We start from the raw sequence: 53,476 nt of genomic DNA, 5'->3' as shown, positions 1-53,476 counted from the left end.
GGCCGGGCCGCCGCCCATGCCGGTGCCGAAGGCTCCCGCAAGGCGCTCGCGGAAGGTTTCCAGTTCGGCGACGGTGTCGTTCAGCTCCCGGATGTCGTCGCGCAGGGCCTCGATTTCCTCGTCGGCCGCGGCGTCTTCGACCCGCGATTGAACCTCCGCGAGGCGGTCGTCGAGAGCCTCGCGCGTCTCCACGATGTCCCCGTCGAGTTCGGCGATGTCCTCGCGGATGTCGCCGACTTCGGCGTGGAGGGTCGAGGCCTGCTCGGTCGCTTCGGCGGCGTTGTTTTCGGTCCCTTCGAGTCGGTCGACCGTCTCGTCTAACCGACCGGCGATGTCGTCGAGGCGCTCGCGGACCGTCACGAGTTCCTCCTCGCGCTTGGCGAGCGTCTCCTCGACGCTGTCGAGGCGGGCGGAGCCGGCGTCGATGTTCCGGGAGGCGGTTTCGAGCCGCTCGTCGTGGTCCTCGAACCGACCGTCGTGGTCGTCCAGTCGGCCCTCGACGGCCTCGAACTGCTCGTTGTGGGATTCGAGCCAGCCGTGGTAGTCGTCGAGCGTGTCGTCCGCGGTTTCGAGGTCGGACGCGAGGCCTTCGAGTCGGCCGTCGTGGTCGTCGAGGCGGCTCTCGGCGTCCGCGACTCGCGTGGCGACGCGGTCGGACCGCTCGTCGACCGCGGCGATGGTCTCTTCGGCCGCATCAAGCCGGGAGGTCGCGTCGTCGACCGACTCGACCGCGCCGTCGACCATCGAGTCGAGGGCGTCGAGGTCCTCGCGGAACGCGGTCATCTCGGCGCGGAACTCGGAGACGAGTTCGCTTCCGGTCCCCTCCTCGTCGATGAACTCGGCGAGCGCGTCGGAGTACGCCGCGAGGTCCTCCATCTGCGACTGGAGGCGGCGGATGCGAACGTCGGTGCTCCGGCGCGTCTCGGCGTCGACCGCCTCGCGCAGGACTTCGATGTCCTCCTCGTCGGCCGCGCCGGACCGAATCTCGGCGGCGAGCGCCCCGACGAGGCTATCCGCGTCGGGCGCGGGCGCGCTTCCGACCGCGGCGGTGTCGGCGTCGGCGTCCTCAGCCGACGCGCCGGCCGGCGGTTCGGCGTCCGCTTCGACATCGGCGTCGGCGTCTTCGGTGACTTCAGCCTCGACCTCGGCATCGACATCTGGCTGTTCGAGGTGCGCGGTCACGGCCGGCGCGGTGTCGGTGGCGACCGCGCGCGGGCCGGTCGGTTCGGCGATGTCGTCGGCTTCCGCATCGTCGTCGCTTTCGACATCGTCGCCGAGCACGTCGGTGTCGGCTTGGCTGACCTCGTCGGCCTCGTCGGCCTCGTCGGTCTGCTCGTCCGGGCCGTCTCCGCCCTCGAAGGCGGCCGCGAGGTCGTCGTCGGTCGGCTCGTCGTCGAGGACTTCCGCGCCGTCGGACGCCGCGGGGGCCGCCTCGGCTTCGACGGCCGCTTCGGCCTCCACGGCGTCTTCGGCGTCGGCTTCGGGTTCTTCGAGGACGACTTCCCCTTCGTCCTCGCTATCCGCGTCGGCCTCCTCCTCCTCGTCGTGGAGCGGTTCGCGGTTCCCCGCGAGCACATCTCGAACGAGCTGACTGCGGTCCTCGCCGAGGATGTCGTCGATGTCGTCGGGGTCGATGCCGCCGTCGACCGGGATGCGTTCGAGCGTCGGCTCTTCGAGGAAATCCGTCTGGTCGTGGCCGTCGGTGATGCGGATTCCGTAGACCGTTACGAGTTCCTCGCCGGGATCGAGCGTCCGTTCGTACTCGACGCGGTGGTCCTTGTAGGCGGTCCAGTTGTCGCTCTCGAACTCGGGGTGGAACCCGACGCTCTCCATCGGGAACGACTCCGGAATGCGGTCGATGACCCGGATTCGGGTCGCCTCGTCTCGCGTCGAACTGATGACGAACTTGATAGCGGGAACGGGAAACTCGTCGGCGGCGAAGGTCTTTTCGACCGTGACCTCGCCGTCGGAAACCGATGTAACCCCTTCGGACTCGCGGCTCATGGCCGCCACTTTCCCGACATCCATTATAAAACAACCGGGGGCCGTGGGGCTCTCCCGCCGCGGTCTCTCGATTCGACTGTTTCGACGCGGTGACTGTCCGTCCGTGGCGAGCGTCGCTAACAGGACCGTCGCGGGAAACGCGGTTCTGGACGCGACCTCAGAGGTCGACGCGGTCGCCGATTTCGACGAGGTCGAGCGAGCGCGGGGCCTCGAAGCTCTTTGCGTGGTGGTGCAGCACCTTCGGGTCGGCAGTCATGCCCTTCCACATGTCCCAGTGGGTCGGGACGAGGCGGTCGAGGTCGAGGTCGCTCGCGGCCTCGATAATCTGGTTCTCGTCGTTGTACCACTTCGTTCGAATCGGCTCGCCCGTCTCCTTGTCAGGGATGTTGCCGATGGTCCCGAACGCGAGGATGCCGAGGTCGAGGTCGTAGCGCTCGCCGATGTCGGCGAACTCCTCGGCGGGCTTGGTGTCGCCGCCGTGGATGAACGTGCCGGACTCGTGTTCGAAGACGTAGGCGACCGGGTGGCTCGCGTCGGGGTCGTAGGCGGGTTCGACGTGGACCGTGAACTCGCCGATTTCGACGCTGTCGCCTTCGGTGACCTCCTCGAACTGGTCGTCGGAGAGGTCGTAGTCGTCGAACCACGCCTCGTCATCGTAGGCGACGGCGAGCGAGTCGTCGGGGGCGACGAACGTCGCGCCCGTGTTCTCGAGGATGGGAGCCTGACTCGGGCCGTGGACGTGGTCTGTGTGCTCGTGCGTGGCGAGGACCGCATCGGCCTCGGTCACGTCCTCGGGGTCGAACGGAACGGGAATCATGCGGACCGTCCGCGGCGGGTCGCCGATGCCGACGTACGGGTCGACGAACAGCGTCGTGCCCTCACTGCCCTTGATGACGAACCCGTTGCATCCCAGATACCAGATGGCCACCGTCTCGGGGTCGGCCGACTCGACCGCGCGCGGGAGCCAGTCGCTCCAGTCGCTGACTGTCATAGAGACGTGTCCTCGCGCGGGGGGACTAAGCGTTGCGCTCTCTCGCGTTCGACGCGTCGCGAGAGCCACCCCCGTTCCGTGACACCGCCACCAGCGCGTCCCGGAATTCAGAGGAATTTCCCGTAATATGTGTTGAAATACCATAGAACACAATAGAATCGGGAGGTGTATGCGGTGTATAAGGTAGTACCCCGACAAGATATTTAGTGTAGGCACTCATGGCACCAAATACCATGACAAGAACTCACAAACAAACGGCGAACTTCTCGTCGATGGCTCGGACGATGCGCGCGTGCAGTGCGTGGGAAGCGGTTTCCCCGCTGGACGACGACGCATGGCGAACAGACGAGTTCTGACGCGACCGAGCACTCCGCTGTCGGCCCGATTGGGCGGCGCGGCCCCGCACTTATCTTCTTCGACGCGGTCCGATACCTCATGAGCACAGCCAACAGTCACGACCTCGGTGAACGTCGAGCCGACACCGACGAACGCCGAACAGAGGCCCCGCCGTGCGCGTGAGCGTCATCGGCGGGAGTGTCGTCCCCGCGCCGGTCGAAACACTTGCCGAAGACGTGGGTCGCCTGCTCGCTCAGCGCGGTCACACGGTCGTCTGCGGCGGTCTCGGCGGCGTCATGGAGGCGGCCTGCCGCGGCGCGAAAGACGCCAGCGGCACGACCATCGGCGTCCTCCCGGGCGAGGACCGCGAGGAGGCGAACCCCTACGTCGATATCGCCGTCGCGACCGGTCTCGGCCACGCGAGAAACGCGCTCGTCGCCATGAACGGCGACGCCGTCATCGCCATCGACGGCGGCGGCGGAACCCTCTCGGAAATCGGCTACGCCAACGTCTTCGACCGCCCGACGGCCGGGCTCAGAACCCAGCAGGTCGGCTCGCTCGACGGGTTTGAACCGTGCGACTCACCGGAGGGTGCCGTGGCGTTCATCGAGGACGCGGTCTGAGGATCGGGCCGTGCCGCGCTACGCGCCCGCGACGCTCCCGTCGCGTTCGACGCAGTCGCGGAGCAGGTCGTCGACGACGGTCTCGCGGAACGACTCCCAGTCGGTCGTCGACATCCAGAGCCGACCCGCGTCCGTGGATTCGAGCGCGTCGCGGCCGCGTTCGCGCTCGCGCGTCGTGACGAATCCGTTCGCGGTGAGTCCCTCGACGGCCACGTCGAGCCGCGGGGAGAGCGCGTTCGAGAGCCGCTTTTCGAATCGGTCACCGGTCACGCTATCGCGAGCGACGCCCACGCAGAACGAATCGAAGGCCGACCACGTCTCCTCGTCGCGCGCGCCGGCGACGATGCCGTGGTGTTCGGCGCGCTCGCGGAGTTCGGCGGCGACCGCGCGACGCGTCCGCTGGCGGGAGCGCGGCGGGCCGCCGGCGAGGACGGACAGAATCGTGGCTTCGAGGTCGCCCAGCGGCGAGAGCGCGTGACCGTCGAGTTCGAGGGCCGACTCGCCCGTCGCGTGGCCCGCCTCGTCGAGCGCCGAGAGGCTCGTCGCGGCCTCGGCGGCCCGTTCGGAGAGGTCCGTCGTCCGCTCGGCGACCGGACCGGTGGCGGCCGAGAGCTGTGCCCGGGCGTCCAGATAGGCGTCGAGATGCGCCTCGAAGCGGTCGAGCGACTCGAACAGCTCGATGGTCGCCCGGTCTTCGAACTTCCCGAAGCGCGCCTCACAGCTCGTTCGGAAGCGGGCGACCAGTTCGCTGGGGTCCTCCTCGACCGACGCGAGCAGGCGGCTCTCGTCGTCGAGCCACGCGTCGAGCGCGTCGAGCACCGCATTCGGGTCGCGCGTGTCCTCGGGGGCAGGACGTGGCCCCTCGGACTCGACGAGGTCCGCGAGCTGCTCGCGGGCGCGCCCGACGTAGGAGCTCATCGCGCCGAGCGGCGAGTCACCGTTGGAGCGCGCCCCGCGAGCGCCCGCGGTTCGGCCGGCGCGGGAGTTCGGACGTGACCGTCGGGACTCGCCGCTGGCCTCGGCGAGCGCGTCTCGCAGGTCCGACAGGGCGATTCGGAGCGGTCGGGCGACGGCCGCGGCCGCGGAGCCGTCGGCGACGCGGCGGAACTCGGCGAACGCGTCGGACGCGGCCTCGACGTCTGAGACGAGCGTCCGGAGGTCGTCGATGGCGGCGAGGTCGGGTCGGTCGGTCGCGGGAATGGTCAGAATCGAGACGGTCCCGCGATCGAGTTCGCCGCCGTCGACGAGGGCGGTTCGCGCGGCGTAGAAGGCGGCGGCGACCTGCGGGGGCGCGCCGGCGAGGTTCACTCGCACGTCGCCGTCCGCGGCGGCCTCGCGGAGTAAGTCGGTCGTCGCGGCGTACAGTTCCTCGAAAGAGCCGGTGAAGGGGAGCCGTGCTTCGTCGACCGTCCCCCGGCCCGCGAGCCGTTCGCTGACGGTTTTCGCGGCGTGTGCACTCGCTCGCGGCGCGCCGGGCGCGCAGTCGTCCGGGTCGCGACCCTGCTCGGGGTCGGCCTCGTCGCGGACCAGACGAACCCGGTCGGCGTCGACGTCGGCGGTTTCGAGCGGGGTGACGACCCGCTGCACGTCGAGTCCGAGGACGGAGAGGTGGGTCGTCGGCATCTGTCTGACCCATTCGCTACCGGTACCCTGAATGTTGTGGTGGCACCTGAGAGTCGCCTGTCAGAAGCGCCGTCGCGGCGTCAGGTCCACGAGCGGATGAGGTTGCGCCCGATGACGCCGAGTCCGAGCGTGTCGACGACGAACAGGATGACGCCGCCGAGGATGGGGACGAGCGACAGGACCGCGGCGACGAGCGCGCCGACGACGAGCGAGACGCCCAGCGAGGGCGACCCGCCGGAGGCGACGCCGGTCACGAGCGACCCAAGGAGGACGGTCGAAATCGCGCCACCGACGATACTGAGGAGGATGAACGCGAGGAACCCCGGAATCGCCACGAGGAGGCCGATGATGGTGATTGCGAGGAGGACGAGGACGATGAGGCCGCCGATACCGACGCCGAGGCCCCAGAGGAACGACCCGCCGGGATCGTCTCGAATCTCGGCGATGGCGTCTCTGGTGTACGCCGGGGCCGCGGCGACGAGGATGCCGCCGACGACGAGGTCGATGAGGAAGCTCCCGCCGGCGCGGAACACCGGCGAAAGCTGTTGTGCGGATTCGAAGTTCTGCGCGGCGGCGGTTCCCGCGAGTGCGAGGACGCCGAGCAGGCTCAGGAGAGCGGTTCGTGTTCGTGGAGGGACCATACGTGTCGGTCGAATGGCGACTCGTATAGGTATTCTGGATTGACTGTCAGGAGATCGAACACGTACGAAGTGAGACGAGAGAGTCGAAACAGGACGCAACCCGCGGCGGCGTCGCGAGAGCGACGCGCTGGTGGCGGCCGGGGGCGCTCACCGGGAGTTTCGGGGTACCGGCTGTCGTGGTGCGTCTCGGGTTACCAGGTGCCGTGGAACGTGTCGAATTCGAGGGAGTCGAGGGGTTCGTCGCCGACGGCGATGCGGTACTCCTGCGGCGTGAGCATCGGCTTGTGGAACCGCGGGCCGTCGTCGGTCGTGATGCGCGGACAGCCGGTGTTGACGAACGCGTCCATGTCGAAGTTCCGGAGCCGGTCGGGCGTCACCTCGTCCATCGTGATGAGGTAGGCGTTCTCGTTGTCCTCCAGAATCTTCTCGGCGATTTCCATGCGACCCTGGCCGATTTTCGTACAGAAGATGACGCCCCACTTCTCGGCGTCCATCGCCTTGTGGACCGAGGCGTAGCGCTGTTTCATGAACTTCCGCGTGTCGGCGATGGTGACGACGTTGTTGACGGGGTCGGCGATGACGACGTTCTTGTCGGGGTGTTCCATCGCGAGGCCGAGCGGGTGGAACTTGCCGCCGCCGACGTAGAGCACGTCGTCCGCCGGGATGTCCGCGGAGGCGTAGTTGCAGCCGAGGACCTGTCCCTCGTAGGTGAGGCGGTCGTCGCCTTTGCGGGTCTGGACGGTGTAGCCGCGCTCTTCGAGCCAGTCGCACATGTCCTCGAAGCGGTTCATGTGCTGGGCGGTGGTGACGAGACCGACCTCGTCGCCCTCGATGTCGTCGAGCGCGTCCTCCATGATGGGGAAGGGGTCGACGTTGGAGAACAGCGGGACGTAGATGATTTTGTCCGACTCCTTCATCGGCGAGTGGCCGAAGTGGACGAATACGTCGGTCCGCCGCATGAGGTAAGTGTCGAGGTCGCACGCGCCGTAACACGGCTGGCCGGAGAGCATGAACGTCACGTCGTCGTCGCAGAGCGCTCGGAGGTCGTCGGCGACCGCCGGGCCGCGGCGCTTCAGTCCCTCGGGGAACTGGAGGCCGACGCGCTTGGCGTCGCGCTCCTCGATGGCTTCGACGATCTGTTCGAGTTCGTAGTCCCACTCCCGGTCGTGCTTGAGCGACATCCCGGTGTTTCGAAGGTCTCCCTCCGAGGTGGCGTCCTGACTCATTGCCCCATCGTTGCGGACGGAGCCGTTTAACCACCGCGCTTCCCCACGAATGAGCGTCACACACCCGCACGCGCACGGAACGACGGTGCGGGGTCGGCGACGGCGTCACCCGGTTACCCTCTCGTCACTCGGGGATTCAAGACTCGCCGCGGCCTACCGCCGTCCATGTCCGACATCCCCCTCGAACACGTCCACGTCGAACCGTCGGAACCGGGCGACGGCCCGGCTCCCGCCGTCGTCCTGCTCCACGGTCGCGGCTCGAACGAACAGGACCTCCTGTCTATCGCACAGGAGTTCCCCGACCACGTCCACGTCGTGAGCCTCCGCGCGCCCGACCGCCTGCAGGGCGGCTACACGTGGTACGAACTCGACCTCTCGGAGGGCGGCCTCCACCAGAGCCAGCCCCACGCCGAGCAGTTCGAGCGCTCGCGGGACCTCGTCCGCGAGGCCATCGCCGGCGCGGTCGAGGCGTACGACATCGACCCCGACCGAATCGGCCTCCTCGGCTTCAGTCAGGGCGCGATTACCAGCCTGTCGCTCCTCCTCGACGACCCCGACGACTACGCGTGGGTCGTCGCGCTCCACGGCTATCTCGCGGACTCGCACGCCGACCTCGACCCCGACGGCATCGCCGGCAAGCCGGTGTTCGTCGGCGGCGGGTCGATGGACCAAATCATCCCGGCCTCGCGGGTCGAACGCGCGGCCGAGCGCCTCCGTGACCTCGGCGCGGACGTGACCGCAAACCTCTACGGCGCGCCTCACGGCGTCAGCCCGGACGAACTGCAGGACGTGGTCGCGTTCGTCGAGTCCCACGTCTGAACCCTCCGCGGGACCGAGCGCTCGACGACTCTCCTTCCCCGTTCGGCAGGTTGAAACCGCTCGCACCCCAACGCGCGGCTATGAGCACGCAGACGACGCGGCTCGAAGAACTCGGGCGCGAACTCGGCGAAGCCATCGCCGACCATCCGAAGTACGAAGCCTACGAGGAGGCGAAGGCCGCCGTCGAAGCCGACGACGACGTGCAGGAACTCATCACGGAGTTCAACCAGCTCCGCGAGGAGTTCAACGTGGCTCGCCAGATGGGCGAAGCGACCCAAGAGGGGCTCCAGAAAGTCCAAGCGGCACAGGAGGAGCTTCACTCCGAACCCGTCATGGAGGAGTACCTCCTCGCGCAGGCCGAACTCGTCGGCGAGTTGGAGAAGATTAACGAGGCCATCTCGGAGCCGTTGGCGGTCGACTTCGGCGGCGAGGCCGGCGGTTGCTGTAACGACTGAACTCGGCTCGACGCGACTCGTTTTCGCCGCAGGTTCAAGTACCAAGCCGGGGCCAGCCTCGGCTATGTTGGCAATCGCGGGCGGCAAGGGCGGCAGCGGCAAGACCACCACGACCCTCGGACTGGCGAGCGCGCTCGACGGCCCGGTGCTCGCCGTCGACGCCGACAGAGACATGCCGAACCTCCACGCGATGGCCGGCGTCAAACGCTCGGCGGACGCCGTCTCGGATGGCACCATCTGCGAGCCCGCTGTCCAGTCGCATCCGACCGACCCGACCGTCTCCGTGCTTCCGGCACCCGCCGGCACCGACGACGACGCCTTCGAGCGGTGGCTTCGGACCGCCGCGGCCGACGGCCGGCGCGCGGTCGTCGACTGCCCCGCGGGTGCTGGGCCCGATGCCGCCGTCCCGCTCCGCGTCGCCGACGCCGTGGTCGTCGTGTCGCCGCTGTGCGCGCCGGCACTCCGCGACGCCGCCAAGACGGCCGCGATGGCGCGGGCGCTCGGGACCCCCGTCGTCGGATGTGTCGTCTCGCGATCACGAATGGCTCCCGAAGCGGTGTCCGACCTCGTGGGCGCGCCGGTGCTCGGGACCGTTCCGGAGGAGTCGTCGCCAGTCCTCACTCGTCCGACAGTTCGGGCCGCGTACCGTCGAATCGCCGACAAGATACCGGGGAAGAAGTAATATGAGCGACCGCCTAACAGTCTGGCATGTCTCGACTGGCGACGGGAATCGACGTGCTCGACCGCCAACTCCGCGGGGGCATTCCCGCGGGGAGCATCGTCCTGCTCGCCGCCGACCCGGCCAGCCAGTCCGAACTGTTCTTACACGAACTGACGACCACGCGGGGGACGCTGTGGCTGACGACGATTCGCTCGGCCGAGGCCGTCACCGACGCGCTCGAACGGAACCCCGGTCCGACCGGAAACCCCACCGTGCGCGACGTGGGCGGCGACGCGCCGCTCGACACGGCGAGCAGTCTGGTCCGTGACCTTCCGGAGGGTGCGAACCTCGTCATCGACGTGGTTGACGTGCTCGAACGGAGCGAGCCCCCGCGCTATCGGCGGTTCCTCAACGACCTCCAGACGCACATGGTCAACACCCGGGGGCTGACTGTGCTCCACGGGCTGAAAGGTGAGTCGGTCCCGGACAACCGCGACCTGACCGAGCACATGGCCGACGTGGTGTTCGACCTCGACACGAAGATAGACGGCTCGGAAATCATCAACCGGCTCGCAGTCCCCAAGTTCCGCGGGGGACGCGCGCTCAACGAGACCATCAAACTCCGGCTGGCGGAGCGCGTCACCGTCGACACCAGCCGCGACATCGCCTGAGCGAGCCCGAGCCACCGCTCAGAACGCGAAGAACCCGAACGTGCCGAGCGTGACGGCCGCGATGAGCGCCATCCACGTGCGGGCGGACAGCGCCGCGCCGCGGGAGAAGACGTAGGCGAAGTACGGTGCGAGTGGGGAGAGTCGATAGACGAACGGCACCTCGATACCGGCGCCGTACTTGAGCGAGAGCGTCAATGCGACGGTGCAGAGCCCGGCGACGAGCGCGACTTTCACGTCTGTGAGGTCGCGGAACTCGGCCGTCGCGGCGTCGTCTGACGAAGCCATAGCTACGAGGCGGTCGGAAGGCGAGTATCAAGAAGCCGCCGATTCGCCGGGACGGCGAGGGCGGCGGACTCGCTTACTCTTCGTCGGCGTCGAGTTCCGCGGCGAGTTCGTCGGCGTCGATGTCGACGTCCTCGATTGCCTCTTCGATGTCGGCGCCGCCCGCGCCGCCCATCATACCGCCGAGGCCGCCCATGCCGCCCATGCCGCCCTCGATGGTCTCCTGCACGATGACGCGGTCGATGTCCAGCCGCTGCATGATGTCCTGCGCAATCTGCTGCTTGGAGAACATCCACTGCTGGTTCATCGTCATCTGCGGCGTCGCCTCGATGTAGAGCGTGTCCTTCTCGACGGTGACGGTCTCCGTCTCGGGCTCGGCGTCCTCATCCTCGTCGTCGGACTCGACGACCTGCTCCTCTTCGACCTCGTCCGTCTGAATCCAGACTTCGGGGGCCTGCTGGAGGTACATGCCGAGGAGGCCGGAGGCCTGCTCCTCGCGGTCGTCGACGAGTTCGAGCACTTCGTACTCGTATTCGAGGTCCTCGCCGGCGAGGGGGTGGTTGAAGTTGACGCGGGCGCGACCGCCGATGATGGTCTCCAGACGGCCCTGCTCGCCGTCGATAGTGACCTGTGCGCCGGGGTAGCGGTCGTCCTCGTCGATCTTGTTGGCGCTGACCGTGCGCACGTCGTCCTCGTCGTACTCGCCGAAGGCGTCGGCCGCCGGAATCTCGACGGTACCCTCGTCGCCAGCCTCGGCACCGATGAGGGCCTCGTCGACCTCGGGGAAGACGTGGCCGGCACCGACGATGACGACGCGGGGCTCGAACTCGTAGCCCTCGACGTCGATCTCGGCCTCTTCGGCCACTTCTTTGTCCGTCGTGTCGACGACGTCGCCGTCCTCGATCGTTCGCACCGTGTACGCGAGGCGGACGAAGTCGCCGTCCTGAATACCGGACTCGACCTCTTCATCGACCTGCTCGGCCTCCGCCTGCTGTTCGTCGCTCATACACGCTACGTGACTCGTGCGACCCTTAAGAATCACGTTTCGCTGCCGCGACGCGTTCGAAGCGGCCGACGCCCGGGAACTCGACCCCGAGGGCCGCTGTGGGGTCGAATCGCTTATATCATTGTCAATAGTTATAGAAAACGAGGCGTGTTCACATGGCACAGACTGGCTTGTTCCTCGGGTTCGTCCTCGGCGTCGTACTGCTGGCGCTCACCGTGTTTCTGACCGGCCGCGGCTGGCGACACTACACCGTCACGAGCGTTCCGACTCCGACAGGCGGGGGTTCGGCGGGGGGCGGGGGTGGGGACACCGCACGTCGCTGGGGCGACGACCCGACGGTGCTGTCGCTCGTCTTCGTCCTCGCGGCGCTCGGCTTCGGCGCGATGGCGGTGCTGTTCGTCGGTGGAAGCGCCATCCCCGAGAGCGTGACGAACGCTGCCGGACCGGCGCTCGTCGCCGGGACGCTCGGGGTCGTCGTCGCGTACCTCTTCTACGGGACGTACCACGCCGCGCGGGGGCGCGGACTGGAACGCTCACAGGCGGCGCTCCTCGGGTCGTGGGTGCTCGGCCTGCTGTTCGTCGTCGGCGTCGCCCTCAGGTTGGTGGGCCTCCTCTGAGATGGCGACCTCGTACGCGGGGCGACTCGACCCCCGGCACGCGCCGCGACTGTGGTGGCTCGCGGCGCTCTGCTGGATCGAGGCGCTCGCCATCGGGGCGTACCTCTCCGCCGCGCCGGAGCGCGTCGAGAGCGTCCGGTACCTGTTCTACCCGTTCGTCTGGATAACCGTCGGCGCGGCGGCCGTCCTCTGGACTGACCCGCCGCGGGCGAGCGGCCGGGCGCGACTCGTCGCGGGCGCGGTCGCTGCCGCGTACTTCTTCGTCCTCGCATCGCTGGCCGGGTTGGTATCCGTTGACCTCGCCGCGCTCCTCGGCGGGAGCCACGGACACGCCGTCGCGCACCATCCGACCGGCTGGCAGTTCTCGCTCGCCGCGCCGGGGTGGGGGCCGCGGGTCGGGTACGCCGGCGAAGTCGTTTCGGCGACGTTCGTCCCGTACCGCGTCGCCGGCTACCTCGCGCTCGCATATCTGGTGTACGCCGCCGTCCTCAACGCCGCGAAAAGCGCGCTCTCCGGAGCGCTCGGACTCGTCTCGTGCGTCGGCTGTACCTTCCCGCTCGTCGGCGGCCTCGCTGCGGGCGCGGCCGGCGGCACCGGGGTAGTGAGCGCGCTTCGGGCGCTCTCTATCGACATCTCGACGGTCGTGTTCGTCGTCGCCGTGGCCCTGCTCGCGTTCGGACCGTCGCTGGCGGAGCGGGCGCAACAATGAGCCGGCACGCCGAGGGGAAAGTCCCAGCCGCCGTTCGCCGCGGCGCAGTCTGGTTCGCCGCCTTCGCGGTCGCCTCGGTCGCTTTTTCCACTCCGGCGCTCGCGCACGCCGGGTCGCTGGCCGGGTCGCTCCGCTCGGTTCCAGCCCCATTCTGGCTCGTCGTCGTCTCCGGCGGCGGCGTCGTCTGCGTCTCCTTTCTGCTGTCGGCGTTCGTCACCGACGACGAGACGCTCGACGCCTTCGGGCGTGCGGGCGTCCGAATCGGAGGGTTGGCTGGGGGCGTCGCGACCGCGGAAGCCGCGCTCAGACTACTCGGCGTCGCCGCGCTCGTCCTCGTCGTCGCCTTCGGGCTGTTCGGGCCGCCCGTCGGCATCGCCAACCTCGGCGTCCTGCTCGTCTGGGTCGGCTGGTGGGCCGGGTTCACGATGGCCACCTACCTCGTCGGGGACGCGTGGCCGCTCGTGAACCCGTGGCGGACGCTCGGCGCGGCGCTTCGAGGTCGATTCGCGGCGGCAGAGAGGCTGTCGCGGCCCTACCCCGACCGACTCGGGTCGTGGCCGAGCGTCGTCGGCCTGCTCGGACTCGTCTGGCTGGAAGTCGTCAGCCCGCTCGCGGCGGACCCGCGAGCGCTCGCGGCCGTGGTCGTCGCGTACAGCCTCGGCACCGTCGGCGGCGCGGTTATCTACGGCGACGCGTGGTTCCGCCGAGCCGACCCCGTCGCTCGGGTGTTTCGGCTGTACGGCCTCCTTGCCCCGGTCCAGCGGGACGACGACGGCGGCCTCTCGGTTTCGGTTCCCGGTGCGGGGCTAGCGCGCGCCCGCGAACGACTGGGAGCCGACGACGTGGCGTTCGTCGTCGCGCTCCTCTGGGTGACGACGTTCGACGGTCTCGTCGTCACCGTCGCGTGGGGCCGCGTCCTCGACGCCGCGGCTCCGGCCCCCGCGTGGCTCGTGAACCTCGCCGGAATCGTCGCGGGCTTTCTGGTCTTCCTCGGCGGCTACCGGCTGGCGGCGCGAGTCGCCCGCCGAACCGCCGACACGTACGTGACCGTCGGCTTCGTCGCCGGTTGGTTCGCGCCCGCGTTGGTCCCCATCGCCGCCGGCTACCACCTCGCGCACTTCCTCGGCTACGTCGTCGGACTCGCGCCCGCGCTGGTCGCGGTCGCGGCCTCGCCGCTGTCACCGCCCGCGAACCCCTCGGTACTGGCCGTCCCGGCGTGGTTCGGCGGCCTCCAGTTGGCGTTCGTCGTCCTCGGCCACCTGCTTTCGGTGTGGGTCGCCCACGCCCGCGCGTTCGACCTCTTCCCGGGCCGCCTGCAACCGCTCCGAAGCGAGTACCCCTTCGTCGCCGTCACGGTCTGCTACACGATGGCGAGCCTGTGGGTCGTCGCCCAACCGACGGTCGGAGGTGTCGCGGGATGAACCGCGACGAATCGGTCGTCGTCCCCGAAACCGCCGTCGCCGCCGGCGAGACCGCGGCCGCGACGTGTCCGTACTGCGACCGCCCGTTCCGACGGGAGCGACTTCGGGACCTCCACGTCGGCGACGCGCACGAAGGGCTAGACGACGCCGAAACCGCGGCGTACGAGGCGGCCGTCGAGGCCGAGGACGAAGACCTGTTCGTCTACCACCTGAAGGTCGCCGGCGCGCTCGGCGTAGTGTTCACGGCGCTGTTTCTGCTCGCGGTCGTCGGCTTCAGCCTGTGAATCGCCGTTCTCGTGGCGAATCGGTCAGGCGTGGTCGCCGCCGTGTTCCCCCTCTTCGGGGTCCGGCAGGCGCATCACGACGCCGGTGAGGACGCCGACGCCCGCCAGCGCGACGACGCCGCCGACTACCACGAGTAGTTCAGTCGCGCCGACGGCCTCCGAGAGGAGGAGGACCGCGAGTCCGACAACGACGGCGAAGAACGCGGCCGCGAGTGCGACGGTTGTTCTGTTCATGTGTATTGTTACCACACCGAGGTCAAAGAAGGTACGTGCGAGCGCGGGCGAGGGAAAATAGACCCTGGCGAAGTCGTCAGTTACTGATAGTTTTCTACGGGTGTGCTGAATAGAGTGCGCAAGTCGGTCACAATGTCGATATCGGATTCGCTTTATTGAGATTCAGTTAGTGGCTGAGTCAATGTTTTTGTGTCTATACTCTGTCTCGATAATATGGTGAACTCCAAAGCCCTCTCTATCGGTGTTATTGCTGGAGCATTTGTGTCTGGGGTGTACTATCTCGATGGTTCGTGGGACTCACAGTTACTGTTGTTTCTCGGAGTTACTTGGCTCATGGGTGGGTGGTTAGTGGCTCGAAATCAGTCCGTTTTGAAGAACGTGAACACTCTCCCACAGATTCTGTTCGCTCTATTAGTGGTGGCTGTCCCCCAGTTCGGTGTTCACTCCGACCTTCTACTCGGGAGCCTTCGAAATCCGCTCGAACTGCTTGTAATGGGCGTCGCAGTTGCAGGAATCGGACTCGGAGCAGAGATGAGTGAATCAGCCGCTGAAGAACAGAGTGCCACGGTAGCACCCGCTGACTGACCTGTTGACAGATACCCTCTGTCTGTGTCACACGGTTTCTGTCAGTTTCTAAGAAGTTCGATAGAGCCACAAGAAGGGAAGCAACGTCCAGTTAGGCCGCGTTCTCGCCGGTCGTCGCGGCCGCGACGACGAGGGCGAAGACGGCCACCGCGAGGACGATACCGGGGCCGACGACGAGCGGGTCGGTGAGTCGGCCGGGGGCGACGCGAGTCATCATGACGGTCACGCCGACGCCGACGGGGACCGAAAACAGCAGGGCGTAGCCGACCGCGACGAGGGTTTCGCGGGAGCGCCAGCGAGATGAGGAGTCGGCTCGCACGGTCACAGGAGCGAGTACGACGCCGCGAGCGTGAGCGCCAGTGCGGCCGCGAGGCCGATGCCAACCAGATACGTCAGCGAGCGCGGCTCGAACCGGAGGTGCTGGAAGTACGCCGCGACCAGCACCGCCTTCGCGGCGGACAGGACCATGATGACGCCGAAGGCCAGCCAGTAACTCAGTCCGGCGAACTCGACCAACACTTGGACGGTCGCCGAGACGAACAACACCACGTAAATCGCCGTATAGAGTTTCGTTGATACCATTTCTGTCACCTCACAGGATGTAGAACAGCGGGAACAGGAACAGCCAGACGATGTCGACGAAGTGCCAGTAGAGGCCGAAGTACTCCACCGAGCGGCTGTCTTCGAGATACGCGCCCCGCCAGGCGCGCGCGGTCAGGTACAGCGCGATGACGAGCCCCGCGATGACGTGGGCGGCGTGCAGGCCGGTCGTGAGGAAGAACGTCGAGGCGCGGACGTTCGTCGAGAGCCACAGCCCCTCGTGGAACAGGTGCTGCCACTCTAACCCCTTGTTGACGAGGAAGCCGATGCCGAGGACGAACGTCGCGCCGAGGCTCGTCACGAGGCCCCACTTGTGTTTCTTCTCGGCCGCGACGAGCGCGAGCACGACTGTGAAACTACTCGTGAGCAGGATGTACGTGTTCACGAGCCCCGGAATCGGGTCGGAGGGAATCGGCTCCCAGCCGGTCCAGCCGAAGGCGACCCGGGTGAACACGTAGGCTCCGAGGAAGCCGCCGAACAGCACCACGTCGGACGCGAGGAATATCCACATCCCGACCTTGCCGTTGTCGATGCCGGCGAAGGGCCACGCCTCGCCCTCCTCGAAGACCGGGCCGTGGAACGGTTCGAGCCCCATGGCGACGAGCGACCCGAGGGTGACGACGCCGCCCGCGACCGTCGTGGTCGCGTAGGCGGCCCCGACCATCCCCTCGGGGAACGCGGCGTCCTGAAGCGGCGAGAGGCCGAGGAGGACGAGGAACGCGCCGGCGGAGAGGACGAACGGCCAGATGCTCGCGTGACTCGGCCCCTCGACTTCGGCCGCTTCGGCGGTCGGCAGTTCCGCGTCCGCCGTGACCGCTGTCGTTGCCGACGCGGTGACGCCGCCGTCGGAGACGGCCGCGCCGGTCGGCCCGTCAGACCGGTCCTCGCCCGGCGCGACCTCGCCGGCGTCGAGGAATTCGAGGTGGCCGTTGCGGTAGGTCGGCGTCCCGTCGAAATTCTCAAGCGGCGGCGGCGACGAGACGGCCCACTCGGCCGTGGTCGCGTACTCCCACGGGTTGTCGGGGGCGGGGTCGCCGACGAAGGCGCTCTTGAACAGGTTGTAGAACATGATGAGGAACGACAGACCGAGGACGAATCCGCCGACGGTGGCGAGCTGGTGCCACGGCGCGAGCTCGGGCGCGTAGTCGAACACGCGACGGGGGGTCTCCCACGCGACGAAAAGCGGGAAGTACAGCAGGTTGAAGCCGACGAAGTAGACGGCGAAGTGGAGTTTACCGAGGAACTCGTCGTACATCCGGCCGGTCATCTTCGGGAACCAGTAGTAGAGGCCGCCGACGAGGGCCGTCACCCCGCCGACCATCACGTAGTGGAAGTGGGCGACGACCCAGTAGGTGCCGCGGAACTCGTAGTCGAGGACGACCGCGCCGAGGAAGACGCCGGTGATGCCGCCGATGATGAACAACAGGAGCGCCCCGAAGACGAACAGGAACGGCGTCGTGAAGCGTATCTTCCCCTTCAGCATCGTGTAGATGAGCGCGAACACCATCAGGTCGAACGGCAGGGAGATGCCGATGGTGGTTATCATGAACAACGTCTTCACCTGCAGGTTGATGCTCGTCAGGAACATGTGGTGCATCCAGACGGCGAAGCTCTGGATGGCGACGAGCACCATCGCGAGGATGAACCACTTGCGGCCGACGATGCGGCGGCCGGTGAACGTCTGGAACACCTCGGCCATGACTCCGAGCGCCGGGAAGAAGACGATGTACACCTCGGGGTGGCCGAAGAACCAAAACAGGTGCGTCCACAGGAGCGCCCCCGCCGGCGACTCCATGGCGAAGTAGGTCGTCCCGAGCAGGCGGTCCGACGAGAGCACCAGAAGCGCCGCCAGAAGCGCCGCGAAGGCGAACAGCATCATCCACGCCGTCAGGAGAATCGTCCAGCTAAACAGCGGGACGTTCCGGAGCGTCAGCCCCTCGGCGCGCATCCGGTGCATCGTCGTCAGGAAGTTGACCGACGAGACGGTGACCGAGGCGACGAACAACACGAGCGCCAAGACGGCCGTCGACGCCCCCACGTCCGGCGTGAACGTCGGGACGCTCAGCGGGGCGTACATCGTCCACCCGCCGGAGAACGTCCCCCCTTGGAAGAACGAGACGCCGAACAGGATGCCCGAAAAGAGATAGAGCCAGTACGACAGCGCGTTGAGCCGCGGGAACGCGAGGTCCTTCGCGCCGAGTTGGAGCGGAACGACGTAGTTGGCGAAGCCGAACGCGAACGGCGAGAGGAACCAGAACACCATCAACAGCCCGTGGGCCGAGACGGCCTGGTTGTACGCGACGGGCGCGAGAATCCCCTCGCCGAGCCCGCGCGGAGCGAGCAGTTGAATGCGCATCAGCCACGCGAGGACGCCGCCGAGCACGAGGAAAAACAGCGACGTGACGATGTAGAGGATGCCCACGTCCTTGTGGTTCGTCGTGACGAACCAGCGCTTGATGCTCCCCGTGCCGGGGAAGTCGTGGCCGTGGTCGTCGTGTGCGACCTCGTGGCCGCCGTCGGCCGCGGCGTCCCGCTCGGGAGACGCGTCGGTCATGGTGCCACCGCCGGTCGGAGGCTCGACTCGTTCGCGGTCGCGCTGTCCGCGTCCGCGTTATCCGCGGTCGTGTTCGCGTACCACGCTTCGTACTCGTCGGGCGGCATCACGATGACCTCGGCGGACATGTAGGAGTGGCCGGCCCCGCAGAGTTCGTAACACTGCGCGGTGTACGTCCCCGGTTCGTCGGCGGTGAACCACGTCTCCGTCTCCTGGCCGGGGATGGCGTCGGACTTGACGCGTAACTCCGTGATGCCGAAGTTGTGGAACACGTCCGCGGTGGTAATCGTCAGTTGGACGGGCTGGTCGGCGGGGACCCGGAGCACGCCGTCGGTGGTGTGGCCGTTCGGATAGGTAAAGCGCCAGCCGAACTGGTAGCCCTCGACCTCGACGTCGAGCGACTCGGCGTCGGAGGGGCCCTCTTCGACGTACAGGAGCGTCAGATACGTCCACGAAACCAGCGAGACGACGATGACCATGCTCATGAAAAACGAGGTGAACAGCTTCCGGCCCCCACCGCTTCCCGACGGGAGTTCGCCGAGGACGAGGCGGTCCCCGTCGTCGATGTGACCGTTTCCGGAGCCGGAACGATACTTGTACGCGTTGTAGAGCATGTACCCCACGACGACGATCCCGACGAGCGTCCCCAAGAGCAGGAACACCTCGAAGATGCTTTCGAAGACGAACGTGCGCGTCCCCCGCGGGACCAACCCCGACTGGAGCGGGAACGCGGCCGCCGGTACAAGTTCCGTGACCATTGATAACACCACCCAGATAGTATAATTAACGTTCGTGATGATTATTGTTTCGGAGAAATCGAGGGCGGGCGGCGTCAGACGCTCGGTTCCGGTGGCTCACGACGAACGGCGGGGAGAGCGAAACGGGCGGCGGTCGGGGTCGCGGACGACGACAGACGGCGACCCGACCGCCGGCGACGCCCGGTCAGACCTCGTGTTGCGGGATGTCCGCGAACAGGTCAAGCAGGTAGCCGAGCGAGAGGCCGTACACCCAGTGGGCCAGAAGCGAGAACACGAGGAACGAGAGGATGACGAACGCGTCGGCCGCCGGCCAGAACGCCGGGACGAACCCCACCCAGTAGAGCGTCGCGAACGACACGCCGCGGAGGTACTTCGGCGACTCCGGCGGGAGGAATGCCCCGACGACGACGAACGTCACCGGGAGGACGATGACCCCGCCGATGCCGAAGAGGAAGGCCCCGAGAGCGAGCGTCGGTTCGTAGCCGAAGAACGCCGCCATCCCCGCGAATCGCGTAATCGGCTCGGTCGTGAAGAGACCGAGCAGTTCGGGGATGCCGACGAGGACGGGCAGCATCAGCACCGTCCCGACGAACCCGCTCGCCATCGCGGTGAGGATGACGCGACCCGTGATTTCGTAGTCGGCGGCCTCGCCGACGCGCTGTTCTACCGCGGTGGCCGGGTTCGGCGTTTCTTGGCTCATACTCCCGTCATACTACGGGTTCTTGCATGATAAAAGGTAACAAATACCTCGATACTGAGGGGTCGCCGGCGCGAGTCACCGAGGTTTTTGCCTCCCGGACGCGCCCGTCGAAGCATGTACGAAGTCGAGGTCAAGGTCCGCGCGGACCACGACGCGGTTCGCGAGCGACTCGACGCGGTCGAAGCCGAACAGGTCAACCGCGTCGCCCAGACGGACACCTACTACGACGCCCCGCACAGGGACTTCGCCGAGACCGACGAGGCGCTCCGACTCCGGCGCGAGTCGCGCTACGAGGGTGGTGACCTCGCCGACGAGGAGACCGTCGTCACCTACAAGGGACCGCTCGTCGACGAGTCGTCGAAGACGCGCCGAGAGTACGAGACGGGCGTCGAGGACGGCGAGACGATGGACGCCATCTGCGAAGCGGTCGGCTTCGAACCCGCCGCGACCGTCGAGAAGGAGCGCGAGCGGTTCGCCCTCGACGGCTACACCGTCTCACTCGACTCGGTGTCGGGGCTCGGCGAGTTCGTGGAGGTCGAAGTCGAGGTCGAATCCGGCGTCGACGACGCCCGCGAGGGGGCGTTCGCCGTCCTCCGCGACCTCGGTCTCGACCCCGACGACCAGATTCGGACCTCCTACCTCGGGATGCTGCTGGGCGCGCCCGAGGAGTAGTCGAGTTGTCCGCTCTCGCAGGCGTCCGTTCTCTCGGCAGATACTGCCCGAGCATACTCTCAGGTAATACGAGTGTAGCCAAAGGTTTCCGCAAGTTATAGAACCGCCCGCCGGGTACGTCCCGCCAATGAGCGACCGAAATATCCGCCTCGAATCCGCCGACAAGCGCGCGGTCGAGGACCAGGAGGTCGAAATCGTCGAGCGAAAGGGAATCGGGCACCCTGACTCCATCTCCGACGGCATCGCCGAGAGCGTCTCCCGCGCCCTCTCGAACCTCTATCTCGACCGCGTCGGCAAGGTGCTTCACTACAACACCGACGAGACCCAGCTCGTCGCCGGCACGGCCGCGCCCGCCTTCGGCGGCGGCGAGGTCATCGAACCCATCTATCTCCTCATCGTCGGCCGCGCCACGAAGGAGTACGACGGCCAGAAGATTCCCGTCGATTCGACGGCGCTCCGGGCCGCCCGCGAGTACCTCAACGAGAACATCCCCGGACTCGACGTGGGCACGGACATCATCGTCGACGTGAAGCTCGGCGAGGGGTCCGGTGACCTCCAAGACGTGTTCGGCGAGGAGACCCAGCAGGTCCCGATGGCCAACGACACGAGTTTCGGCGTCGGCCACGCTCCCCTGACCGAGACGGAACGCATCGTCCTCGAAGCCGAGCGCGCCCTCAACGGCGCGGCCTACGGCGACGACCATCCCGAACTCGGACAGGACATCAAGCTCATGGGCAAGCGCGAGGGCGATGTCATCGACGTGACCGTCGCCGCCGCGATGGTCGACAAGCACATCGAGGACATCGACGACTACATCGCCGCCGTCGACGGCGTCCGCGAGTTCGTCACCGACCTCGCCACCGACTACACCGACCGCGAGGTCAACGTCGAGGTCAACACCGCCGACGACTACGAGGAGGGCTCCATCTACCTCACGACGACCGGCACGTCTGCCGAGCAGGGCGACGACGGCTCCGTCGGCCGCGGGAACCGCGCCAACGGTCTCATCACGCCGAACCGCCCGATGAGCATGGAAGCGACCTCCGGAAAGAACCCCGTCAACCACATCGGGAAGATTTACAACCTGCTTTCGACCCACATCGCCGAGACGGTCGTCGCCGAGGTCGACGGCATCCGCGACCTGCAGGTCCGCCTGCTCTCGCAGATCGGTCGCCCCATCGACGAACCGCACGTCGCCGACGCGAAGGTCATCACGGACGAGGGCGTCACCGTCGCCGACATCGAAGACGAAGTCGTCGCCATCATCGACCGCGAACTCGCCAACGTGACCGACATCACCCGTCGGACCATCGAAGGCGAACTCAGCACGTTCTGAGGCGGCGACTCGCAGGGGCGCGAAAACAGGACGCAGAACGCCGCGTCGCCCGCGAGGGCGATTACGCCGACTTCTCGACGTAGTACTTTTCGACCAGTCGCGCGGCCGCCTCGGCCGTCTTCCGGTAGTCGCGGTCGCCGTCCGGCGTCCGAACCGCGTACTCGTAGTGCCGGCTGCTCGGCACGTACCACTTCTCGGGGAAGTCGTCGAGGACGTGCTGCGGGTCGCCGTTCTTTGGCGCGCCTGCGCCCGCCTCGACGACGGGGTCGGTGGTGGCGGCGGCGGGGTCGGTTCCGTCCTCCTCCTCGGCTTCACCCGCATCCACAGCCCCGTCGTCCTCGGCACCGTCCGCAGTCGCCGCGCCGTCTCGGGGGGCCATCACGGACGGGTCGGACTCCACGAGGAGCGTCTCGGGCACGTCGGGGTGTGACGCCGAGATGCCGCGGTGGACGCCGGGCGTGTTCGACGCCGCGAGCGTCTGTTCCATCAGAATCTTCTGCATGCTAATCTCGTGGCCGTCGCCCGGGTCGCGCTGGTCGTAGGTGCCGTCGGCGTGCATCTCCCACGCCTTCCGGTTGTCCGCGAAGCCGAGTTCGAGGATGAACCGCAACTGCTCGCGGATGTCGGGGTCCTCGACGGGCGCGACGGCCTCCACGCGCTTGTCGAGGTTGCGGGTCATCCAGTCCGCGGAGCCGATGTAGTAATCGGGGTCGCCCGCGTTCTCGAAGTAGAAGATGCGGGAGTGTTCGAGGAAGCGGTCAACGACGCTCCGGACCGTGACGGTCTCCGAGACGCCCTCCAGTCCGGGGCGGAGCCGACAGATGTCGCGGACGAGCAGGTCGATGTCGACCCCGGCCATCGAGGCTTCGTACAGTTCCTCGACGATACCGGGGTCTTCGAGCGCGTTCATCTTGGCGACGATGCGGGCGTCGCGGCCAGCGCGAGCGTGTTCGGCCTCCCGGCGGATGCACTTCGTGAACTCGTTTCGCATCGTCACGGGCGCGATGAGGAGCTTCCGGAACTCCTCGTCCAACGAGGGACCGGTGAAGAAGTTGAACACCTTCACGAGGTCCTGTCCGATGTCGCGGTCGGCGGTGAGGACGCCGAGGTCGACGTAGCCCTTCGCGGTCCCGGAGTGGTAGTTGCCGGTTGCGACGTGGGAGTAGAGGCGGACGCCGTCTTCCTCCTCGCGGACGACGAGGGCGGTCTTCGTGTGCGTCTTCAGCCCGATAGTGCCGTAGGCGACGTGGATGCCTTCCTCTTCGAGGCGACGGACCCATTCGAGGTTGTTCTGCTCGTCGAACCGCGCTTTGAGTTCGACCATCGCCGCGACCTGCTTGCCGTTGTCGGCGGCGTCGATGAGCGCCTCGATGATTTTCGAGTCCGACGCCGTCCGGTAGATGGCGGCCTTGATGGCCAACACGTTGGGGTCGTTAGCGGCCTCGTCGAGGAACTCCTGGACAGTGTCGCCGAACGAGTGGTACGGGTGGTGCAACAGCACGTCCTTGCGGCGAATCTCGTCGAAGATGGTGTCGCCGTCCTCGGCGGCCGCCTCGGTGGCCGACGCGCCCGGACCGATTCCCGCGTCGGTCGCGTCGAGGTCCGAAAACCGTGGGTGTGGCTGGGGCGTCCACGACTCCAGCGAGAGGTCCGGCCGGTCGAGGTCCGTGAGGTCCATCAACTCGCGGTAGTCGAGCGGCCCGCGGAGTTCGAACACCTCGCGGTCGTCGAGGTCCAACTGCTCGACGAGGAGATCCCGCGCCGCCTCGGGCGCGTCGGCCTCGATTTCGAGGCGGACGACGGTGGCGAAGCGGCGCTGTTCGAGCACCTCCTCTATCATGTCGATGAGGTCCTCTGCGACCTCCTCGTTGCGGCGGACCTCGGCGTTCCGCGTCAACTTGAACACCGCGGTGTCGACGACCTCGACGTTCGGGAACAGGAGGTCGAGGTTGGCGCGGATGACCTCCTCCAAGAGGACGTATCGGACCTCGTCGCCGTCGGTCTCGACCTCCACGAGTCGCGGGCGGTTCTGCGGAATCTTCACGCGCGTGAACGTCTGGTCGCCGTCGTCGTCCCGCGTGATGACCGCGAGCGACAGCGAGAGATTCGAGATGAACGGGAACGGGTGCGCCGGGTCGAACGACAGCGGCGTGAGTGTCGGCAGCACCGAGAGTTCGAAGTAGTCGCGCATCTCCGCCCGCTGGTCGGGCGTCAGGTCGTCGTAGTCGCAGATGCGGATTCCCGCCTCGGCGAGCGCCGGGCGAATCTCCTCGCGGTAGCACGCGGCCTGTCGCTCGAACATGGGCCGGGCCTTATCGATGGACTCCTCCCACTGCTCGCGGGGCGTCCGGCCGTCGGTCGTCCGCTCCGTCACGCCGGCGTCAATCTGCTGTTTCAGCCCACCGACGCGCTTCATGAAGAACTCGTCTAAGTTCTTCGTGAAGATGGAGAGAAAGCGGACCCGTTCGAGAAGCGGGTTCCGGTCGTCGAGGGCTTCGTTGAGCACGCGAGACTGGAACTCCAGTTCGCTCAGCTCGCGGTTGAAATAGTACTGCGGGGCTGCGAGGTCGATGTCGGCTGGCGACTCGTCGGTCATTGGCATCGAATGGGCATCGAAGTGGCGGCAGTTGTTCGTCGAGAGCGGCCGCGGGGCGGTCGGCGGTTGTACGAGACAGAGACGGGGTGAAATCTATTAAGCGGTTTATATTGTTTCGCCGTCTGTCTACGGTTCAGTAAATTGTACTATTTACAAATATATAACACTAATAGCGGTAGATAGCGCCGTGCCGCGCCGGGTGCGAACGCCCCGCGAAACGAGACGCTGAAGGGTTCCCGCGGAGAACGTCGACCGTGAATCAGACGGCGCACGTCGTCCTCGTCGGCTACGGCGAGGTGGGCACGAAGAGTTCGAGCGTCCGGGCGAAGATGGAGGCCAGACTGCGGACGAACCTCCAAGCGGTTCTCGACGACCGCTCGCTCTCGGGCCGCGTCGAGCGGGAGTGGTCCCGCCTGCTCGTCCGCGACGTGGCCGACGCCGACGCCGTCGCGGCCGCCTGCGCCGAGGTGCCGGGCGTCGTCTGGGCGCGCCCCTGCGTCGCCTGCGACCCCGTCCTCGACGACATCGTCACGGTCTGTCGCGGTCTCGCGTCCGACCACCCCGACGGGGCGGCGTTCGCCATCGACGCGGACCGCGTCGGCGACGCCGACCAACACGAGTTCACGAGTTCCGACCTCGAACGCGAGGCGGGGAGCGCCGTCGTCGAGGCGACCGGCGCGCCCGTCGACCTCGACGACCCGGACCGAACCTACCGAATCGAGTGCCGGGAAGAGACGGCCTATCTCTCCGTGCGGCGGTTCAACGGTCCCGGCGGACTTCCGCTCGGGACGCAGGGACGGGCCGTCTCGCTCGTCTCCGGCGGCATCGACTCGCCGGTGGCGACGTGGGAACTGATGCGCCGCGGCTGTGAAATCGTCCCCGTCTACGTCGATTTGGGCGACTACGGCGGCGCGGACCACCGCGCGCGAGCCATCGGGACGGTGCGGACCATCGCCCGCCGCGCCCCGAACGCGGACATGCGAGTACACGTCGTCCCGGCCGGTGACGTGGTCGAACGACTGATGGAGACCGTCGAGGACACCCGGATGCTCTCACTTCGGCGCGCCATGCTCGCCATCGCCGCCGAAGTCGCCACGGACGAGCACGCCCACTCACTCGTGACCGGGGAGTCGCTGGGCCAGAAGTCGAGTCAGACCGGCGAGAACCTCGCCGTCACCGAGGCCGCGGTCGACTACCCCGTCCACCGCCCGCTTTTGACCCGTGACAAGACCGACATCGTCGCGGCCGCCCGCGACCTCGGCACCTACGACGACTCGACGCTCCCCGTCGGCTGCGAGCGCGTCGCGCCGAGTTTCCCCGAGACGAACGCCTCGCTGTCGGCCGTCGAGGCCGCGGAACCCGACGACCTGTTCGACCTCGCGGTCGAGGCCGCCCGGGAGCGCGTCGTCGTGTCGCCCGGCGACGAGTGAGCGCGGGAGCACGAGGCGGAAGCCGAGGGTGAGAGGCCCAGAGCGCGGCCCGTCGTCAGACTCACCGAGGTTCGGTACCGACACACATACGAACCGTGCAAACGACCACCATAGTCACGATTCTTCAAACGTTTAGATTCGTTTCGGATGAACAATTGCACAAAAATGGCTTTATCTACCGTGAGCGCTAGGGTTCTCTCATGTCGAAAACATCGCATCCCGGTCACGGCCACCCCGGCCCCGAGTGGCGCGTCAGCCACCGGGCGTCGCGGACCGACTGGAGCGACACCGTCGAACGGTGCGCGGCGTGCCGCGCCCGCGTCGACATGAGCGAAGCCCACTATCAGGTCCTCCTCGAGCGGGACATCGACAAGCCCGGTAAGATAACCCTCGAACGCGAGCGCGTCGTCTTCTGCGACGAGTCCTGCGCCGCCGAGTGGGAATCGACCGCCTGAGTACCGGAACCGCTTTACCGAGTCCGGACCCTCCCTCTCGACGTGACGCAGGTCTGTATCGTCGGCGCGGAGGACGTCCACCTCCAGTACGAACTGCTGTCGCGCGACACCGCGCGCGCGGCGCTTTCGACCTACGACATCGCAGAACCGTTCGACAACTCGCTTTCGGTCGACACGGTGAGCCTCGGTGCGGCCGTCTCGCTTCTCAACGATCTCAACTGGTATCTCGTCCGGTTCGCCGACTTCTCGTTGGTCCGCGAACCCTCCGTCTCGTCCGACGAGTGGCTCTCTCGCGACCTCGCCCGACAGATTCGAGACGGGAAGGTCCAGCCGGAAGACACCGGCGACCACCTCGCCATCTACGGCGTCGAAGAGGGCCGCCTCGTCGAGCCGATGTACGTGACGCGCGTCGACGGCTCGGTCCCCGACTACGACCTCAGAGACGTGGAGCGAACGCTCGTCGTCAGAGTCGCGGAAGACGAGTTCGGTCGGTGAAAACGGGCCGTCGAGCGACCGCTATTCTTGGTCGAACATCCCGGTGGACATGTAGCGCTCGCCGGAGTCCCAGAACACCGTCACCACGAGCGGCTGGTCTCCGTCGTCCGCGTCGGGATCGGCGAGTCGCTCGGCGACCCGCTTGGCCGCGAGGAGCGACGCGCCGGACGACTGGCCGACGAGGATACCCTCCTCGCGGGCGAGACGGCGACACTCGGCGTCGGCGTCGGCGAGTTCGACGATTTCCACGTCGTCGATGAGGTCGGTGTCGAGGTTGGGGCTGACGAAGCCCGGGCCCATCCCCTGGAAGTCGTTGTCGCCGACCTCGTGTCCGGAGAGGACGGCGCTCTCGGCGGGTTCGACGCCGACGACGCGCATCGAGGGGTACTCCTCGACGAGGCGACGGCCGTTGCCCGAAATCGTGCCGCCGGTGCCGATGCCGGCGACGAAGGCGTCGATGCGGCGGTTGCCCACCTGTTCGAGAATCTCCTCGGCGGTCGTCCGGTAGTGCGCCTCCGGATTCGCCGGGTTCTCGAACTGCCGGAGCTGGTACATGCCCTCGGCTTCGAGTTCGTCCGCGCGCTCTTTCGCGGTGGAGATGTCGCCCTCGACGAGTTCGATGGTCGCTCCGTAGGCGCGCATGATTTCGCGGCGCTCGGGCGACATCGAGTCCGGCATGACGATAGTCAGGTCGTAGCCCTTCGCCGCCGCGACGACGGCGAGTCCGATACCGGTGTTCCCGGACGTGGGTTCGACGAGGTGGTCGCCCGGCGAGATGTCGCCCGCTTCCTCGGCCGCCTCGACCATCGCCAACGCGGGGCGGTCCTTCGCCGACCCGCCCGGGTTCTTCGACTCTATCTTCGCCGCGACCGTCGACCCCTCGGGGGAGTCGACGCGGACCAGCGGCGACCCGATAGCGTCGAGGATACTGTCGTCCATCGACCCTCCGTTGACGGTGCGACACTAAACGACTGGCGGAGGCGGACGATACGGCCACCGTCTCGGGGAGAGACAGCGACGAGCGTGGGCGGCGAGCCCCGCCGCGAGCGCACCCGTTAAATCCGCGCGGCCGGTACGCCCTCCCATGGCTGAAGCCGAGACGCTCGAAACGATGCAACCGAACCCCGCGTGGGACGCGGCGTCCTACCCCGACGTGGTCGACGCCCTCGCGGCCGCGGACTACACGTTCAAGGTCTGGGGCGGCGACTGGTGCGGCGACTGCCGCGGACAGCTTCCCGACTTCGCGGCGGCCCTCGACGCCGCCGGCGTCCCCGCCGAGCGAATCGACCACTACCCTGTCGAGAAGGCCGACGACGGCTCGAAGGTCGGCCCGCTCGTCGAGGAGTACGACATCGAACTCATCCCGACGGTCGTCGTCGAACGCGACGGCGAGGAGGTCGCTCGCTTCGTGGAGGAAGAGGACGTTCCGATTGCGGTCTACCTCGCAGAGCGGCTCTCGAACTGAGCGCGGTTCGGATTTTCTGTTCTCTTGACCCGCCGAAACCGTGATACGACGCCCGCGGGTACGCCGATGCGATGCGACGAACGCAGGTGGCGCGGGAGTCGGAAGATGTCTGAGAAGCACAGCGGAGACAACGGCGGGAGTCCGGATTGCGGAGATGAACCGCGGCGCTACCACCTCGACAGCGACGACTATCGCCGCGACCTCGTCCCGATGTTCGCCGAGGTCGTTCCTACCGCGCACGCGGTTCGAGCCGAACTCGACGAGGGATGGCTCGACGAATCGTTCGGAACAGACGACATCGAGCGATGCGCCGATGCGCTCACAACCGTCGATGCGCTCGACCCCGAGCGCCCGGACGACAGGACCCGATGCTTCTCTCTCGGCACGGGCAGAGAGAGCGAGGACGCGCTGTTCGCGCTTCTCGACGCCGCGACGACGATGGTTGGGGAGCACTTCGTGTTTCGCCTCGCGCTCCTCGACGACAGCGGCAACGAACTGCTCGTGACGATTCCCCACGAATCGATGCTCTGGGGCGAGTCGCCGCCGCTCTCCGAGGGAGTCGTGGCGTCGATCCAAGAACTGCTCGCCGACCGGGTCGGTCTGTTCGTGGCGTCGACGGTCTACGAGCGTTGGGAGACCGGCGACCACGCCTACCGCTTCGACACCACGGCAATCGTGCAATCGACGCTGGACCGGAAGACGAGTCGGACGTACTGTTCCGCGCTCTCGGCGCGGCACCTCGACATCGTCGACGAAACAACGCTCGTCTTCGACACGCCGATGGGTGAGAAAGTCGTCCCGTGCGTGACCCGCGAGCGCGCCGAACGAGTCGCAAAAACGGTTCGAGCGTTGCGACGGCGGTACGACGGGACGCGGCTCTGAGCCGAAAACGCCGTTTCAGTCGTCTTCGGCCGTACCTGCGGATTCGCCCGCCGTGAACCACGCCAGCGCCTCGTCGAGGTCGTGGGTCGGCGCGGAGCAGGTGAAGTTCTCGCAGGCGTAGACGGTCGGCTCCCCGTCGGCCGCCTCGCGGCCGGCCCAGATTGGCGGGGCCTCGTCTAGTCCGAGTTCGTCCAGCCACGAGTCGAGTTCCTCGTCGGTGCCGGGGCGACGGGAGACGACGAGGCCGGGGAGATACCGCGAGGCGAGCGTCTCGCGCCACTCGTCGGGTACCTCGTCGGCCGCGATGGTGAGTTCGGGGACGCCGCTTGCGGCCTTCTCGGCGGCGAGCGCGAGCGAGACGTGTTCGAGCGGACTGCCGCGGACGCGGTTGGCGAACGAGCCGAGGACCGCGTCCGCGACCTCGCCGAAGCCGGCGTCCGGCGCGAACTGTTCGAGGTCCAAGAACAGCGACGTGGCGACGCCGAGGCTCGACGGCGTGGACTGGTCGGTCGGCTCCTGCGGGCGGGTGACGAGCGACTCGCCGCTCTCGGGGGTGAAGTAGAGCGTGCCCGCGTCGGCGTCGTAGAACTCGCGGCGGGTCGCCCGCGCGAGGTCGAGCGCGAACGAGAGCGGCGCGAGGTCGCCGGTCGCCTGATAGAGATCGAACGCACCGCGCGCGAGGAAGGCGTAGTCTTCGAGGTAGCCGTCGCCTTTCACCTCGTCGTTCATCACGCGCCGCGAGAGCGTCTCGGTCTCGTCGTCCCAGAGGCGCTCGCGCACGAAGTCGAGGGCGCGGCGCGCGTCGTCGGCGAGCGAGTCGTCTTCGAGGACGACCGACCCCTGCGCGAACGCCGAAATCATCAGGCCGTTCCAGCCGGCGAGAACCTTCTCGTCGCGGGCGGGGCGCTCGCGTCCCTCGCGGGCCGCGAACAACGCCTTCCGAGCCTTTTCGAGTCGGTCTTCGACCTCGGACTCGTCGAGGTCGTACTCGTCGGCGAGTTCGGCTGTCGTCGCCGAGACGTTCAGGACGGTCGTCTTGTTCTCGAAGTTGCCGCCGGGCGTGACACCGTAGCGGTCACAGAAGAGGTCGGCGTCGAGTTCGGGGAGGAGGTCGTGCACGTCGTCGGGGGTCCAGACGTAGAAGGTACCCTCCTCACCGCCGGACTGGGCGTCGAGGGTGGCGAAGAAGCCGCCGTCGTCGTGGGTGAGTTCGCGGCGGACGAACTCGAACGTCTCGGCGGCGACAGTCGCATAGGACTCGTTGCCGGTGAGTCGGGCGGCGTCGAGATAGCGAGCGGCGAGACCGGCCTGGTCGTACAGCATCTTCTCGAAGTGCGGGACGGTCCACTCGCGGTCGACGCAGTAGCGGTGGAAGCCGCCGCCGAGGTGGTCGCGGAGGCCGCCGTTGGCCATCGCGTCGAGGCTCTGTCGCGCCACGTCGAGCGCCTCGCGGCGGCCGGAGACGGCGTACCCGCGGAGCAGGGCGTCGATGCGGCCGGGTTGGGGGAACTTCGGCCCGTCGCCGCCGAAGCCGCCGTGGTCGCGGTCAGCCCCGCGGAGCGCGGCCTGCACCGTGGTGTCGAGGACCTCCGAGCCGGGGGCTTCGCCGGACACCTCGGGCGTCTCCTCCAGTCGGTCGGTGATGGCGCTCGTCCACTGGTCGGCGCGGTTTTCTATCTCGTCGCGGTCGGTCCGCCACGACTCGGCGAAGCTCTCGACGAGGTCGCGGAAGCCGGGTGCGCCGCGGCGAGGCTCCGGCGGGAAGTACGTGCCGACGAAGAAGGGCTTGCCCTCGGGAGTGAGCCAGACCGAAAGCGGCCACCCGCCGCCACCGGTGACGAGCTGGCAGATGGTCTGGTAGATGCGGTCGAGGTCGGGGCGCTCCTCGCGGTCGACCTTCACCGGGACGAAGTGCTCGTTGAGCACCTCGGCGATTTCGGGGTCCGAGAAGCTCTCGTCGGCCATGACGTGACACCAGTGGCACGCCGAGTAGCCGACCGAGAGGAAGATGGGCTTGTCCGCCTCGCGGGCGGCGTCGAGCGCCGTCTCGTCCCACGGTTGCCAGTTGACCGGGTTGTCGGCGTGCTGGCGGAGGTACGGGCTCTGCTCCTCGTCGAGTCGGTTGCGTCCCACCGGGTCGGGCATACGTCGGAGTCGGCGCTCCGGGAACTAAAGCGGCGTGGAGACGGCCGTCGTGGCCGGCGCGGGGCGTGGGCCGGACAGCGAGTCCTCCTCGTTGACGACCGAACATAACCACAATCGTGCCTATTTCTCCGCCGATAAAGAGCAATCTTTACACTCCCGTGCGCAGGGTATGCGACCATGAGCGAGACCGTCCTTCTCGTCGGCGGCGGCGGCCGCGAGCACGCGATTGCCCGCGCGCTGGCCCCCGACTGCGACCTGTACGCCTGCGCCAGCAACCGAAACCCCGGCATCGCCGCCCTCGCCGAGGACTTCGAGACGATATCGGAGACCGCCGCCGAGGACATCGTCGCCTACGCCGAGTCCGTCGGCGCGACGCTCGCGGTCGTCGGCCCGGAATCCGGCCTCGCGGCCGGCGTCTCAGACGCCCTCGACGACGCCGGCGTCTACACGTTCGGCCCGCAGGCGGCCGAGGCGCGCATCGAGACGGACAAGGCGTTCCAGCGGCAGTTCATGCGCGACGAGGCGATTCCGGGCAACCCCGACTTCGCCACCTTCGACGACATGGAGGCCGCCTGCGACTACATCGACGACTACGACGGCGACCTCGCGGTCAAGCCCGCGGGCCTCACCGGCGGCAAGGGCGTGAAGGTCATCGGCGACCAGGTGACGCCCGAGGAGGCGAAGGCGTACCTCCGCGATTCGGACTACGAACGCGTCGTCCTCGAAGAGCGCCTCGTCGGCGAGGAGTTCACGATTCAGGCGTTCGTCGCCAACGGCGAGTTCCGCGTCAGCCCCGCCGTGCAGGACCACAAGCGCGCCTACGAGGGTGACGAGGGGCCGAACACCGGCGGCATGGGGAGCTACACCGACGTGTCGCCCTCCCTGCCGTTCATGGCTGACGGCGACTACGAGGCCGCCGTCGAGGTCATCGAGGCTGTCGTGGAGGCGCTGCCGGACTACAAAGGCATCCTCTACGGTCAGTTCATGCTCACGACCGAGGGGCCGAAGGTCATCGAGTTCAACGCCCGCTTCGGCGACCCCGAGGCGATGAACACGCTGCCGGTCCTCGAAACGCCCTTCATCGACGTGCTCACGGCCGCCCGCGAGGGCGAGTCCCTGCCCGAGCTCGACTTCGCCGAGGCCGCCACGGTCTGTAAGTACGCCGTCCCCGAGGGCTACCCGACGGACCCCGAGGCCGGCGCGGAGATCGCGGTCGAAGTGGACGAGGACGCCGGCGCACTGCTGTTCTACGCGAGCGTCGACGACCGCGAGGACGGCCTGTACACGACGACCTCCCGGTCGTTCGCCGTGGTCGGCGTCGCCGACAGCATCGCCGAGGCGGAGGAACTCGCGGAGGACGCGCTCGCCGACGCCGGCGAGGGCTTCCACATCCGCCACGACATCGGCACGGCGGCGCTCGTCCAGCGCCGTATCGACCACATGGCCGAACTCCGCGGCGAGTAAGCAGTACCTGACCCCGCGGCCCCGCGTTGCTATTTCTCTCGTCGCCCCCGCGCCGAGGGCGCTTTTACCCCCGCGGCCCAATCGACGGGCGTGACCGACGACGCCGCACCGGCGGACGGCGACGCCCGCCGACACGACCGCATCCAGCACCACCCGACGCCCGGCCCGCGGAACTCGCTGCAGTACTGGACCGACGCAAAGCCCGTCTGGCGCGTGATGCTCAACTACGTGTTCGTCCTCGTGGCGCGCATCGCGCCGTCGCTCCGGGCCAGAAACTGGGCGCTCAGACGCATCGGCGTCACCGTCGGGGCGGGCGTCTCGTGGGGACTCGAAGCGACGCCCGACGTGTTCTGGCCGGAACTCATCACCATCGAGGACGACGCCATCATCGGCTACGACTCGGTCATTCTCTGTCACGAGTTCCTGCAAGACGAGTACCGGACCGGTGAGGTCGTCGTCGGCGAGCGCGCCATGATTGGCGCGAAGGCCACCATCCTCCCGGGCGTCCGCATCGGCGAGGGCGCGCAGGTCGCGGCGAACTCGCTCGTCACGCGCGACGTGCCCGCGGGTGAGACGGTCGCCGGGGTTCCCGCGAGACCGATGTCCGACGGAGAGACAGCGGAGCCGGCAGAGGAGTAATCAGTCGTCGACCGTGGACTGTTCCTGCAGCCGGACGCAGAAAACCGCGCCCTCGCCGTCCTCGCGGTCTTCGACCCAGATGGTGCCGTTGTACGACGAGATGACGTTGTCGGCGAAAAAGAGACTGATACCCGTGCCGTGGTGCAGTTGGTCGTACTCCTCGCGGCCGAAGATGAGGTCGCGGTGCTCCTCGGGGACGCCCGGCCCGTTGTCGGCGACGCGGACGATAACGAAACCGCCGTCGCGGTCGGCCGAGACCTCGACGCGGGGCGCCTCCTTGTCGTTGTGCATGACCGCGTTTTCGAGCAGACACTCGATGGCCTCGCCGAGGAGGTCGTCCCCGATGACCTCGACTTCGGGGAACGACCCGAACTGGAACTCGGCGTCCGGGAACTCTATCATGGCGTCGACGATTTTGTTGTTCAACACCACGTCGAGACGGACCGGGTGGTTCGAGACGTCGTGGGAGCGTTCGAGGTGCTCGCGGAGGTCGCGGGCGCGCTCGGACTTGTGGACGATTTCGAGGACCTTCTCCTGGACGAGGTCGAGTTCCTTCAGCGCCTGCTCGTCGTCGATTCGGCTGGCCACCTGCTGGGTGTAGCCGTAGACGACGTTGAGTTCGTTTCGGAGGTCGTGCCGGAGGAGGCGGTTGAGCACCTCCGAGGCGTTCTCGTAGCGGCGCTGTTTGGTCGTGTCGACGAAGAAGGCGAGAAACCCCTCCACGTCGCCGTCAACGACCATCGGGCTGGCGAACCCCTGCCCGTAGACGACCTGCTGGTCTTTCCGCCGCGCCATGAACTCCCCGGACCACGTCTCGCCGGCAATCATCTGCTCGACGATTTCGTAGTATATCTCCTCGTCGGCGGCGATGAGTCCGACCGACTCGCCGACGATGTCGTCGTAGTCGTAGCCGAGGAACTCCAACCCGGCGTCGTTAATGTCACGAAAAGCGAAATTCGTATCCGCAATCAACATGGGGATATCCGCACTTCGAAAAGCCTCGCGATACAGTTCCGGGTCGGTATCCTCCATGTTCGCTCTGCAGAGATAATTCTACCACCAATACTTATTTTCGGCGGTCGTTTCACCATCGAAAAAGTATCAAAAGGTTTTCACAATCGGGTTTCGTTTATATACGGTTTATGTCCCGTTTATTACTCGTCTCTGAGGTCGAACAGCCGTTGGTAATAGTGTGCGACGAGGTCGATTGCGGAAGAAACATCGCGCTCGGGGCTCTCTCGGGCCCACTCGTCGTGGCGAGTGACGCCGACGACGAAATACCGCGCGAGGTTATCGACGGTTTCGCTGTCAGCCGAGGGGGCCATCCGTGCGACTTTGATGCGGTGGGCCCGCCGAGCGACGGTCTCCCAGCCGTCAACCTCCTGTCCGTGGAGTCGCCAAAAGCGGGTGTGGAGCGTCGCGTATTCCGCATTTATGTCGAGTTCGTCACAGACGGTGCCGAGGAGTTCTCGAACGTCCCGCCACCGCGGGTCGTCGTTTATCGCGTCCGACTCGGAATCATCGGGAGCGGACGAGACGAACGCTCCGGGGGGGACATCGTGTTCGAAGCAGGCGTCGAAGTCGTCTCGGTTTTCGATTTCGTCCTGGAGAAAGAGCGCGCGCATGAACAGTTCGCCGGCGCGTTCAGCGCGTTCGGCGGGGACGTCGGGGAACTCGGCGACGAACGCCTCAGACATATGATGTACCGCGCGTTCCGCGGCGGTCATCGCGGCGTCGAAGTCGCAGTTGAGGAGGTGCGTCTCCCGCATATCCTGAAAGTAAAACCCTCGAAGTAGCGTCTCTGCAACCTCAAACGCTCGGGTGGAGGGGGCAGTAACGTCGAGGGTGGGGAGGTTCTCCGTCATCGTCTTCAGGGGGAGCCGATATGAGACAATCTTCGGACCACTTCTAAACTGTTATGGTAACGGTATGACAAAATTTCCGGAACCATCAGTCGTCGAGATTGTTTATCTACCGGACACGGCCGACGCCCTTGTCGAGGACACGTGCGTTCGGGATGACGAACTCAGTGTCCTCGGATTCGACGTGAGTGACGAACATATCGAGCTCCTGAACGACGCCGCTGACCTCGCCAACGACGATCTCGTCGCCGATACTGTACGGTTGGGTGAAAAGGAGGTACGTTCCCGCCGCACCCGAGCGAAGCAGGTCGCGGAACGCGACAGCGCTGAGGACGATGAGCCCCAGCATGTACGACGCGAGGAGGACGATGAGCGCGAGTGTGGCGACGCCGACCTGCGAGAGCGCGACCAGCGTGGCGAGGAAGAAGACGGTGTATTTGGCGAGCGACGGGAGGACGTTCACCTGCGGGAGTTTAACCGCGCGGAACCGCTCGGCGACGAGGAGTTCGACCTTGTCGCCGACGACGACGCCGATGATGAGGACCAAGATGGCGATGAACAGTTGCGGCAGGATGGCGATAACGAGCCCCCAGAAGCGGTCGGCGTAGTTGACCCCGACGAACGAGAGAGCGGCGAAGACGCTGATGCCGAGGACGAAATACCGCGTCAGCCACGACAGGATTTCGACCGTCGATGTCTCGAAATCGCGGGCGGTCCGCTCGAAGGCGGTTCCCTCGATGGCCTCGGGGACGCCGACACTGACGAGGAGTCGATGGACGAGCGTCCCCGCGACGTACGCGAGCACCAACCCGAGAAGGAGGATGGCGAGCACGCCGAGAAACCGGAGCCCGACTATCCGGACGATGTCGTTGACGGCACCGCCGACTGTCTGGAGCGGGACGGCGGACGCGGACACGGATGCGGACGCGGATGCGGCTGTGGACGCTGACGCGAGACCGACCGACGAGTGGATGAGGGACGCCGAAACGGGCCCCAGCATCTCAGTACGCCTCCGGGTCGATTTCGAGAATCATCTTGCCGCCTTTGAACGCCCGGACGAGTCCGTCGGACTCCGAGAGGACGATGGCGGTGGCGTTGGTGTCGCGGGTGATGGCGCCGCCGGCCATGTGGCGCGCACCCAGCCCCTTCGGGATGTCGACGCCCTCCGCGGAGGGTTCGAGGTACCGGTACGCCGAGACAATTTTCCCCGAATCGGAGATGACGAACGCGCCGTCGAGCCGCGAGAACTCCTTGAGCATCACGTTGACGATGGGGTCGCCGACGTAGACGTGGGACTTCTCGAAGGGGTTGTACGAAAGCGGCCGCGACTTGTTCATCACCTTCCCCGCGTCGCCGACGATGAACAGCGCGCCGACGGGTTCGCCCTTCTGGCCCTTCTTGCCCAGTTCGATGGCCACCTCGAACACGTCGCGGATGACGCCGGGGTCAGCCCGGGAGTTCGCAAAGAGGTCGTAGATGCCCGACCGCATGTTCTCCTCGACGCGGACGCGGACCAGCGAGTCGAGGTCGCCGCCGAAGACCCCGACGTTGCAGGCGATGGTGTCTCCCGCTTCGACGATACTCTGTTCCATCGCGCCCTCGACGCCGAAGCGGATGCGGTCCTTGACGTTCTGGAACTGGAGGGGTAGTTCCACAAACGTCTCGGCTTCGACCGTGTTCTCCGGCGCGATGACCACCGTCGGAACGTCCGTCTCGGCGAACTGCTCGTAGTGGGAGTGACTCGGCGTGAACAGAAACAGCCCATCGACGTCCGCCACGAGGTCGCCCAATAATTCGGATAACGCCGCCATTGGTGGAGAGAGACACCGGGTGAGAAAAAGGGTTGTGTCGCGTCTGACGCGTGGCGTGCGCGATTCGGCCGGTCGAAACCGGCGACTGATTCTCCCAGAAGGGGGCCGAACGGAACCTACTGCCCCAGAATCGGGGCTCTGAGCGCGGCGACTTCGTCGAGAATCGCATCGGCGTCTTCCGGGGCGACGCCGTTTTCGTCGAGCGCGGCCGCGAGGTGTTCGGCGATGGCGTCGAAGTCCTCGCCCGAGAGGTCGAGGTGGGCGTGGGCTTCCCGCATGTCGGCCCCGTCGTACTCGACGGGACCGCCCGCGACAGCGCTAATGAACTTGACCTGATGGGCGCGCTGTTCGACCATGTCGATGTCGTCGAAGTAGTGCGCGACCGAGTCGTCGGCGAGGACGCGGTCGTAGAAGTCCGAGACAACTGCTTCGACGGCCTCGCGGCCGCCGATACGAGCGTAGAGTGACTGCGCAGACATCCGTCAGCGAATTAGACACCACGACGGTAAGGTTTCCTCCGAACGTATGCGGGGTGTTTAAGAGTGGATTGGAAGTTGAAGTGGGAGTACGTGAAGTTCCGGTGGTTCTGTTTGAATTCTCCGGAGATGGGTCTGAGTCCGTAGAATCAAGATACTACGTCGACTTCCGGGATACGACCGGGGACAAATTTATAGCACAGTTGTCAGTATCTCGGGCGTGAACACTACGGCGAGGTTCGCTGTTATCGCGGCAGTCGCTCTCATCCTCTCGGCACTGATTTACACCCCACTGTTTACGCCGGGTCCCTTTCGCCTCTCTGACTATTTCCGACTCGAACTCGTCGTTTACATGGCAATCGGGTGGATATTCCTCGTTGTCACGTTCGCAGCCACGGAAGACGGATAACACTGTCCAGTACGCGAAACGCGCGGGACAGGGTTCGAACCGCGGTCGCAACGCTCCGCGTTGCTCCCTGATTCGAACCCTTCGGCTTGCATACACGTCTCTCACGGTGTTCGAGACGGTATGCGCGGGACAGGGTTCGAACCTGCGAAGGTCTACACCACAGCGTCCTAAGCGCTGCGCCTTTGGCCACTTGGCTACCCGCGCGCAATCGGGCGACGCTCGCCCTTCGGCCTGACATTTCCCGCAACGATATATAAACGTCACGAGGGACCGCCGCGGGGATTATGCTCCCGCGGCCGCAACGACGACCATGTACAGCGCCCGAGACCAGCGAGACAATCAGGAGTGGCTGTCCCGCATCGACGCCGCCGCCGACGGCCTCGAACTCGGCAGCGAGGCCCGCTCGTACGCCTCGGACATGTTTCTCACGCAGTTGCCCGACGAGGACCGCTCGAAGCAGGCCGTCGCCGCCGCCAGCCTCTACGCCGGCGCGCTCATCGCCGGCGAGGAGCGCTCGCAGACCGCCGTCGCCGAGTCGATGGACGTGTCACGGCTCAGCATCCAACAGCGCTGGAAGGACCTCCTCCGAGAGGCCGGCTTCCGACCGCCGAGTTGGTAGTTGGGAGGCACTCACTCTGGGGAGTTCGACGGTGCCATCCGGCGAGTCAAGACCGCGTAGGTCACCGCAACGGCGAGGACGCCGGCGACGATACCGGCCGGAATACCGACGAACAGCGAGAAGAAAATCCACCGAGCGGCCAGTTCGGTGACGGCGATGCCGACGAGCACGGCGGCGACGACGCCGACGGCGAAACTGGCGAACAACGGGTGTCGCATGGACGGCGATACGACCGTGAACGTGAAAACTATTCGTCGCTCGGGGGCGTCCGGCCGCGACCCTCGCGGTCGGGCGTGAGGTTGCCGTGGCGGTCTATCTCTCCGGAGACGATACGGGTCGAGGAGATACGCTCGCCGTCTTCGGCGGGGATGTGCTCGACAACCTCGATACGGAGGGGGTTGAGGCCTTTCTCTTCGCGAATTTCGTTGACGCGCTCGCCGCCGCCCCGCGTCTCGGGTGAGACGATGAGGACATCGAAGCCTTCCTCGGTCGCGATGCCGGTCGGTTTGTCGAGTTCGCGGACCTCGAACTCGCGGTCGTACTCCTCGGCGAGCGGTCGGAGTTCGGCTTCGAGGTCGGCCTTGCGGTCGTCGAAGGGCCGGACGTAGCGGTCGACGTGTCGCGTCTTCGGCGCGAGTTCGTCGCTCGTGAGTCCGACCGTGACGTCACCCAACTCGAACGCCCGCTCGAACAGCGCGAGGTGTCCATCGTGGACAGGGTCGAACGTCCCGCCCAGCGCGACGTGCATACTCTCGCGGTGGATGCGGCGCGACTTAAGCGGGTCGGGTTAGCCTAACGGACCAGCATCCGCGGCGAGCGAGGGGCTACCGAAACGAGGTGAGTCGCCGCAGAAGCCGGGAGATTGCGGAGCTACTCCTCGCGGACCGTAATCGTGACCGGTTCGGTCTCGTCGGTGCGGTCGGTTCCGAGGTGTCGGTCGAGGTTGAACACGGCGTTCAACTGCTCTTGTACCTGTCCGGAGACGCCCTTCACGAGGTCGCTCGGCGCGATTGCGACGTACTCGTAGGGGTTGTTGCCCGCGCCGGAACTCTTCCGCTTGCGGCGCTCGACCGTCTCGTCGTCGGTGAGTTCGGCCAGCGCCTCCCGAACCGTGCTGGGGTAGAGGCCGGTCCCCTCGGCGACTTCCTCGCTCGTCGAGTGGGGGTGCTGTCGGAGGTAGACGTAGATTCGCGCGCGCGTCTCGGTGTCGAGAATCCACGCGAGCAGGTCCACCAACCCGTCGTCGAACTCGGAGACGGCGCAGTCGGCCGCGCCGCCCGAGTGGTCTTCGTCCGTCGACTCCGCGCTCCCCTCTGTGCTCTGGTCCGCAGACATTTGTGCTACGGCAAAGGTCAAAACTGGGGCGCTAAAAAATGTTTCCTGTCGGTCGTCGGCGTGCGACTCAGTCCAGCGTCAAGTGTTCGCACAGGGCGTCGAGCCCGGATTCCTCGTGGATTCGTCGCTGGATGGCGGTACCGGATTCGGCGCCGAGGAGCGACCGGAGGCCGTCGACGCCGAGGCGGTCGGACTCGCGTTCGACGAACGATTCGAGGCTCACGACGCCCTCGGAATCGGGAGCGATGAAGTCGGTGTCTCGCCCGTAGCGGGTCGCGCGCCACTTGTTCTCGTCGAGGAGTTCCCGGCGGACTGTCGTTCCCGACTCGCCGGACTCGTAGCGGTCGGCGAGGTCCAACACGAGCGCGTGGACGTACTCGACGAAATCGGCGACGCGTTCGGGGTCGGTCTGGGCGTCGGGGGTGCGGATTTCGACCGTCCCGTGGCCCGTGTGGGGGCGCACATCGTACCAGAGTTCGCCCCGGTCGTCTATCGAGCCGTACTCGACCATCCGGCGCTCGAAGCGCTGGAAGTCCTCGAAGTCGTCGAAGGCGGTCGGCATGCCGGTGTTCGGGAGGTTCTCGAACACCTTGGCGCGGGCGGAGGCGAGGCCGGTGTCGAAGCCGTTCCAGAAGGGGGAGTTCGCGGAGAGCGCGAGCAGGGGCGCGAGGTACCAGCGGAGTTCGTTGGCGACCCAGACGGCCTTGTCCGCGTCGTCGACGCCGACGTGGACGTGGAGGCCGGCGGTCGTGTTCCGGTGTTGTGGGTACTGAATCCGGTCGAGCTGCGCCTGATACCGGGGCTTCGTCGCGTGGTCGAGTTCGCGCCACTTGGCGGCGGGGTGGAGCCCGGCCGCGGCGATGCGGTAGCCGTGGTCAGCGGCGTGGTCGACGAGCGCCTCGCGGACCGACTCGACGGCCGCGCCGGCCTCGTCGGGGTCCTCGATGAGCGGCGTCTGCGTCTCGATAGTGAACTTGAACAACTCGTGGTCGAGCCGTCCGGCGAGCGGTTCCGGAGGCTCCGATCCGTAGACTAAGTCGTCGATACCCGAGGTGGGGCGGCCGTCGGCATCGACGATATAGAATTCCTCTTCGACGCCGAGCGTCCCCATTCGGTCGAAGGCGTCCGCCGACCCTAGTTCCATCGCAACGGCGTAAGTTGCGCCGAATTAAAAACACCGTGGGAGCCGGCGAACGCGTCGTACGACCGCGGGCAAGCGAATCGGGCGATAGTGACGACCGAAAATCAGGTCTCTCGGAGCAGTCGTCAGACGGAGCGATGACGGTGACGCCGCCGCCAACCTACTTCGGGCGGGCGACGATACCGAGGTGATCCGCGTGGAAGCGGTCGAGGCGGGCTGTGTCGAGGATTTCGTAGGCCGGTTCGAGTTCGGCGACCACGTCGTCGAACACGTCGTCCGGCTCGGCGGTCACGTCCTCGCTCCGCGCCTTGACGGCCATCAGGAGCCGGCCGTCGTCTGCGAGGAACTGTCGGTTGCGGACGGCGACGGTCGCCTGCCCGCGGGTCGCCACGTCCATGACGAGGCAATCGATGCCGGCTTCGACCACGTGCGCGTAGGATTCCGGGTCGCGCGCGTCCTTCAAGAGCGGAAAGAGATTGTCGCGGTCCTCAGCGACGCCGACGAGGTCGCGGACGGGGCGCGGCGCGAACTCCACGGCGTAGGTCGGCCCGGCGAAGTCGGCGACGTGCGAGACGGTCGTTCCCGAGGCGGCTCCGAGATAGAGGACCGACTCGCCACCGACGAGACCCGTGTCCATGCCGAGTTCGAGCATCGCGCCGAGTTTCGAGCGCCCGGCGTCCCACGCGCGCCAACCGTCGGCGTCGACGGGTTCGCCGTAGACCTGCGCGCCTCGCGTCGAGAGGCGCTGTCGGCCGCCGAACGTCCGGCGCTCGACGCCTTCGGGAAGGTCGACATCGGCGTCGCCCGCGGAGCTATCGTCGCTCATTCGTCGTCCTCCTCGTCGGCGCGGGCGCGAATCGTCGCCATCCGGTCGGCGAGTTCGGCGTGCAGGTCCGGCCGGTAGTCGCCCGAGTAGTGGTCGATGCGCGCGGCGATAGAGAGCTTCCCGGCGAGCGCGCGGGCGGCCGACCCGCGGTCCTGCTGGCGCGTCCCGCGGACGTACTCGTGGGTGAAGATGACGCCGTGTTTGGGCGACGTGGCGCGACCCTTCAGGTGCGCGAACAGGGCGTCTTCGGCCCCGAGCACTTGGACCGTTCCGCTCGGCTTCTTGGCGAGGCTTTCGAGGCCGCCGGCCAGCGCGATGAGTCGCGCCGCGAGGACGGGCCCGGCCATCTCGGCGAGGTTCGGCGCGGTCGTGGGCGCGCGCTCTTCGATGAACGCCCGGAGGTCGTCGCGCTCGTCGAGCAGGTCCACCGCGCGGGTGGCGTAGGAGACGACGCGCTCTTCGGCGGCGGTCTTCGGGTCGCGGGCGGCGATATCGCGGACCCCGTCGAGGCCGCGCGGGACGTCCTCGTAGAGCGTGCCGGCCCACTCGACGACCCGCTCGGCGAGTTCGTTCGCGGTCCGTTCGGCGTCGTCCATCGCGCGCACGGCGTGGGCGAGTTGCACGTCGTCGGCGCGCTCGCGCTCCGCGACGGCCTCGCTGGCGGCGGCGAGCGTCGCCGAGCGAAGCTTGGCGTAGTAGTCGGTGTCGTCGGCGGCGAACCCGGTATTGACGGCCTCGGCCGGCCAGTCAGCGGGGGCGGAGGCGCGGCCCGTTCGGACTCGCGTCGCCCCGGATTCGGGGTCGTCGGGGTCCGCGCCGGCGAACCATGCGTCTGTCATACTGGCGGATTGCGCCCCGTTCGGGTAAAAGGACACGGACCCGCGGGCGCGGTTCGGCGCTCCGCGGCATTTCCGTGGTAAGTTTTAACACACCATGTTCCGTACGAATGTTCGATGGAACGCGCTTCGTACGTCTGTCGTGAGTGTCAAACGACCGTGAGCGCCGCGTCGTACCGTTCGACCTGCCCCGAGTGCAGCGGTGAGCTTCGGCCCACGTCGGTGACGAGTCGCCGGCGCGCCGGAGATTGAACGACGCGCGCGGGTCGTCCGACCCGAGCGCCGTCCGCTCGCTCGCAGTCACGACCGACGACCTCGTGACCGCCCTCGAGGCGAACCGCCGGGGCGACGACCCCGTCGTCCTCCGCGTCACCCCGCCGTTCTACGGGCGGATGCGGGCTCGAATTCACCGCACAGGAGGCGAAGCCTCGGACTACGCCGACCCCGAGCCGATGCATCTCGACCCGCGGATCTTCGTCGCCGACGACGCCCCCGCGTATCCCGAACCCGACGAGACTCGACCGGAGCCGTACGAGGTCGAAGCGCACCACGAACGCCACACGGAGGCGGTTCGAGCGTGGCGCTCGGCGGTCCGCGACCACCTCCGCGACGCGGTGGCGCTCCCGACGGACGACGGCCCGCACGAGGTCGAGGTCAAGTACCTCGGCTGAGCGAACCACTTTTTCCCCGCGAGGCACACCGTAGCGACATGAGCACCGACGAGTACCGCCGCGGGACGGCGGTCGAGCGCGAGCGGCAGCAGAAACAGCGCCCGGCGCGCGGCCGCTACCGCGGGGTACTTCCAGTCATCTACGCCATCGGATTCGTCATGTTTACCGGGGTCTCGCTGTATATCGGGCCGGAACCGGCGTTCGCGGTGTACCTCGTCACCCACGTCTTCTACGCGGGCCTCATCCGCGCCGACATCAAGTCGCTCCGCGGACAGGGCATCGACTGGGGCGCGTCGCGACACCTCTGGTTCGGCGCGGCGTTCGCGCTCCCGTTCGTCGCGCCCGCCTACTACTTCTACAGCGGCCGCGTGATTCGCCGCGAAAACGAGTCGCGGAACCTCGGCGACTGAGCGAGCGCCGCGGAGCGATCCGGGGGACCGGCCAGCGGCGGGAGCCGTCCGACCACCGAACTTATGCCCGGAGGGTGGAAACGTCGGGGTAATGACTTCCAGACGCGTAGTCGCGGTGCTCGCGCTCGTCGCGCTCGTACTCACGAGCGGCTGTATTGGCTTTCTGACGGGCGAGGAGACGCTGACGTTCGAGTCACAACCGGCCACGGCGGACGCGACGGTCGCCGAGAACGCCGGCTACGAGACGAACGGGACCGAGACGTTCGCGGTGAACCGCACGCTCTCGTTCGGCGGACAGGAGCGTAAAATCGCCGCCAGCAACCATATCACGACGTACGAGAAGTCGCTGGACCTCGGCTTCTTCGGCGAGGCCAAGCTCGGCTCGTTCAGCGTCATCTCGACGCCCGCGGTCGAGGTGGCCGGCCAGCCCCGAAACCCCATCGGCGACTACTCGAACGACGACCTCATCCGCCTCGTCGACAACCAGTATCAGGGCCTCAGCGACGTTGACCCCGTCAGCTCTCGCAACGTCCAGATGCTCGGGCAGACCACCAACGTCACGAAGTACAGCGCCACCGCGCGATTCGGCGGCCAAGAAGTCGACGTGTACGTCCACGTGACGAAGGTCCAGCACAACGAGGACTTCGTCATCGCAATCGGGCTATACCCCCAACAGCTCGACGGTGAAGAGGAGAACGTTCTCGAACTGATTCGCTCGGTCGAACATCCGTCTGAAGCGTAAGCCGCTTCGGGGGAGCCTTTTTCTCGTCGCCGCGGGTCGGTGATTCCATGACTCGTGTGCGGACCGCAGGTATCGCGGTGACGACGCTCGGCGTCGTCGGCTACGGCGTCGGGGTGCTCGTCTCCTATCCGGGGCGGGCGTTCTCGGTGACGGCCGTCATGGTCGGCATCACGCTCTGGGCCATCGGAGGTGACGTGCGGTGATTTCAGCGCTCGTCTACCGCGACGACGGCGCATCGGCCTACGAGGAGACCGCGCTGGACGCGGCGCGCGACGCCGAGGGGACCACGTGGGTTCGCGCGACCGCCGCGGAAGATTTCGAGCGCGTCGCCGAGGCGTTCGGCATCCACCCGCTTTCGGTCGAGGACGTTCGGAACGACGCCCGACCGAAGGCCGAGGAGTACGACGAGTACACGTTCGTCGTCGTCCGAATGGCGACGCTCCGCGCCGGCGAGCAGGTGTTCGAAGAGGAGGTCCAGACCAGACCCGTGGGACTCTGCTTCGGCGACGACTGGCTCGTGACGCTGACGCGCCGGGAGTTAGAGCCGATAAACTACGTGTGGAACGCCATCGTGCGGGAGGAACCGCGGATGCTCCGGTTCGGACCGGACTTCGTGGCCTACCGCGTCATCGACCGCATCGTCGACGAGTACTTCGGGCTGTTGGACGAGGTCGGCGAGGAGATCGAACTCATCGAGGACAGCATCTTCGAGGGGCCCGACCCGGAGGTGCTCGAAGGGCTGAACGCCGTTCGACGCGACCTGCTGTCGTTCCGAAAGACCGTGTGGCCGACGCGCGAGGCCATCGGGGTGCTCTCCCGGGGTGACCCCGACTACGTCCGCGAGACGACGGAGAAGTACTACCGCGACGTGTACGACCACCTCGTCGAGTTGGTCGACCTCACGGAGACGTACCGCGACCTCGCGCGCGGCGCGCGAGATATCTACCTTAACACCCTCTCGCAGTCGACGAACGAGGTGATGAAGACGCTCACTGTCGTCGCGACCATCATCCTCCCGCTCACGCTCGTCGTCGGCATCTTCGGCATGAACTTCGACCCCGGCGCGTCGGCGTTCAACATGCCCGAACTCGGGTGGGCCTACGGCTACCCGGCGACGATGCTCGGGATGGCGCTCGTCTCCGTTGTCCTACTCGTCTACTTCCGCCGGGAGAGTTGGCTCTGAGCGACGAAAGAGATATACTCCCCGATTAATCATCTCTTGTTTCGGTTCGCGTCGGTTCGATGACGACAAAGCGCCCACATCGTGCGATTGACCCACACGACCTCGGCGAAAAGTTTATATGCTTTTCGGACTTACTGATGGTAAGGCCAGTCCAAGCCGGATTATTCTTTCGTCTTCTGTGGTCTTCCCGGCCGAGACGTATCCGCGCCTTCCACCACCCCATGAGCGACACAATAACCACCCGAACCTACAGTACCGACGCAAAGGCCAGGGACGTCCGTCCCCGCGAGTCCGAGCGAGACGAAAAACAGCAGGACGAAGCGCAGGTGTGCCCCGAGTGTAGCGGCAACCTCGTCACCGACGAGGAGCACGGCGAGACGATTTGCGAGGAATGCGGCCTCGTGGTCGAGGACGTCGTGGTCGACCGCGGCCCCGAGTGGCGCGCGTTCGACTCCGCCGAGCGCGACAACAAGTCCCGCGTCGGCGCGCCGACGACCAAGATGATGCACGACAAGGGACTGTCGACCAACATCGGCTGGCAGAACAAAGACGCCTACGGCAAGTCCCTCTCGCCGCGCCAGCGCGAGCAGATGCAGCGGCTCCGCACGTGGAACGAGCGGTTCCGCACCCGCGACTCCAAGGAGCGCAACCTCAAGCAGGCACTCGGCGAAATCGACCGCATGGCCTCGGCCCTCGGCCTCCCGGAGAACGTCCGTGAGACCGCCTCGGTCATCTACCGCCGCGCGCTCAACGACGACCTGCTCCCCGGCCGTTCCATCGAGGGCGTCGCCACCGCGGCGCTGTACGCGTCGGCCCGGATGGCGGGCACTCCCCGTTCGCTCGACGAACTGGAGAAGGTCTCGCGCGTCGATAAGATGGAGCTCACCCGGACGTACCGCTATGTCGTTCGCGAGCTGAAGCTCGAAATCAAGCCCGCCGACCCCGAGCAGTACGTCCCGCGGTTCGCCAGCGAACTCGGCCTCTCCGACGAGGCCGAGCGGCAGGCCCGCCAGCTCCTCCGCGACGCGAAGGAGACGGGTATCCACTCCGGCAAGTCGCCGGTCGGCCTCGCCGCCGCCGCCGTCTACGCCGCCGCCCTCCTCACCAACGAGAAGGTGACCCAAAGCGAGGTCTCGACGGTCGCGGATATCTCCGAGGTCACCATCCGCAACCGCTACAAGGAGCTGCTCGAAGTCCAAGACGGTACCCTGTTCGCGTAAGCGCTCGGTGGGCTCGGTGGCCCCGGTGGCCCGCACTTTTTCTCGGCCGTGCCAGACCGTAACAACATTTATCCGCATCCCCGGAGCATATACGGGGTATGGTTGAAGCGTTCGTCCGGCTCTTGTGCCCCGAATGTGGAAAGGACTGGGAGACGAATCCGACCGACCTCCCCGCTCACCGCGACAACTACTCGTGTCAGGGATGCGGTGCGACGCGGCGCACGGCCGAGTTCATGCGGACGGAGCGCGACCTCCAGACGCTCAAACAGTTCGAGTAGCGAGGAGTGAGAGAGGAACCGCCTCCGGTACGGAGCGGCCTCGCGGGACGTTTGCTTTTTAGATGTCGGGAATCGCCGAGAGCGCGCCGCATGCGTCGCACTTCAACACCTCGGCACCCTGTTCGGTGACGAGTTTCGTGTCCGGGGACCCGCACTCGCTACACAGCACGAACGACTCGACGTACTCGTCGAGCGCGTCGGCGATGCGGCGCTGGCGGAACTCGCCGGTGAAGCGCGCGCGACTTCTGTCGTCGATTTGGGCGCTCGTCCCCAACTCCGTCTGGAAGAACTTCAGAACGTGCGCCGCCTCGCGTGCGAGGCGGTCGTGGGTCGCCGCGAAGTTCTCGTAGACCGTGACGTTCCCCTCCTGGCGGACCGTTGGTTCCGGGACGCTGAAGCGGTCGTCGCCTTCCGCGACGTCCGGTGACTCCGAGAGCGCGCGGTCCAGTTGGTCGTCGTAGTCCATGCGCGACAGTACGCGCACGCCGGGGTAAAATTCTCACGACCCCCGGCGCGCGCGACCGGCGCTCGGCGCGCGCCCTACATAGCTATATAAACCACTCGTGAGATTCCGCCGATGCTCGCTATCGAGGGGGCGAAACAACAAACGAATTGAAAACAGTCGGACACGAAATTTCCCCTGAGACCCCCATAATCGGCGGTTTAAGGGAGTCGGATGCTAACGTGACTCAAGATAATACTATATCCCTCCGGTCTCAAGCCGTGGTTGCTCATGAAGAAGCAGGAACTCATCCACCTGCACGGTCTGCTCGCAGAAGTCCACACCCAGATTGAGGCCTGGGAGGACGAGGAAATCAGTCTTGTCGAGTACAACGAACTCGGCGTACGACCGACATCCATCCACAAGTCCAAGACGGACCACAAAGCAGCCGTGTTTAAACTGGCGAAAGGTATCACCGGAGCGATGCACGAGGCCGAACCAGAGCCGCTCGCACCGCAAGCCGACTGAACCGAGAAAAGAAACGCGTTCTCCTCTACACGACCCTACACCCGAGAGCGACCGCGCCGTTCTCTCGCGCGACGACACTCCCGAGTGACCGCTGTGCCGAGCTACTTGGAATTGGATGAGTTCCACGCGCGAGTAGAAGCAACAACAGCGGTCGGGCGGGACCAGGCGACGCGACAACGAGATGCGACGACGCAAGGCGCGACGACGGCCTCAGCGGTCGTCGACGAGGTCGTCGAAGTCGACGAGCGTGTCGTCGTCGGAAGCGCCGGTCTCGGTACGGGTGTCACCCTCGCCGTCCGTCTCGACCGAGTCGTCGTCGACCCGTTCGACCGACAGCACCTTCAGCGGGATGTTTTCGAGGCGTTGACCGATCTCCTTGCGGGCGATGCGCGAGGCGTGTTCCTCCTGTTCGACGTTGAAGACGGTCATCTCCAGTTCGAGGGCGACGAGCGCTTCGTCCGCGGCGATGAACGCGGGGGGGAGTTCCTCGCCCTCGGGCGAGGCGCGGGTACCCATGCTAATCTCGACGTACTTCAGGTCGGGATTGAGCATCTCTCCGGTCTTCGAGATGGCGATGCGAATCGCCTCGTCTACGGTTTCCACGTCGTACACCGGGACCGCGGCCTCGACGACGACTCTGCAGTCCATGGTTACGATGAGGTTGTGTGCCGAAGGGTATCAACCTTCTTGCCACGCCGTCTCGTGCCCGCTCATTCCCCGCCGGAACGGAGGTAGTGAAAGACGTACGTCTGGGTGTAGCCGGCGTAGCGACCCCCGAGGCGCTCGCGGATGGCCCGCGAGGTGTCGGCGTAGTTCCCCCGGTCGCAGTCGGGGTAGTGTTCCTCGATGGCCGACCGAATCCACGTATCGAGCGGGACGGCTTCGAGGTAGTCGAGCGAGAACAAGAGGACGCAGTCCGCGACCTTGTCGCCGACGCCGACGAACGTCGTCAGGAAGTCGCGGGCGTCCTCGTAGTCGCGGCCGCGGGCCTCGTCGGGCGTCGCCTCGCCCGTGGCGACCATCTCGGCCGTCCGCTGGACGTAGGGCGCGCGGTAGCCGAGGCTGAGGTCGCGGAGTTCGTCTTCGGTGGCCTCGGCCAGACGCTCGGGCGTCGGGTACGCGAAGTACGTCTCGCCGTCGAACTCGACGCGCTCGCCGTAGGTCTCTCTGAGCCGCGACTGCATCCCGAAGATTCGGGAGACGCGCATCTGCGCCGAGCAGATGAACGAGACGAGACAGCCGAACGGCGGGTCACGGACGAGCCGCATCCCCGGGTACGCCTCGTAGGCCCGCCGGACGAGCGGTTCGTCGGGCATCTCCGAGACGATGGCGTCGAGGTCGTCGTCGAGGCGGAGCAGGTGGGTGAGAAGCGGGACGGCGTCGAGGTTGGATTCCCACTCCAGCGCGCCGTCGGTCTGGCGGACCCTGACGATGGCGGACTCGTCGGAGACGCCGTCGAGCGGCGGGACGACCGTCTGGTACCACGCGTCGCCGCCGTAGGCCGCATCGCGCTCGTACATCCGGCCGTCGGGGCGATCCCAGAGGTACGACTGGCCGCTCTCCAGCGTCGATTGGAGGTCGAACGCTCCGTCGAGGCTCGCGAGGTCGATGACACCCGTCTCCATCGCTTCGACGTTGGGCGCGGGGGATTTGCGGGTTTCGATGCCGGCGGACGAGACGAGGCGGTGACGAGCGGGACGGCGACAAACGAGGCGCGCAACGTCGGCCCGCGTCGCGCTCAGCGGTTGCGGCTCACCGGGAAGCTGACGCGGTCGGGGTGGTCGCCCAGTCGGTCGAGGATGCGCTCGTACAGCCGGTTTTTGACGCGCTGGGCGCGGGTCGGAGGGACGAGCACGCGGAGTCGGAAGACGACCCACGACTCCTCCTGTGCGACGTTGACGGTCGGGCCGCCGGCCACGTCGAGGTCCAGCGGCGACTCGGCGAGCCTGGCCCGGTAGCGTTTCATCGCGGCGTCCATGTCGTCGCCGAGTTCCTCGTCGGCCACGTCCAAGAGGAGTTGGCGGACGAACGGGAGGTCCGTCTCGTAGGACACCTGCACCGGCACCTCCGTCCAGACGCGGTCGAACAGCGCGCCGTAGTTGACGACCTCAGAGGAGAGGACGAGCGAGTTCGGGACGGTGACGGTCCGACCGGACGGCTGGTTCGACGCGAGGGTGCCGCCGGTCTCCCAGAGCGTCGTGACGAGGAAGTCGACCTCGGCCACGTCGCCGGAGACCGAGCCGATGTTGACGCGGTCGCCGACCGCGTACGGTCGTTTCACGAGGATGTAGAACCAGCCGATAAAGGAGAGAATCGGCTGTTGGAGCGCGAAGGTGACGGCGAAGCCGATGACGCCGAACGAGACCAACAGGCCGAGCCACTGCTCCGTGAACGCCCCGAGGACGCCGACGAGCGCGACCCCGCCGAGCGTGAGTCGGAGGACGTTCCGAACGTCATGTGCCCGGCGGCGGTCGGCGATACGCTTGACGAAGAACGCGGCGAGAAACCGGTAGACGCCGTAGGCGACGAGCGCGACCGCGGCGGCGGACAGCCCCTTCGAGAGGAGCAGGTCGGCGTTGGGCACGTCGAAATCGGAGAGAGGGGTCGTCGCGCGGACGAGTGCCGAGAGAACCGCGGCGATGAGCCCGGCGGCGAACGCGCCGAGGCCGAGGCGGCGAGACATACCGTTGCCGTCGGGTGGGCGACTGAAAAAGGTGTAGTCGAACCGAGGCGAGGGTCGGCGGCGGCCTCAGTTGCGGATGTGGAGGTCGGTGAGGTTCGCGAGGCGGTCGGCGACGCCGTCGTCGAGGCCCTCGCGGGTGACGCGCCACTCCCAGTTACCGGTCTGCGTGCCGGGGGTGTTGAAGCGGGCGTCGGAGCCGAGGCCGAGGAGGTCCTGCGTCGTCGTGAACGCGATGACGGACGCGGAGTTCCAGACGGCGTCGATGATAGACCAGTGAATCTCCGAGCCGTCCGCGCCGATGTTGTAGTGGAGGCAGTCGCGGGTGCGGTCGTCGAGGTCGCGGTAGTAGCCGACGAACGTGTCGGTGTCGTGGGTCGAGGTGTAGGCGACGGAGTTCTCCGGGTAGTGCATCGGCTGGTACATGTCGCCCTCGCGGCACCAGTCGGCGTACTGCGGAACGCGCATGCCGGGGAAGGCGAACCGGTCGCGGAGGTCGACGAGCGACGCGTCGAGGAAGCCGAGGTCCTCGACGATGAAGGGGAGGTCGCCCAGTTCGCGCTCGACCGTCTCGAAGAAGTCGTGACCGGGGGCGTCGCGCCACTCGCCGTCGCCGGGGTCGTCGGAGTCGGCGTCGATGGCCCAGAACTCGTCGAAGCCCTTGAAGTGGTCGATGCGGGTCACGTCCACGAGGTCGAACAGGCGGCGGAGGCGGTCGAGCCACCAGCCGTAGTCGTCCTCGCGGAGCGTCTCCCAGTCGTACAGCGGGTTGCCCCAGCGCTGGCCGGAGTCGTCCGGGTTCGGCGGGACGCCGGCGACGACGGCGGGTTCGTTCGACTCGGTGAGGTCGAACGCCTCCGGGGCGGCCCACACGTCGGCGCTGTCGAGCGCGACGTAGATGGGAAGGTCGCCGACGAGGGTGACGCCCTTCTCGTCGGCGTAGTCGGCGAGGGCGCGCCACTGCTCGTCGAAGCAGAACTGGACGAACTCGCGGTAGCGGATCTCGTCGGCGCGCGCCTCGCGGGCGTCGGCGAGCGCGTCGGGGTCGCGGGTCTTCAACTCGGTCGGCCAGTCTATCCACGCCCGTTGGAACTCGTCTTTCAGGGCGGCGAACAGCGCGTAGTCGTCGAGCCAGCCGGCCTCGCGCTCGCGGAAAGCGTCGAAGGCGGCGCGGTCGTCCTCGGTGGCCTCGGCCTCGAAGCGGTCGAAGGCGGCGCGGAGCCGCGAGCGCTTGTACTCGCCGACGCGCTCGTAGTCGACCGCGTGGGGGTCGAAGTCGGGAACAGGTTCGAGGTCGTCGTCGGTGAGCCAGCCGCGCGCGACGAGGTCTGTGAGGTCGATGAGAAGCGGGTTGCCCGCGAACGAGGAGGTCGATTGGTACGGCGAGTTCGCCATGGCGGGTTCGGTCGGCCCGAGGGGGCAGAACTGCCACATCGACTGTTCGGCGTCGGCGAGGAAGTCCACGAAGGCGCGCGCGCCGTCGCCGAGGTCGCCGATGCCGTGGGGCCCCGGGACCGAGGTGACGTGCATGAACACCCCGCTCTGTCGAGAAAGTCGCATACCCACAGGGTCCGCGGGCGACCCAATTGGTACTTTGGGTCGAAACAGCGGGCCGTCGCTGAGACCCCGAGCGTGGGGACGGGGTTCGACTCACGCCGCCCGCCGCCGCAGTTGTGCTAGCAAATCGCACGAAACCGGCCGCGAGCGGGCGTTGCTCGCGCCCGTCTCAACAACACTTATTCTCCCCCGTCCGTTCCGTGCGCGTATGAGTGATATCGCTGTCATCCTCCCCGACGGGACGGAACTCTCCGTCGAGGAGGGTGCGACGGTGCGAGACGCCGCGTTCGCAATTGGCCCCGGCCTCGGCAAGGACACCGTCGCCGGCGTCGTCGATGGCGAGCTCGTGGACAAGGAGACGCCGCTCCACGACGGCGCGGACCTCGTCATCGTCACCGACCAGTCCGACGAGTATCTGGACGTGCTCCGTCACTCGGCGGCCCACGTCTTCGCGCAGGCCCTCCAGCGGCTCCACCCCGAGGCCAAGCTAACCATCGGCCCGTGGACGGACGACGGCTTCTACTACGACGTGACGAGCGTCGACCTCGAACAGGAGGACCTCGAAGCCATCGAAGACGAGATGCGCGACATCATCGAGGAGGACCTCGACATCGAGCGCGTCCTCGTCGACCGCGAAGAGGCCCTCGAAAAGTACGCCGACAACCCCTACAAGCGCGACATCCTCGAAGACGAGGCCGCCGGCGACGACGAGCTCTCGTTCTACCAGCAGGGCGAGTTCGAGGACCTCTGTAAGGGCCCGCACGTCGAATCGACGGGCGAAATCGGCGCGGTCAAGCTCCTGAACATCTCCGCGGCCTACTGGCGCGGCGACGAGGAAAACGACACGCTGACGCGGGTGTACGGCACGGCGTTCGAGTCCGAGTCCGACCTCGAAGAGTTCCTCGACATGCGCGAGGAGGCCAAGGAGCGCGACCACCGGAAGCTCGGACAGGAGCTGAACCTGTTCGCCATCGACGAGACGACGGGACCGGGCCTGCCGCTGTACCAGCCCAACGGCAAGCGCATCCTCGACGAGCTCGCGGACTACGCGAAACAGCTCAACCTCGACGC

Annotated in this window: 63 protein-coding genes and 1 tRNA gene (2 of these 64 only partly in view); 31 read left to right on the top strand and 33 right to left on the bottom strand. The window is 66.9% G+C overall.

Going from position 1 to position 53,476, the window contains the following annotated elements:
• Both AM590_RS12880 and AM590_RS12875 read right to left on the bottom strand, forming a co-directional pair.
• A protein-coding gene (locus AM590_RS12880) for a hypothetical protein (protein ID WP_058827832.1) crosses the window boundary here: on the bottom strand, positions 1 to 2,004 show its 5' portion. Its footprint begins 39 nt before the window's first position; only the first 2,004 of its 2,043 coding nucleotides appear in the window; the start codon lies at positions 2,002 to 2,004; its stop codon lies beyond the left edge, outside the window.
• Between the two features lie 157 nt (positions 2,005 to 2,161).
• Positions 2,162 to 2,995, bottom strand: coding sequence for an MBL fold metallo-hydrolase (locus tag AM590_RS12875; protein WP_004976740.1), 834 nt, complete (start codon positions 2,993 to 2,995; stop codon positions 2,162 to 2,164).
• A 509-nt stretch (positions 2,996 to 3,504) separates the two neighbouring features.
• Here AM590_RS12875 and AM590_RS12865 point away from each other — a divergent pair.
• On the top strand, positions 3,505 to 3,954 hold the full coding sequence (locus AM590_RS12865) for a TIGR00725 family protein (protein ID WP_058827830.1): 450 nt from the start codon (positions 3,505 to 3,507) through the stop codon (positions 3,952 to 3,954).
• Between the two features lie 18 nt (positions 3,955 to 3,972).
• On the opposite strand, the gene AM590_RS12860 is transcribed toward AM590_RS12865, so the two are convergent.
• The 3 genes from AM590_RS12860 to dph2 all read right to left on the bottom strand — a co-directional run bounded on the left by AM590_RS12860 (position 3,973) and on the right by dph2 (position 7,444).
• Complete coding sequence (locus tag AM590_RS12860; RefSeq protein ID WP_058827829.1) at positions 3,973 to 5,577, bottom strand: hypothetical protein; 1,605 nt, start codon at positions 5,575 to 5,577, stop codon at positions 3,973 to 3,975.
• An 80-nt stretch (positions 5,578 to 5,657) separates the two neighbouring features.
• On the bottom strand, positions 5,658 to 6,218 hold the full coding sequence (locus AM590_RS12855; protein ID WP_058827828.1) for a hypothetical protein: 561 nt from the start codon (positions 6,216 to 6,218) through the stop codon (positions 5,658 to 5,660).
• A 191-nt stretch (positions 6,219 to 6,409) separates the two neighbouring features.
• The gene (gene dph2 / locus AM590_RS12850) at positions 6,410 to 7,444 is read right to left on the bottom strand and encodes a diphthamide biosynthesis enzyme Dph2 (RefSeq protein WP_058827827.1); all 1,035 of its coding nucleotides are present in this window, start codon (positions 7,442 to 7,444) and stop codon (positions 6,410 to 6,412) included.
• 165 nt (positions 7,445 to 7,609) lie between these two features.
• On the opposite strand from dph2, the gene AM590_RS12845 reads away from it, so the two are divergent.
• The 4 genes from AM590_RS12845 (at position 7,610) to AM590_RS12830 (ending at position 10,050) form a co-directional block, all read left to right on the top strand.
• Positions 7,610 to 8,263, top strand: coding sequence for an alpha/beta hydrolase (locus tag AM590_RS12845; RefSeq protein WP_058827826.1), 654 nt, complete (start codon positions 7,610 to 7,612; stop codon positions 8,261 to 8,263).
• Positions 8,264 to 8,343: 80 nt separating this feature from the next.
• Entirely contained in the window at positions 8,344 to 8,718 is a 375-nt protein-coding gene (locus AM590_RS12840) for a YlbF family regulator (RefSeq protein WP_058827825.1), read from the top strand.
• Positions 8,719 to 8,782: 64 nt separating this feature from the next.
• Entirely contained in the window at positions 8,783 to 9,400 is a 618-nt protein-coding gene (locus AM590_RS12835; protein ID WP_058827824.1) for a CDP-4-keto-6-deoxy-D-glucose-3-dehydrase, read from the top strand.
• Between the two features lie 26 nt (positions 9,401 to 9,426).
• Entirely contained in the window at positions 9,427 to 10,050 is a 624-nt protein-coding gene (locus tag AM590_RS12830; protein ID WP_058827823.1) for a hypothetical protein, read from the top strand.
• A gap of 18 nt (positions 10,051 to 10,068) precedes the next feature.
• Here AM590_RS12830 and AM590_RS12825 read toward each other — a convergent pair whose 3' ends face one another.
• Both AM590_RS12825 and AM590_RS12820 read right to left on the bottom strand, forming a co-directional pair.
• Positions 10,069 to 10,335 carry a hypothetical protein gene (locus tag AM590_RS12825; RefSeq protein WP_058567936.1) on the bottom strand — a complete coding sequence of 89 codons (267 nt, stop codon included), beginning with the start codon at positions 10,333 to 10,335 and terminating at the stop codon, positions 10,069 to 10,071.
• 73 nt (positions 10,336 to 10,408) lie between these two features.
• Positions 10,409 to 11,338: a peptidylprolyl isomerase gene (locus AM590_RS12820; protein WP_058827822.1), complete on the bottom strand. Its 930-nt coding sequence runs from the start codon at positions 11,336 to 11,338 to the stop codon at positions 10,409 to 10,411.
• Positions 11,339 to 11,493: 155 nt separating this feature from the next.
• On the opposite strand from AM590_RS12820, the gene AM590_RS12815 reads away from it, so the two are divergent.
• The 4 genes from AM590_RS12815 to AM590_RS12800 are packed head-to-tail and all read left to right on the top strand — an operon-like array spanning position 11,494 to position 14,369.
• Positions 11,494 to 11,955 (top strand): hypothetical protein, encoded by a 462-nt coding sequence (locus AM590_RS12815; protein WP_058827821.1) that lies wholly within the window; start codon positions 11,494 to 11,496, stop codon positions 11,953 to 11,955.
• A 1-nt stretch (position 11,956) separates the two neighbouring features.
• A complete protein-coding gene (locus AM590_RS12810; RefSeq protein ID WP_058827820.1) occupies positions 11,957 to 12,664 on the top strand; it encodes a hypothetical protein in 708 nt (235 codons plus the stop codon).
• Complete coding sequence (locus AM590_RS12805) at positions 12,661 to 14,085, top strand: hypothetical protein (RefSeq protein ID WP_058827819.1); 1,425 nt, start codon at positions 12,661 to 12,663, stop codon at positions 14,083 to 14,085. Before AM590_RS12810 ends, AM590_RS12805 begins: the two co-directional genes overlap by 4 nt.
• Positions 14,082 to 14,369: a hypothetical protein gene (locus AM590_RS12800; protein ID WP_058827818.1), complete on the top strand. Its 288-nt coding sequence runs from the start codon at positions 14,082 to 14,084 to the stop codon at positions 14,367 to 14,369. Before AM590_RS12805 ends, AM590_RS12800 begins: the two co-directional genes overlap by 4 nt.
• A 24-nt stretch (positions 14,370 to 14,393) precedes the next feature.
• On the opposite strand, the gene AM590_RS12795 is transcribed toward AM590_RS12800, so the two are convergent.
• Entirely contained in the window at positions 14,394 to 14,603 is a 210-nt protein-coding gene (locus AM590_RS12795; protein WP_058827817.1) for a hypothetical protein, read from the bottom strand.
• A gap of 213 nt (positions 14,604 to 14,816) precedes the next feature.
• Here AM590_RS12795 and AM590_RS12790 point away from each other — a divergent pair, with 213 nt between their 5' ends.
• Positions 14,817 to 15,188, top strand: a complete 372-nt coding sequence (locus AM590_RS12790; RefSeq protein ID WP_058827816.1) for a hypothetical protein — start codon at positions 14,817 to 14,819, stop codon at positions 15,186 to 15,188.
• Between the two features lie 91 nt (positions 15,189 to 15,279).
• Here AM590_RS12790 and AM590_RS12785 read toward each other — a convergent pair whose 3' ends face one another.
• From AM590_RS12785 to AM590_RS12765, 5 genes are all read right to left on the bottom strand, one after another.
• Positions 15,280 to 15,513, bottom strand: coding sequence for a hypothetical protein (locus AM590_RS12785; RefSeq protein ID WP_058827815.1), 234 nt, complete (start codon positions 15,511 to 15,513; stop codon positions 15,280 to 15,282).
• On the bottom strand, positions 15,510 to 15,770 hold the full coding sequence (locus tag AM590_RS12780; protein ID WP_049913451.1) for a cytochrome C oxidase subunit IV family protein: 261 nt from the start codon (positions 15,768 to 15,770) through the stop codon (positions 15,510 to 15,512). The genes AM590_RS12785 and AM590_RS12780 overlap by 4 nt, the downstream gene beginning before the upstream one ends.
• A gap of 10 nt (positions 15,771 to 15,780) precedes the next feature.
• The gene (locus tag AM590_RS12775; protein WP_058827814.1) at positions 15,781 to 18,342 is read right to left on the bottom strand and encodes a cbb3-type cytochrome c oxidase subunit I; all 2,562 of its coding nucleotides are present in this window, start codon (positions 18,340 to 18,342) and stop codon (positions 15,781 to 15,783) included.
• On the bottom strand, positions 18,339 to 19,100 hold the full coding sequence (coxB, locus tag AM590_RS12770; protein ID WP_058827813.1) for a cytochrome c oxidase subunit II: 762 nt from the start codon (positions 19,098 to 19,100) through the stop codon (positions 18,339 to 18,341). The genes AM590_RS12775 and coxB overlap by 4 nt, the downstream gene beginning before the upstream one ends.
• A gap of 184 nt (positions 19,101 to 19,284) precedes the next feature.
• A complete protein-coding gene (locus AM590_RS12765; protein WP_058827812.1) occupies positions 19,285 to 19,800 on the bottom strand; it encodes a DUF6789 family protein in 516 nt (171 codons plus the stop codon).
• A 114-nt stretch (positions 19,801 to 19,914) separates the two neighbouring features.
• Here AM590_RS12765 and cyaB point away from each other — a divergent pair, with 114 nt between their 5' ends.
• Together cyaB and AM590_RS12755 are read left to right on the top strand one after the other, a co-directional pair.
• Positions 19,915 to 20,472, top strand: coding sequence for a class IV adenylate cyclase (cyaB, locus tag AM590_RS12760; RefSeq protein ID WP_058827811.1), 558 nt, complete (start codon positions 19,915 to 19,917; stop codon positions 20,470 to 20,472).
• 127 nt (positions 20,473 to 20,599) lie between these two features.
• Positions 20,600 to 21,808, top strand: a complete 1,209-nt coding sequence (locus AM590_RS12755; protein WP_058827810.1) for a methionine adenosyltransferase — start codon at positions 20,600 to 20,602, stop codon at positions 21,806 to 21,808.
• A 61-nt stretch (positions 21,809 to 21,869) separates the two neighbouring features.
• Here AM590_RS12755 and ppk1 read toward each other — a convergent pair whose 3' ends face one another.
• Positions 21,870 to 24,404, bottom strand: a complete 2,535-nt coding sequence (ppk1, locus tag AM590_RS12750) for a polyphosphate kinase 1 (RefSeq protein WP_058827809.1) — start codon at positions 24,402 to 24,404, stop codon at positions 21,870 to 21,872.
• Between the two features lie 254 nt (positions 24,405 to 24,658).
• Here ppk1 and thiI point away from each other — a divergent pair, with 254 nt between their 5' ends.
• The 3 genes from thiI to AM590_RS12735 all read left to right on the top strand — a co-directional run bounded on the left by thiI (position 24,659) and on the right by AM590_RS12735 (position 26,784).
• Positions 24,659 to 25,834 carry a tRNA uracil 4-sulfurtransferase ThiI gene (thiI, locus tag AM590_RS12745; protein WP_058827808.1) on the top strand — a complete coding sequence of 392 codons (1,176 nt, stop codon included), beginning with the start codon at positions 24,659 to 24,661 and terminating at the stop codon, positions 25,832 to 25,834.
• Between the two features lie 200 nt (positions 25,835 to 26,034).
• Positions 26,035 to 26,289 (top strand): hypothetical protein, encoded by a 255-nt coding sequence (locus tag AM590_RS12740; RefSeq protein WP_058567952.1) that lies wholly within the window; start codon positions 26,035 to 26,037, stop codon positions 26,287 to 26,289.
• Positions 26,290 to 26,331: 42 nt separating this feature from the next.
• A complete protein-coding gene (locus AM590_RS12735) occupies positions 26,332 to 26,784 on the top strand; it encodes a DUF5804 family protein (protein ID WP_058827807.1) in 453 nt (150 codons plus the stop codon).
• Positions 26,785 to 26,805: 21 nt separating this feature from the next.
• Here the strand turns inward: AM590_RS12735 and AM590_RS12730 are convergent, their stop codons facing one another.
• On the bottom strand, positions 26,806 to 27,723 hold the full coding sequence (locus AM590_RS12730) for a PLP-dependent cysteine synthase family protein (protein ID WP_058827806.1): 918 nt from the start codon (positions 27,721 to 27,723) through the stop codon (positions 26,806 to 26,808).
• A gap of 145 nt (positions 27,724 to 27,868) precedes the next feature.
• On the opposite strand from AM590_RS12730, the gene AM590_RS12725 reads away from it, so the two are divergent.
• Complete coding sequence (locus tag AM590_RS12725; RefSeq protein ID WP_058827805.1) at positions 27,869 to 28,249, top strand: thioredoxin family protein; 381 nt, start codon at positions 27,869 to 27,871, stop codon at positions 28,247 to 28,249.
• A 105-nt stretch (positions 28,250 to 28,354) separates the two neighbouring features.
• On the top strand, positions 28,355 to 29,131 hold the full coding sequence (locus tag AM590_RS12720) for a hypothetical protein (RefSeq protein WP_058827804.1): 777 nt from the start codon (positions 28,355 to 28,357) through the stop codon (positions 29,129 to 29,131).
• Between the two features lie 15 nt (positions 29,132 to 29,146).
• On the opposite strand, the gene AM590_RS12715 is transcribed toward AM590_RS12720, so the two are convergent.
• Positions 29,147 to 31,276 carry a thioredoxin domain-containing protein gene (locus tag AM590_RS12715; RefSeq protein ID WP_058827803.1) on the bottom strand — a complete coding sequence of 710 codons (2,130 nt, stop codon included), beginning with the start codon at positions 31,274 to 31,276 and terminating at the stop codon, positions 29,147 to 29,149.
• Positions 31,277 to 31,453: 177 nt separating this feature from the next.
• On the opposite strand from AM590_RS12715, the gene purD reads away from it, so the two are divergent.
• Both purD and AM590_RS12705 read left to right on the top strand, forming a co-directional pair.
• Positions 31,454 to 32,740 carry a phosphoribosylamine--glycine ligase gene (gene purD / locus AM590_RS12710; protein WP_058827802.1) on the top strand — a complete coding sequence of 429 codons (1,287 nt, stop codon included), beginning with the start codon at positions 31,454 to 31,456 and terminating at the stop codon, positions 32,738 to 32,740.
• A 90-nt stretch (positions 32,741 to 32,830) separates the two neighbouring features.
• Positions 32,831 to 33,379, top strand: a complete 549-nt coding sequence (locus tag AM590_RS12705) for a DapH/DapD/GlmU-related protein (RefSeq protein ID WP_058827801.1) — start codon at positions 32,831 to 32,833, stop codon at positions 33,377 to 33,379.
• Here AM590_RS12705 and AM590_RS12700 read toward each other — a convergent pair whose 3' ends face one another.
• The 5 genes from AM590_RS12700 to AM590_RS12680 form a co-directional block, all read right to left on the bottom strand.
• Complete coding sequence (locus AM590_RS12700) at positions 33,380 to 34,411, bottom strand: sensor histidine kinase (RefSeq protein WP_058827800.1); 1,032 nt, start codon at positions 34,409 to 34,411, stop codon at positions 33,380 to 33,382.
• Positions 34,412 to 34,533: 122 nt separating this feature from the next.
• Entirely contained in the window at positions 34,534 to 35,148 is a 615-nt protein-coding gene (locus AM590_RS12695) for a hypothetical protein (RefSeq protein WP_058827799.1), read from the bottom strand.
• Between the two features lie 202 nt (positions 35,149 to 35,350).
• Positions 35,351 to 36,241: a mechanosensitive ion channel family protein gene (locus AM590_RS12690; protein ID WP_058827798.1), complete on the bottom strand. Its 891-nt coding sequence runs from the start codon at positions 36,239 to 36,241 to the stop codon at positions 35,351 to 35,353.
• Between the two features lies 1 nt (position 36,242).
• Positions 36,243 to 37,052 (bottom strand): diadenylate cyclase, encoded by an 810-nt coding sequence (dacZ, locus tag AM590_RS12685; protein WP_008093643.1) that lies wholly within the window; start codon positions 37,050 to 37,052, stop codon positions 36,243 to 36,245.
• Positions 37,053 to 37,168: 116 nt separating this feature from the next.
• Complete coding sequence (locus tag AM590_RS12680; protein ID WP_058827797.1) at positions 37,169 to 37,531, bottom strand: group 1 truncated hemoglobin; 363 nt, start codon at positions 37,529 to 37,531, stop codon at positions 37,169 to 37,171.
• A 217-nt stretch (positions 37,532 to 37,748) separates the two neighbouring features.
• On the opposite strand from AM590_RS12680, the gene AM590_RS21000 reads away from it, so the two are divergent.
• Entirely contained in the window at positions 37,749 to 37,937 is a 189-nt protein-coding gene (locus AM590_RS21000) for a hypothetical protein (protein ID WP_058827796.1), read from the top strand.
• Between the two features lie 121 nt (positions 37,938 to 38,058).
• Here AM590_RS21000 and AM590_RS12670 read toward each other — a convergent pair.
• A tRNA-Leu gene (locus AM590_RS12670) sits at positions 38,059 to 38,141 on the bottom strand.
• A 106-nt stretch (positions 38,142 to 38,247) separates the two neighbouring features.
• Here AM590_RS12670 and AM590_RS12665 point away from each other — a divergent pair.
• Complete coding sequence (locus AM590_RS12665; protein WP_058827795.1) at positions 38,248 to 38,556, top strand: cyclin; 309 nt, start codon at positions 38,248 to 38,250, stop codon at positions 38,554 to 38,556.
• A gap of 11 nt (positions 38,557 to 38,567) precedes the next feature.
• Here AM590_RS12665 and AM590_RS12660 read toward each other — a convergent pair whose 3' ends face one another.
• From AM590_RS12660 to AM590_RS12635, 6 genes are all read right to left on the bottom strand, one after another.
• On the bottom strand, positions 38,568 to 38,774 hold the full coding sequence (locus AM590_RS12660) for a hypothetical protein (RefSeq protein WP_058827794.1): 207 nt from the start codon (positions 38,772 to 38,774) through the stop codon (positions 38,568 to 38,570).
• A 29-nt stretch (positions 38,775 to 38,803) separates the two neighbouring features.
• Positions 38,804 to 39,304: a phosphopantetheine adenylyltransferase gene (locus tag AM590_RS12655; protein WP_058827793.1), complete on the bottom strand. Its 501-nt coding sequence runs from the start codon at positions 39,302 to 39,304 to the stop codon at positions 38,804 to 38,806.
• Between the two features lie 122 nt (positions 39,305 to 39,426).
• Complete coding sequence (locus tag AM590_RS12650) at positions 39,427 to 39,891, bottom strand: winged helix-turn-helix domain-containing protein (RefSeq protein ID WP_058827792.1); 465 nt, start codon at positions 39,889 to 39,891, stop codon at positions 39,427 to 39,429.
• Positions 39,892 to 39,958: 67 nt separating this feature from the next.
• Complete coding sequence (locus tag AM590_RS12645) at positions 39,959 to 41,035, bottom strand: glutamate--cysteine ligase (protein WP_058827791.1); 1,077 nt, start codon at positions 41,033 to 41,035, stop codon at positions 39,959 to 39,961.
• Positions 41,036 to 41,192: 157 nt separating this feature from the next.
• Positions 41,193 to 41,858 carry a fibrillarin-like rRNA/tRNA 2'-O-methyltransferase gene (locus AM590_RS12640; protein WP_058827790.1) on the bottom strand — a complete coding sequence of 222 codons (666 nt, stop codon included), beginning with the start codon at positions 41,856 to 41,858 and terminating at the stop codon, positions 41,193 to 41,195.
• The gene (locus AM590_RS12635) at positions 41,855 to 42,697 is read right to left on the bottom strand and encodes an NOP5/NOP56 family protein (RefSeq protein ID WP_058827789.1); all 843 of its coding nucleotides are present in this window, start codon (positions 42,695 to 42,697) and stop codon (positions 41,855 to 41,857) included. The genes AM590_RS12640 and AM590_RS12635 overlap by 4 nt, the downstream gene beginning before the upstream one ends.
• A gap of 114 nt (positions 42,698 to 42,811) precedes the next feature.
• Here AM590_RS12635 and AM590_RS21435 point away from each other — a divergent pair, with 114 nt between their 5' ends.
• The 8 genes from AM590_RS21435 (at position 42,812) to AM590_RS12605 (ending at position 47,198) form a co-directional block, all read left to right on the top strand.
• Positions 42,812 to 42,946, top strand: a complete 135-nt coding sequence (locus tag AM590_RS21435; protein WP_115804898.1) for a rubrerythrin-like domain-containing protein — start codon at positions 42,812 to 42,814, stop codon at positions 42,944 to 42,946.
• Positions 42,943 to 43,365, top strand: a complete 423-nt coding sequence (locus tag AM590_RS12630; protein ID WP_058827788.1) for a hypothetical protein — start codon at positions 42,943 to 42,945, stop codon at positions 43,363 to 43,365. Before AM590_RS21435 ends, AM590_RS12630 begins: the two co-directional genes overlap by 4 nt.
• A 38-nt stretch (positions 43,366 to 43,403) precedes the next feature.
• The gene (locus tag AM590_RS12625) at positions 43,404 to 43,775 is read left to right on the top strand and encodes a hypothetical protein (protein WP_058827787.1); all 372 of its coding nucleotides are present in this window, start codon (positions 43,404 to 43,406) and stop codon (positions 43,773 to 43,775) included.
• 115 nt (positions 43,776 to 43,890) lie between these two features.
• Positions 43,891 to 44,517, top strand: a complete 627-nt coding sequence (locus AM590_RS12620; RefSeq protein ID WP_172795804.1) for a DUF6517 family protein — start codon at positions 43,891 to 43,893, stop codon at positions 44,515 to 44,517.
• Between the two features lie 47 nt (positions 44,518 to 44,564).
• On the top strand, positions 44,565 to 44,720 hold the full coding sequence (locus AM590_RS20885; protein ID WP_172795802.1) for a hypothetical protein: 156 nt from the start codon (positions 44,565 to 44,567) through the stop codon (positions 44,718 to 44,720).
• Positions 44,717 to 45,700 carry a magnesium/cobalt transporter CorA gene (corA, locus tag AM590_RS12615; protein WP_058827785.1) on the top strand — a complete coding sequence of 328 codons (984 nt, stop codon included), beginning with the start codon at positions 44,717 to 44,719 and terminating at the stop codon, positions 45,698 to 45,700. The genes AM590_RS20885 and corA overlap by 4 nt, the downstream gene beginning before the upstream one ends.
• Before the next feature lie 221 nt (positions 45,701 to 45,921).
• On the top strand, positions 45,922 to 46,920 hold the full coding sequence (locus AM590_RS12610; RefSeq protein ID WP_058827784.1) for a transcription initiation factor IIB family protein: 999 nt from the start codon (positions 45,922 to 45,924) through the stop codon (positions 46,918 to 46,920).
• Between the two features lie 98 nt (positions 46,921 to 47,018).
• Positions 47,019 to 47,198, top strand: a complete 180-nt coding sequence (locus tag AM590_RS12605) for a hypothetical protein (protein ID WP_004976607.1) — start codon at positions 47,019 to 47,021, stop codon at positions 47,196 to 47,198.
• A gap of 58 nt (positions 47,199 to 47,256) precedes the next feature.
• Here the strand turns inward: AM590_RS12605 and AM590_RS12600 are convergent, their stop codons facing one another.
• Positions 47,257 to 47,664 (bottom strand): translation initiation factor IF-2 subunit beta, encoded by a 408-nt coding sequence (locus AM590_RS12600; protein WP_058827783.1) that lies wholly within the window; start codon positions 47,662 to 47,664, stop codon positions 47,257 to 47,259.
• A 267-nt stretch (positions 47,665 to 47,931) separates the two neighbouring features.
• Between AM590_RS12600 and AM590_RS12595 the strand changes: the two genes are divergently transcribed.
• A complete protein-coding gene (locus AM590_RS12595) occupies positions 47,932 to 48,168 on the top strand; it encodes a UPF0058 family protein (protein ID WP_008093660.1) in 237 nt (78 codons plus the stop codon).
• A gap of 210 nt (positions 48,169 to 48,378) precedes the next feature.
• Here the strand turns inward: AM590_RS12595 and AM590_RS12590 are convergent, their stop codons facing one another.
• The 4 genes from AM590_RS12590 to malQ form a co-directional block, all read right to left on the bottom strand.
• Entirely contained in the window at positions 48,379 to 48,816 is a 438-nt protein-coding gene (locus tag AM590_RS12590) for a DUF555 domain-containing protein (protein WP_058827782.1), read from the bottom strand.
• A gap of 62 nt (positions 48,817 to 48,878) precedes the next feature.
• Entirely contained in the window at positions 48,879 to 49,793 is a 915-nt protein-coding gene (locus tag AM590_RS12585; RefSeq protein WP_058827781.1) for a DNA-3-methyladenine glycosylase, read from the bottom strand.
• A 113-nt stretch (positions 49,794 to 49,906) separates the two neighbouring features.
• Entirely contained in the window at positions 49,907 to 50,851 is a 945-nt protein-coding gene (locus tag AM590_RS12580) for a mechanosensitive ion channel family protein (RefSeq protein WP_058827780.1), read from the bottom strand.
• 66 nt (positions 50,852 to 50,917) lie between these two features.
• The gene (malQ, locus tag AM590_RS12575; RefSeq protein ID WP_058827779.1) at positions 50,918 to 52,408 is read right to left on the bottom strand and encodes a 4-alpha-glucanotransferase; all 1,491 of its coding nucleotides are present in this window, start codon (positions 52,406 to 52,408) and stop codon (positions 50,918 to 50,920) included.
• A 205-nt stretch (positions 52,409 to 52,613) separates the two neighbouring features.
• Between malQ and thrS the strand changes: the two genes are divergently transcribed.
• Positions 52,614 to 53,476 carry the beginning of a threonine--tRNA ligase gene (thrS, locus tag AM590_RS12570; protein ID WP_058827778.1) on the top strand. It continues 1,069 nt past the right edge of the window, so 863 of the gene's 1,932 nt are visible here — the first part of the coding sequence; it begins with the start codon at positions 52,614 to 52,616; its stop codon lies beyond the right edge, outside the window.

The sequence above is a fragment of the Haloferax sp. Q22 genome, from assembly GCF_001482285.1.
Lineage (GTDB): Archaea > Halobacteriota > Halobacteria > Halobacteriales > Haloferacaceae > Haloferax.
This window is presented reverse-complemented; position numbering and strand designations above follow the sequence as displayed.

Bases quoted from the DNA above. Each gene is read 5' to 3' on its own strand.
- AM590_RS12790 (WP_058827816.1), top strand. From the start codon at position 14,817: ATGGTGAACTCCAAAGCCCTCTCTATCGGTGTTATTGCTGGAGCATTT.
- dacZ (WP_008093643.1), bottom strand. From the start codon at position 37,052: ATGGCGGCGTTATCCGAATTATTGGGCGACCTCGTGGCGGACGTCGAT.
- AM590_RS12855 (WP_058827828.1), bottom strand. From the start codon at position 6,218: ATGGTCCCTCCACGAACACGAACCGCTCTCCTGAGCCTGCTCGGCGTC.
- AM590_RS12700 (WP_058827800.1), bottom strand. From the start codon at position 34,411: ATGGAGGATACCGACCCGGAACTGTATCGCGAGGCTTTTCGAAGTGCG.
- AM590_RS12645 (WP_058827791.1), bottom strand. From the start codon at position 41,035: ATGGAACTAGGGTCGGCGGACGCCTTCGACCGAATGGGGACGCTCGGC.
- AM590_RS12725 (WP_058827805.1), top strand. From the start codon at position 27,869: ATGGCTGAAGCCGAGACGCTCGAAACGATGCAACCGAACCCCGCGTGG.
- AM590_RS12690 (WP_058827798.1), bottom strand. From the start codon at position 36,241: ATGCTGGGGCCCGTTTCGGCGTCCCTCATCCACTCGTCGGTCGGTCTC.
- AM590_RS12820 (WP_058827822.1), bottom strand. From the start codon at position 11,338: ATGAGCGACGAACAGCAGGCGGAGGCCGAGCAGGTCGATGAAGAGGTC.
- AM590_RS12795 (WP_058827817.1), bottom strand. From the start codon at position 14,603: ATGAACAGAACAACCGTCGCACTCGCGGCCGCGTTCTTCGCCGTCGTT.
- AM590_RS12730 (WP_058827806.1), bottom strand. From the start codon at position 27,723: ATGGACGACAGTATCCTCGACGCTATCGGGTCGCCGCTGGTCCGCGTC.
- AM590_RS12805 (WP_058827819.1), top strand. From the start codon at position 12,661: ATGAGCCGGCACGCCGAGGGGAAAGTCCCAGCCGCCGTTCGCCGCGGC.
- AM590_RS12650 (WP_058827792.1), bottom strand. From the start codon at position 39,891: ATGTCTGCGGACCAGAGCACAGAGGGGAGCGCGGAGTCGACGGACGAA.
- AM590_RS12590 (WP_058827782.1), bottom strand. From the start codon at position 48,816: ATGGACTGCAGAGTCGTCGTCGAGGCCGCGGTCCCGGTGTACGACGTG.
- AM590_RS12625 (WP_058827787.1), top strand. From the start codon at position 43,404: ATGAGCACCGACGAGTACCGCCGCGGGACGGCGGTCGAGCGCGAGCGG.
- AM590_RS12835 (WP_058827824.1), top strand. From the start codon at position 8,783: ATGTTGGCAATCGCGGGCGGCAAGGGCGGCAGCGGCAAGACCACCACG.
- AM590_RS12765 (WP_058827812.1), bottom strand. From the start codon at position 19,800: ATGAGCCAAGAAACGCCGAACCCGGCCACCGCGGTAGAACAGCGCGTC.
- AM590_RS12585 (WP_058827781.1), bottom strand. From the start codon at position 49,793: ATGGAGACGGGTGTCATCGACCTCGCGAGCCTCGACGGAGCGTTCGAC.
- AM590_RS12810 (WP_058827820.1), top strand. From the start codon at position 11,957: ATGGCGACCTCGTACGCGGGGCGACTCGACCCCCGGCACGCGCCGCGA.
- AM590_RS12605 (WP_004976607.1), top strand. From the start codon at position 47,019: ATGGTTGAAGCGTTCGTCCGGCTCTTGTGCCCCGAATGTGGAAAGGAC.
- dph2 (WP_058827827.1), bottom strand. From the start codon at position 7,444: ATGAGTCAGGACGCCACCTCGGAGGGAGACCTTCGAAACACCGGGATG.
- AM590_RS12740 (WP_058567952.1), top strand. From the start codon at position 26,035: ATGTCGAAAACATCGCATCCCGGTCACGGCCACCCCGGCCCCGAGTGG.
- AM590_RS12640 (WP_058827790.1), bottom strand. From the start codon at position 41,858: ATGAGCGACGATAGCTCCGCGGGCGACGCCGATGTCGACCTTCCCGAA.
- AM590_RS12860 (WP_058827829.1), bottom strand. From the start codon at position 5,577: ATGCCGACGACCCACCTCTCCGTCCTCGGACTCGACGTGCAGCGGGTC.
- AM590_RS12800 (WP_058827818.1), top strand. From the start codon at position 14,082: ATGAACCGCGACGAATCGGTCGTCGTCCCCGAAACCGCCGTCGCCGCC.
- AM590_RS12875 (WP_004976740.1), bottom strand. From the start codon at position 2,995: ATGACAGTCAGCGACTGGAGCGACTGGCTCCCGCGCGCGGTCGAGTCG.
- cyaB (WP_058827811.1), top strand. From the start codon at position 19,915: ATGTACGAAGTCGAGGTCAAGGTCCGCGCGGACCACGACGCGGTTCGC.
- AM590_RS21435 (WP_115804898.1), top strand. From the start codon at position 42,812: ATGGAACGCGCTTCGTACGTCTGTCGTGAGTGTCAAACGACCGTGAGC.
- AM590_RS12600 (WP_058827783.1), bottom strand. From the start codon at position 47,664: ATGGACTACGACGACCAACTGGACCGCGCGCTCTCGGAGTCACCGGAC.
- ppk1 (WP_058827809.1), bottom strand. From the start codon at position 24,404: ATGACCGACGAGTCGCCAGCCGACATCGACCTCGCAGCCCCGCAGTAC.
- AM590_RS12780 (WP_049913451.1), bottom strand. From the start codon at position 15,770: ATGGTATCAACGAAACTCTATACGGCGATTTACGTGGTGTTGTTCGTC.
- coxB (WP_058827813.1), bottom strand. From the start codon at position 19,100: ATGGTCACGGAACTTGTACCGGCGGCCGCGTTCCCGCTCCAGTCGGGG.
- AM590_RS12825 (WP_058567936.1), bottom strand. From the start codon at position 10,335: ATGGCTTCGTCAGACGACGCCGCGACGGCCGAGTTCCGCGACCTCACA.
- AM590_RS12840 (WP_058827825.1), top strand. From the start codon at position 8,344: ATGAGCACGCAGACGACGCGGCTCGAAGAACTCGGGCGCGAACTCGGC.
- AM590_RS12815 (WP_058827821.1), top strand. From the start codon at position 11,494: ATGGCACAGACTGGCTTGTTCCTCGGGTTCGTCCTCGGCGTCGTACTG.
- AM590_RS12655 (WP_058827793.1), bottom strand. From the start codon at position 39,304: ATGCACGTCGCGCTGGGCGGGACGTTCGACCCTGTCCACGATGGACAC.
- AM590_RS12680 (WP_058827797.1), bottom strand. From the start codon at position 37,531: ATGTCTGCGCAGTCACTCTACGCTCGTATCGGCGGCCGCGAGGCCGTC.
- AM590_RS12775 (WP_058827814.1), bottom strand. From the start codon at position 18,342: ATGACCGACGCGTCTCCCGAGCGGGACGCCGCGGCCGACGGCGGCCAC.
- purD (WP_058827802.1), top strand. From the start codon at position 31,454: ATGAGCGAGACCGTCCTTCTCGTCGGCGGCGGCGGCCGCGAGCACGCG.
- AM590_RS20885 (WP_172795802.1), top strand. From the start codon at position 44,565: ATGACTCGTGTGCGGACCGCAGGTATCGCGGTGACGACGCTCGGCGTC.
- AM590_RS12665 (WP_058827795.1), top strand. From the start codon at position 38,248: ATGTACAGCGCCCGAGACCAGCGAGACAATCAGGAGTGGCTGTCCCGC.
- AM590_RS12830 (WP_058827823.1), top strand. From the start codon at position 9,427: ATGTCTCGACTGGCGACGGGAATCGACGTGCTCGACCGCCAACTCCGC.
- AM590_RS12595 (WP_008093660.1), top strand. From the start codon at position 47,932: ATGAAGAAGCAGGAACTCATCCACCTGCACGGTCTGCTCGCAGAAGTC.
- AM590_RS12635 (WP_058827789.1), bottom strand. From the start codon at position 42,697: ATGACAGACGCATGGTTCGCCGGCGCGGACCCCGACGACCCCGAATCC.
- AM590_RS12755 (WP_058827810.1), top strand. From the start codon at position 20,600: ATGAGCGACCGAAATATCCGCCTCGAATCCGCCGACAAGCGCGCGGTC.
- AM590_RS12715 (WP_058827803.1), bottom strand. From the start codon at position 31,276: ATGCCCGACCCGGTGGGACGCAACCGACTCGACGAGGAGCAGAGCCCG.
- AM590_RS12720 (WP_058827804.1), top strand. From the start codon at position 28,355: ATGTCTGAGAAGCACAGCGGAGACAACGGCGGGAGTCCGGATTGCGGA.
- malQ (WP_058827779.1), bottom strand. From the start codon at position 52,408: ATGCGACTTTCTCGACAGAGCGGGGTGTTCATGCACGTCACCTCGGTC.
- AM590_RS12695 (WP_058827799.1), bottom strand. From the start codon at position 35,148: ATGCGGGAGACGCACCTCCTCAACTGCGACTTCGACGCCGCGATGACC.
- AM590_RS12610 (WP_058827784.1), top strand. From the start codon at position 45,922: ATGAGCGACACAATAACCACCCGAACCTACAGTACCGACGCAAAGGCC.
- AM590_RS12845 (WP_058827826.1), top strand. From the start codon at position 7,610: ATGTCCGACATCCCCCTCGAACACGTCCACGTCGAACCGTCGGAACCG.
- AM590_RS12580 (WP_058827780.1), bottom strand. From the start codon at position 50,851: ATGTCTCGCCGCCTCGGCCTCGGCGCGTTCGCCGCCGGGCTCATCGCC.
- AM590_RS12660 (WP_058827794.1), bottom strand. From the start codon at position 38,774: ATGCGACACCCGTTGTTCGCCAGTTTCGCCGTCGGCGTCGTCGCCGCC.